The organism is Streptomyces sp. NPDC002809 (assembly GCF_040295435.1).
Classification (GTDB): domain Bacteria; phylum Actinomycetota; class Actinomycetes; order Streptomycetales; family Streptomycetaceae; genus Streptomyces.
The window spans coordinates 57,672-115,191 of sequence record NZ_JBEOVJ010000007.1 but is presented as its reverse complement, the minus strand read 5'-3'; the positions used below and the strand labels follow the sequence as shown (position 1 = coordinate 115,191).

General features: G+C 71.9%; 51 protein-coding genes, 1 tRNA gene and 1 pseudogene (1 of these 53 running past the window's edge). 33 read left to right on the top strand and 20 right to left on the bottom strand.

The window, feature by feature from the left end:
• The 6 genes from thrB to ABT025_RS07010 form a co-directional block, all read right to left on the bottom strand.
• Positions 1-779, bottom strand: the 5' portion of a protein-coding gene (thrB, locus tag ABT025_RS07035; protein ID WP_350990727.1) for a homoserine kinase. 139 nt of this gene lie to the left of the window's left edge; only the first 779 of its 918 coding nucleotides appear in the window; it begins with the start codon at positions 777-779; the stop codon falls past the left edge of the window.
• A gap of 556 nt (positions 780-1,335) precedes the next feature.
• Positions 1,336-2,406: a threonine synthase gene (gene thrC, locus ABT025_RS07030; RefSeq protein ID WP_350990725.1), complete on the bottom strand. Its 1,071-nt coding sequence runs from the start codon at positions 2,404-2,406 to the stop codon at positions 1,336-1,338.
• Between the two features lie 6 nt (positions 2,407-2,412).
• Positions 2,413-3,744, bottom strand: coding sequence for a homoserine dehydrogenase (locus ABT025_RS07025; protein WP_350990723.1), 1,332 nt, complete (start codon positions 3,742-3,744; stop codon positions 2,413-2,415).
• A 125-nt stretch (positions 3,745-3,869) separates the two neighbouring features.
• Positions 3,870-5,261 carry a diaminopimelate decarboxylase gene (gene lysA, locus ABT025_RS07020; RefSeq protein WP_350990721.1) on the bottom strand — a complete coding sequence of 464 codons (1,392 nt, stop codon included), beginning with the start codon at positions 5,259-5,261 and terminating at the stop codon, positions 3,870-3,872.
• 26 nt (positions 5,262-5,287) lie between these two features.
• Positions 5,288-6,463, bottom strand: a complete 1,176-nt coding sequence (gene nrtL / locus ABT025_RS07015; protein WP_350990719.1) for an ArgS-related anticodon-binding protein NrtL — start codon at positions 6,461-6,463, stop codon at positions 5,288-5,290.
• A 55-nt stretch (positions 6,464-6,518) separates the two neighbouring features.
• Positions 6,519-6,932 carry a response regulator gene (locus ABT025_RS07010; RefSeq protein WP_350990717.1) on the bottom strand — a complete coding sequence of 138 codons (414 nt, stop codon included), beginning with the start codon at positions 6,930-6,932 and terminating at the stop codon, positions 6,519-6,521.
• Between the two features lie 227 nt (positions 6,933-7,159).
• Between ABT025_RS07010 and ABT025_RS07005 the strand changes: the two genes are divergently transcribed.
• Positions 7,160-7,231 (top strand) — tRNA-Arg (locus ABT025_RS07005).
• A 266-nt stretch (positions 7,232-7,497) separates the two neighbouring features.
• Here ABT025_RS07005 and ABT025_RS07000 read toward each other — a convergent pair.
• Complete coding sequence (locus tag ABT025_RS07000) at positions 7,498-8,820, bottom strand: serine hydrolase domain-containing protein (protein ID WP_350990715.1); 1,323 nt, start codon at positions 8,818-8,820, stop codon at positions 7,498-7,500.
• A gap of 115 nt (positions 8,821-8,935) precedes the next feature.
• Positions 8,936-9,643, bottom strand: a complete 708-nt coding sequence (locus tag ABT025_RS06995; protein WP_502971898.1) for an ArsR/SmtB family transcription factor — start codon at positions 9,641-9,643, stop codon at positions 8,936-8,938.
• A 148-nt stretch (positions 9,644-9,791) separates the two neighbouring features.
• Between ABT025_RS06995 and ABT025_RS06990 the strand changes: the two genes are divergently transcribed.
• Positions 9,792-10,292: a GNAT family N-acetyltransferase gene (locus tag ABT025_RS06990; protein ID WP_350990713.1), complete on the top strand. Its 501-nt coding sequence runs from the start codon at positions 9,792-9,794 to the stop codon at positions 10,290-10,292.
• 82 nt (positions 10,293-10,374) lie between these two features.
• Here ABT025_RS06990 and ABT025_RS06985 read toward each other — a convergent pair whose 3' ends face one another.
• Together ABT025_RS06985 and ABT025_RS06980 are read right to left on the bottom strand one after the other, a co-directional pair.
• Positions 10,375-10,749 (bottom strand): type II toxin-antitoxin system VapC family toxin, encoded by a 375-nt coding sequence (locus ABT025_RS06985; RefSeq protein WP_350990712.1) that lies wholly within the window; start codon positions 10,747-10,749, stop codon positions 10,375-10,377.
• Between the two features lie 253 nt (positions 10,750-11,002).
• Entirely contained in the window at positions 11,003-11,626 is a 624-nt protein-coding gene (locus tag ABT025_RS06980) for an ATP-binding protein (protein ID WP_350990710.1), read from the bottom strand.
• A gap of 216 nt (positions 11,627-11,842) precedes the next feature.
• Between ABT025_RS06980 and ABT025_RS06975 the strand changes: the two genes are divergently transcribed.
• The gene (locus ABT025_RS06975; protein ID WP_350990708.1) at positions 11,843-12,727 is read left to right on the top strand and encodes a helix-turn-helix domain-containing protein; all 885 of its coding nucleotides are present in this window, start codon (positions 11,843-11,845) and stop codon (positions 12,725-12,727) included.
• Entirely contained in the window at positions 12,724-12,927 is a 204-nt protein-coding gene (locus ABT025_RS06970; RefSeq protein WP_350990706.1) for a DUF397 domain-containing protein, read from the top strand. The genes ABT025_RS06975 and ABT025_RS06970 overlap by 4 nt, the downstream gene beginning before the upstream one ends.
• A 15-nt stretch (positions 12,928-12,942) precedes the next feature.
• Here the strand turns inward: ABT025_RS06970 and glyA are convergent, their stop codons facing one another.
• Entirely contained in the window at positions 12,943-14,250 is a 1,308-nt protein-coding gene (glyA, locus tag ABT025_RS06965) for a serine hydroxymethyltransferase (RefSeq protein WP_350990704.1), read from the bottom strand.
• A 504-nt stretch (positions 14,251-14,754) separates the two neighbouring features.
• On the opposite strand from glyA, the gene ABT025_RS06960 reads away from it, so the two are divergent.
• Positions 14,755-16,251, top strand: a complete 1,497-nt coding sequence (locus ABT025_RS06960; RefSeq protein WP_350990702.1) for a tetratricopeptide repeat protein — start codon at positions 14,755-14,757, stop codon at positions 16,249-16,251.
• A gap of 255 nt (positions 16,252-16,506) precedes the next feature.
• Positions 16,507-18,417, top strand: coding sequence for a S53 family peptidase (locus tag ABT025_RS06955; protein ID WP_350990700.1), 1,911 nt, complete (start codon positions 16,507-16,509; stop codon positions 18,415-18,417).
• A gap of 169 nt (positions 18,418-18,586) precedes the next feature.
• Here ABT025_RS06955 and ku read toward each other — a convergent pair whose 3' ends face one another.
• Entirely contained in the window at positions 18,587-19,723 is a 1,137-nt protein-coding gene (gene ku / locus ABT025_RS06950) for a non-homologous end joining protein Ku (protein ID WP_350990698.1), read from the bottom strand.
• Positions 19,724-19,783: 60 nt separating this feature from the next.
• Between ku and ligD the strand changes: the two genes are divergently transcribed.
• The 10 genes and pseudogenes from ligD to ABT025_RS06900 form a co-directional block, all read left to right on the top strand.
• Positions 19,784-20,680 (top strand): non-homologous end-joining DNA ligase, encoded by an 897-nt coding sequence (ligD, locus tag ABT025_RS06945; protein WP_350990696.1) that lies wholly within the window; start codon positions 19,784-19,786, stop codon positions 20,678-20,680.
• A gap of 146 nt (positions 20,681-20,826) precedes the next feature.
• Complete coding sequence (locus tag ABT025_RS06940; RefSeq protein WP_350990694.1) at positions 20,827-23,034, top strand: HEAT repeat domain-containing protein; 2,208 nt, start codon at positions 20,827-20,829, stop codon at positions 23,032-23,034.
• Positions 23,031-23,366 (top strand): zinc ribbon domain-containing protein, encoded by a 336-nt coding sequence (locus ABT025_RS06935; RefSeq protein ID WP_350990692.1) that lies wholly within the window; start codon positions 23,031-23,033, stop codon positions 23,364-23,366. The genes ABT025_RS06940 and ABT025_RS06935 overlap by 4 nt, the downstream gene beginning before the upstream one ends.
• A 92-nt stretch (positions 23,367-23,458) precedes the next feature.
• Positions 23,459-24,259, top strand: a complete 801-nt coding sequence (locus ABT025_RS06930; protein WP_350990690.1) for a hypothetical protein — start codon at positions 23,459-23,461, stop codon at positions 24,257-24,259.
• Positions 24,256-25,596: an ATP-binding protein gene (locus ABT025_RS06925; protein ID WP_350990688.1), complete on the top strand. Its 1,341-nt coding sequence runs from the start codon at positions 24,256-24,258 to the stop codon at positions 25,594-25,596. The genes ABT025_RS06930 and ABT025_RS06925 overlap by 4 nt, the downstream gene beginning before the upstream one ends.
• 199 nt (positions 25,597-25,795) lie before the next feature.
• Positions 25,796-27,175: an FtsW/RodA/SpoVE family cell cycle protein gene (locus tag ABT025_RS06920; protein ID WP_350990686.1), complete on the top strand. Its 1,380-nt coding sequence runs from the start codon at positions 25,796-25,798 to the stop codon at positions 27,173-27,175.
• A gap of 37 nt (positions 27,176-27,212) precedes the next feature.
• Entirely contained in the window at positions 27,213-28,670 is a 1,458-nt protein-coding gene (locus ABT025_RS06915) for a penicillin-binding transpeptidase domain-containing protein (RefSeq protein ID WP_350990684.1), read from the top strand.
• A 4-nt stretch (positions 28,671-28,674) separates the two neighbouring features.
• Positions 28,675-29,748: an amidase family protein gene (locus tag ABT025_RS06910; RefSeq protein WP_350990682.1), complete on the top strand. Its 1,074-nt coding sequence runs from the start codon at positions 28,675-28,677 to the stop codon at positions 29,746-29,748.
• Positions 29,749-29,819: 71 nt separating this feature from the next.
• Positions 29,820-30,221, top strand: a complete 402-nt coding sequence (locus ABT025_RS06905) for a VOC family protein (RefSeq protein ID WP_350990680.1) — start codon at positions 29,820-29,822, stop codon at positions 30,219-30,221.
• Positions 30,222-30,379: 158 nt separating this feature from the next.
• Positions 30,380-30,685: pseudogene (locus ABT025_RS06900) on the top strand (mycothiol transferase); the annotation flags it as partial.
• On the opposite strand, the gene ABT025_RS06895 reads toward ABT025_RS06900, so the two are convergent.
• Positions 30,628-31,737 (bottom strand): ferritin-like domain-containing protein, encoded by a 1,110-nt coding sequence (locus ABT025_RS06895; protein ID WP_350990678.1) that lies wholly within the window; start codon positions 31,735-31,737, stop codon positions 30,628-30,630. The pseudogene ABT025_RS06900 and the gene ABT025_RS06895 sit on opposite strands and share 58 nt — an antisense overlap.
• Positions 31,738-31,915: 178 nt before the next feature.
• Between ABT025_RS06895 and ABT025_RS06890 the strand changes: the two genes are divergently transcribed.
• The 5 genes from ABT025_RS06890 (at position 31,916) to ABT025_RS06870 (ending at position 38,164) form a co-directional block, all read left to right on the top strand.
• Positions 31,916-32,851, top strand: a complete 936-nt coding sequence (locus ABT025_RS06890) for an AurF N-oxygenase family protein (protein WP_350990676.1) — start codon at positions 31,916-31,918, stop codon at positions 32,849-32,851.
• A gap of 53 nt (positions 32,852-32,904) precedes the next feature.
• Positions 32,905-33,657, top strand: a complete 753-nt coding sequence (locus ABT025_RS06885; protein WP_350990674.1) for a TetR/AcrR family transcriptional regulator — start codon at positions 32,905-32,907, stop codon at positions 33,655-33,657.
• Between the two features lie 17 nt (positions 33,658-33,674).
• Complete coding sequence (locus ABT025_RS06880) at positions 33,675-33,941, top strand: DUF8847 domain-containing protein (RefSeq protein ID WP_350990672.1); 267 nt, start codon at positions 33,675-33,677, stop codon at positions 33,939-33,941.
• Between the two features lie 86 nt (positions 33,942-34,027).
• Entirely contained in the window at positions 34,028-36,799 is a 2,772-nt protein-coding gene (locus ABT025_RS06875) for an outer membrane protein assembly factor BamB family protein (protein WP_350990670.1), read from the top strand.
• A 168-nt stretch (positions 36,800-36,967) separates the two neighbouring features.
• Positions 36,968-38,164, top strand: a complete 1,197-nt coding sequence (locus tag ABT025_RS06870) for a C40 family peptidase (RefSeq protein ID WP_350990669.1) — start codon at positions 36,968-36,970, stop codon at positions 38,162-38,164.
• A gap of 117 nt (positions 38,165-38,281) precedes the next feature.
• On the opposite strand, the gene ABT025_RS06865 is transcribed toward ABT025_RS06870, so the two are convergent.
• The 5 genes from ABT025_RS06865 to ABT025_RS06845 form a co-directional block, all read right to left on the bottom strand.
• The gene (locus ABT025_RS06865; protein WP_350990667.1) at positions 38,282-39,523 is read right to left on the bottom strand and encodes a styrene monooxygenase/indole monooxygenase family protein; all 1,242 of its coding nucleotides are present in this window, start codon (positions 39,521-39,523) and stop codon (positions 38,282-38,284) included.
• A gap of 197 nt (positions 39,524-39,720) precedes the next feature.
• The gene (locus tag ABT025_RS06860; RefSeq protein ID WP_350990665.1) at positions 39,721-40,371 is read right to left on the bottom strand and encodes a GTP-binding protein; all 651 of its coding nucleotides are present in this window, start codon (positions 40,369-40,371) and stop codon (positions 39,721-39,723) included.
• Positions 40,352-40,765: a DUF742 domain-containing protein gene (locus ABT025_RS06855; RefSeq protein WP_350990661.1), complete on the bottom strand. Its 414-nt coding sequence runs from the start codon at positions 40,763-40,765 to the stop codon at positions 40,352-40,354. Before ABT025_RS06855 ends, ABT025_RS06860 begins: the two co-directional genes overlap by 20 nt.
• The gene (locus ABT025_RS06850) at positions 40,762-41,241 is read right to left on the bottom strand and encodes a roadblock/LC7 domain-containing protein (protein ID WP_350990659.1); all 480 of its coding nucleotides are present in this window, start codon (positions 41,239-41,241) and stop codon (positions 40,762-40,764) included. Before ABT025_RS06850 ends, ABT025_RS06855 begins: the two co-directional genes overlap by 4 nt.
• Positions 41,238-44,282, bottom strand: coding sequence for a sensor histidine kinase (locus ABT025_RS06845; protein WP_350990855.1), 3,045 nt, complete (start codon positions 44,280-44,282; stop codon positions 41,238-41,240). The genes ABT025_RS06850 and ABT025_RS06845 overlap by 4 nt, the downstream gene beginning before the upstream one ends.
• Here ABT025_RS06845 and ABT025_RS06840 point away from each other — a divergent pair.
• Together ABT025_RS06840 and ABT025_RS06835 are read left to right on the top strand one after the other, a co-directional pair.
• Positions 44,197-44,373 (top strand): hypothetical protein, encoded by a 177-nt coding sequence (locus tag ABT025_RS06840; RefSeq protein ID WP_350990872.1) that lies wholly within the window; start codon positions 44,197-44,199, stop codon positions 44,371-44,373. The genes ABT025_RS06845 and ABT025_RS06840 overlap by 86 nt on opposite strands.
• Positions 44,374-44,646: 273 nt before the next feature.
• Positions 44,647-45,432, top strand: a complete 786-nt coding sequence (locus ABT025_RS06835) for a protein phosphatase 2C domain-containing protein (RefSeq protein ID WP_350990657.1) — start codon at positions 44,647-44,649, stop codon at positions 45,430-45,432.
• A gap of 86 nt (positions 45,433-45,518) precedes the next feature.
• Here the strand turns inward: ABT025_RS06835 and ABT025_RS06830 are convergent, their stop codons facing one another.
• A complete protein-coding gene (locus ABT025_RS06830; RefSeq protein WP_502971895.1) occupies positions 45,519-46,016 on the bottom strand; it encodes a MarR family winged helix-turn-helix transcriptional regulator in 498 nt (165 codons plus the stop codon).
• A gap of 224 nt (positions 46,017-46,240) precedes the next feature.
• Between ABT025_RS06830 and ABT025_RS06825 the strand changes: the two genes are divergently transcribed.
• Both ABT025_RS06825 and ABT025_RS06820 read left to right on the top strand, forming a co-directional pair.
• Positions 46,241-47,086 carry a lysozyme gene (locus ABT025_RS06825; RefSeq protein ID WP_350990653.1) on the top strand — a complete coding sequence of 282 codons (846 nt, stop codon included), beginning with the start codon at positions 46,241-46,243 and terminating at the stop codon, positions 47,084-47,086.
• A gap of 299 nt (positions 47,087-47,385) precedes the next feature.
• The gene (locus ABT025_RS06820) at positions 47,386-48,066 is read left to right on the top strand and encodes a polysaccharide deacetylase family protein (protein WP_350990853.1); all 681 of its coding nucleotides are present in this window, start codon (positions 47,386-47,388) and stop codon (positions 48,064-48,066) included.
• Between the two features lie 104 nt (positions 48,067-48,170).
• On the opposite strand, the gene lon is transcribed toward ABT025_RS06820, so the two are convergent.
• A complete protein-coding gene (lon, locus tag ABT025_RS06815; protein ID WP_350990651.1) occupies positions 48,171-50,591 on the bottom strand; it encodes an endopeptidase La in 2,421 nt (806 codons plus the stop codon).
• Between the two features lie 265 nt (positions 50,592-50,856).
• Between lon and ABT025_RS06810 the strand changes: the two genes are divergently transcribed.
• From ABT025_RS06810 to ABT025_RS06775, 8 genes are all read left to right on the top strand, one after another.
• Positions 50,857-51,435: an isochorismatase family protein gene (locus tag ABT025_RS06810; RefSeq protein WP_350990649.1), complete on the top strand. Its 579-nt coding sequence runs from the start codon at positions 50,857-50,859 to the stop codon at positions 51,433-51,435.
• A gap of 56 nt (positions 51,436-51,491) precedes the next feature.
• Positions 51,492-52,301, top strand: a complete 810-nt coding sequence (locus ABT025_RS06805) for a nucleotidyltransferase domain-containing protein (RefSeq protein WP_350990648.1) — start codon at positions 51,492-51,494, stop codon at positions 52,299-52,301.
• Positions 52,302-52,359: 58 nt separating this feature from the next.
• Positions 52,360-52,962, top strand: coding sequence for an RNA polymerase sigma factor (locus tag ABT025_RS06800; RefSeq protein WP_350990646.1), 603 nt, complete (start codon positions 52,360-52,362; stop codon positions 52,960-52,962).
• A complete protein-coding gene (locus ABT025_RS06795; protein WP_350990644.1) occupies positions 52,959-53,933 on the top strand; it encodes a hypothetical protein in 975 nt (324 codons plus the stop codon). The genes ABT025_RS06800 and ABT025_RS06795 overlap by 4 nt, the downstream gene beginning before the upstream one ends.
• Before the next feature lie 10 nt (positions 53,934-53,943).
• Positions 53,944-54,720, top strand: a complete 777-nt coding sequence (locus ABT025_RS06790) for an ABC transporter ATP-binding protein (protein WP_350990642.1) — start codon at positions 53,944-53,946, stop codon at positions 54,718-54,720.
• Positions 54,717-56,063, top strand: coding sequence for a hypothetical protein (locus tag ABT025_RS06785; RefSeq protein WP_350990640.1), 1,347 nt, complete (start codon positions 54,717-54,719; stop codon positions 56,061-56,063). The genes ABT025_RS06790 and ABT025_RS06785 overlap by 4 nt, the downstream gene beginning before the upstream one ends.
• Positions 56,064-56,125: 62 nt before the next feature.
• Positions 56,126-56,701, top strand: a complete 576-nt coding sequence (locus tag ABT025_RS06780; RefSeq protein ID WP_350990851.1) for a hypothetical protein — start codon at positions 56,126-56,128, stop codon at positions 56,699-56,701.
• A gap of 103 nt (positions 56,702-56,804) precedes the next feature.
• Positions 56,805-57,497, top strand: a complete 693-nt coding sequence (locus tag ABT025_RS06775) for a spermidine synthase family protein (protein ID WP_350990638.1) — start codon at positions 56,805-56,807, stop codon at positions 57,495-57,497.
• The last annotated feature ends 23 nt before the right edge of the window (positions 57,498-57,520 follow it).

Genomic DNA, 57,520 nt, shown 5'->3' with positions numbered 1-57,520 from the left:
GAGATCACCGCGGGCACGCCGTCGGCGCGCAGCCGGTTCACGAGTTCCACGCTCTGCGGCATCGCCGGTGCGCGGTACTCCTGGTGGAGCCGGTCCTCGGTCGCCGTGAGCAGCAGCTCGGGGCGCCTGGTCAGGGCCTCGACGAGCAGCGCGGCGCGGCCGGCGTTGAAGGCGGCGTCGACATGCGGGACGGTCCGCGGCAGCAGTCCGCGGGCGGTCTCGGTGAGCACCGGCTTGCCGGGAACGAAAACCACCGGAACGATGGAATCTGCGGGATCCATCCTGATGGCGCGGGCCGATCCGCCGTCCATCCAGGCCAGCGTGAAGCCGCCCAGCAGGCACGCCGCGACGTTGTCCGGGTGGCCCTCGATGTCGGTGGCGAGCTCCAGCAGGGCCGCGTCGTCGAGCCGGGCGTCACCACCGGTGGTCACGGCTCGGGCGGCGACGATACCGGCGCAGATGGCGGCGGAGGAGGAGCCGAGGCCGCGGCCGTGGGGAATGCGGTTGGCGCAGACGATCTCCAGCCCGCGCGGCTGTCCGCCGAGCAGGTCGAAGGCCGTGCGCATGGACCGTACGAGCAGGTGCTTCTCGTCGCGGGGCAGCGTGTCCGCGCCCTCGCCGGCGATGTCGATGTGCAGCCCGGAGTCGGCGACCCGGACGACCACGTCGTCGTACAGGCCCAGCGACAGGCCGAGGGCGTCGAAGCCCGGGCCGAGGTTGGCGCTGGTTGCGGGGACGCGCACCCGGACGGCGGCGGCTCGGAAGGCGGGACCGGCCATCGCTCTGACGACTCTCCTTGTGAGGCGGCGGGGAATTCGAGGAGCTGCGCGGCATTTCGGGGCTCTTCGCGGCTCTTCGGTTCTGCTCTGTGGTGCGGCTCTTCGGGTTCTTCTGGGCTTGGGGATTTCCGGGGGTCTGCGGGTGTGTGGGGATTCTTCGGGGCGAATGCGGCAGCGGGTGTGGCCTGACCCCGGGAATGAACCGACGGCCGCAACGGCCCGAGCACCCCGGCATGCGCGGCGGGGCGGGTTGGGTACAGCTTATCGAAGGAAGGTTCTGTCGCGACATAGGGCGCACAGGAGGCGCACGATGCGTGTCGCCTGCCTTCGATGCGCTCGCTGCCCCGAAAAGGGGCGTTTGAGCCGTCTCTCTGACGAACCGTCGCCTGGGACCATGGTCATGAGGCGTCGCCCGGACCATTACCGCCAACCCGTTGGCACGAGCCGCAGCCCCGGACCGTCCGTCTGTCATGCACCGTCGCCCCGGACCGTTGCGCGGCCGCACCCGGGGCCCGTCGTCCGGTCCGGGGGTGCGGCCGCGCTGTGGCGGGTACGGCTACGCGAGACCCAGCTTCTCGGCGGCGGTGGCCGCGTCGACCGGGACGGTGACCGGCTGGGGGGCGCCGGCGACGGCCCAGTCCGGGTCCTTGAGGCCGTTGCCGGTGACCGTGCAGACGATCTTCTGGCCGGGGTCGACCTTGCCCTCTTCGGCGGCCTTGAGGAGACCGGCGACGGAGGCGGCCGAGGCCGGCTCCACGAAGACGCCCTCCTGCGAGGCCAACAGACGGTAGGCCGAAAGGATCTGGCGGTCCGTCACCTCGTCGATGAAGCCGCCCGACTCGTCCCGCGCGGCGAGCGCGTACTGCCAGGAGGCCGGGTTGCCGATCCGGATGGCGGTCGCGATGGTCGACGGGTCCTTGACGATCTCGCCGCGCACGATGGGCGCGGAACCGGAGGCCTGGAAGCCCCACATCCGCGGGGTGTGTGCGGCCATCGCGTCCTTGGCGTACTCCGTGTACCCCTTCCAGTACGCGGTGATGTTGCCCGCGTTACCGACCGGGAGGACGTGGATGTCCGGGGCGTCGCCGAGCGCGTCGACGATCTCGAACGCCGCGGTCTTCTGGCCCTCGATGCGGACCGGGTTGACCGAATTGACCAACGCCACCGGGTAGTTGTCCGAGAGCGAGCGGGCCAGCGTCAGGCAGTCGTCGAAGTTGCCGTCGACCTGAAGGATCTTGGCGCCGTGCACGAGCGCCTGGCCCATCTTGCCGAGCGCGATCTTGCCCTGCGGTACGAGGACGGCGCACACCATGCCGGCCCGCACCGCGTACGCGGCGGCGGAGGCGGAGGTGTTGCCGGTGGAGGCGCAGATGACTGCCTGCGCGCCCTCCTCCTTGGCCCGGGTGATGGCCATGGTCATGCCGCGGTCCTTGAAGGACCCGGTGGGGTTGGCGCCCTCGACCTTGAGGTACACCTCGCAGCCCGTGCGCTCGGAGAGGACCTGAGCGGGAACGAGCGGCGTGCCGCCCTCACGGAGCGTGACGACGGGCGTCGTGCTCGTGACCGGAAGGCGGTCCCGGTACTCCTCGATGATGCCGCGCCACTGGTGGGTGCCCTTGGTGGTCATGGGTCCTTACTCCCCTTCAACACGCATGATGCTGGCGACACCGCGCACGGTGTCGAGCTTGCGCAGCGCTTCGACGGTCCCGGAGAGGGCTGCGTCGGGCGCGCGGTGGGTGACGACGACGAGAGAGGCCTCGCCCCCGCCCTGTTCGATGCCGGCTTCGTCGCCGCTGCTCGAATTTCGGCTCTGCTGGCGGACCGTATCGATCGATACGCCCTGTTCGGCGAAGACCGTCGCCACCTGGGCGAGTACGCCCGGCTTATCGGCCACGTCGAGGCTGATGTGGTACCGCGTGACGACGTCGCCCATGGGGCTCACCGGCAGACGCGTGTACGCGGACTCTCCGGGCCCGGGGGCCTCGTTGAGCTTGTTGCGGCAGACCGCGACGAGGTCGCCGAGGACCGCGGAGGCGGTCGGCGCGCCACCGGCGCCGGGGCCGTAGAACATCAGCTGCCCGGCGGCCTCCGCCTCGACGAACACCGCGTTGTACGCCTCACGGACGGAGGCCAGCGGGTGGCTGAGCGGGATCATCGCGGGGTGCACACGGGCCGTGACCGACTGCCCGTCGGCGGCCCGCTCGCAGATGGCGAGGAGCTTGACGGTGCAGCCCATGCGGCGGGCGGAGGCGATGTCCGCGGCGGTGACCTCGGTGATGCCCTCGCGGTGCACGTCGCCGATCTTCACCCGGGTGTGGAAGGCGATTCCGGCGAGGATCGCGGCCTTGGCGGCGGCGTCGAAGCCTTCGACGTCGGCGGTCGGGTCCGCCTCGGCGTATCCGAGGGCGGTGGCCTCGTCGAGCGCCTCGGAGTATCCGGCGCCGCTCGTGTCCATCTTGTCGAGGATGAAGTTCGTGGTGCCGTTGACGATGCCGAGGACCCGGTTGACCTTGTCGCCGGCGAGGGACTCGCGCAGCGGCCGTACGAGCGGGATGGCACCGGCCACGGCGGCCTCGTAGTAGAGGTCCCGGCCGTGCTGCTCGGCGGCGGCGTGCAGGGCGGCGCCGTCCTCGGCGAGCAGTGCCTTGTTGGCGGAGACGACGCTCGCGCCGTGCTCGAAGGCGGTGGTGATGAGCGTGCGGGCCGGCTCGATGCCCCCGATGACCTCGATGACTACGTCGATGTCGCCCCGTTTGACCAGGGCGGTCGCATCGGTGGTGATCAGCGCGGGGTCGATGCCCTCGCGGACCTTGGAGGGCCGGCGCACGGCGACGCCGGCGAGCTCCACCGGTGCGCCGATGCGCGCGGCGAGGTCGTCGGCGTGCGTCGTCATGATGCGGGCCACCTCTGAGCCGACCACTCCACAGCCCAGCAGCGCCACCTTCAGCGGACGCGTACGCATCATCCGACCTCGTTTCCTTTACATCTGATGTGTGAACCAGTCTCACTCACCGGACGGGGGTTTCCGCCACCCGTCCGGATCCTGAGATGTTTAGCGGGTTCCTGGGGTGTCCCCCGGGAAATAAAGCGTCAGCCGACGTCGAGACGCAGAAGATCTTCCTCCGTCTCGCGCCGGACGATGACCCGCGCCTGTCCGTCGCGCACGGCGACGACGGGCGGACGCAGGGCGTGGTTGTAGTTGCTCGCCATGGATCGGCAGTACGCACCGGTGGCGGGCACGGCGATCAGGTCGCCGGGGGCCAGGTCGGACGGCAGGAACGCGTCCTTGACCACGATGTCACCGCTCTCGCAGTGCTTGCCGACGACCCGGACGAGCATCGGATCGGCGTCCGAGGTGCGCGAGACGAGGGCGACGCTGTACTCGGCGTCGTACAGCGCGGTGCGGATGTTGTCCGACATGCCGCCGTCGACGCTGACGTACGTACGCAGCCCCTCCAGGGGCTTGATGGTGCCGACCTCGTACAGCGTGAACGCCGTGGGCCCGACGATGGCGCGGCCGGGCTCGACGGAGATCCGGGGGGTGGCGAGTCCGTTGGCCTCGCACTCTCGGGTCACGATGTCGCCGAGCGCCTTGGCGATCTCGTGCGGTTCGCGCGGGTCGTCCTCGGAGGTGTACGCGATGCCGAGGCCGCCGCCGAGGTCGATCTCGGGCAGTTCGATGCCGTGCTCGTCGCGCACCTCGGCCAGCAGCTGCACCACGCGCCGGGCGGAGACCTCGAAGCCGGCCATGTCGAAGATCTGCGAGCCGATGTGGGAGTGGATGCCGATGAGCTCGAGCCCGTCGAGGGTGAGTGCCCGCCGGACGGCCTCGGCGGCCTGCCCGTCGGCCAGCGCGATGCCGAACTTCTGGTCCTCGTGCGCGGTGGCGATGAACTCGTGGGTGTGCGCCTCGACGCCGACGGTCACCCGGATCTGTACGGGCTGGCGCCGGCCGAGCCGCTGCGCGATGTGGGCGACGCGGACGATCTCCTGGAAGGAGTCGAGCACGATCCGGCCGACACCGGCGGTGACGGCCCGCTCGATCTCGTCGACGGTCTTGTTGTTGCCGTGGAAGGCGATGCGCTCGGCGGGCATCCCGGCGTCCAGCGCGGTGGTCAGCTCGCCGCCGGAGCAGACGTCGAGGTTGAGCCCCTCTTCCTGGAGCCAGCGCACGATCGCGCGGGAGAGGAATGCCTTGCCGGCGTAGAAGACGTCGGCGCCGGGGCCGAACGCGTCGGACCAGGCGCGGCAGCGGGCCCGGAAGTCGGACTCGTCGAGGAAGTAGGCCGGGGTGCCGAACTCCTCGGCCAGCCGGGCCACTTCGATCCCGCCGACGGTCAGGGCGCCGTGCTCGTCCCGGGTGACCGTGCGGGCCCATACCTTCTCGTCGAGGACGTTGAGGTCCTCGGCGGGGGCCGTGTAGTGGCCGTCCGACAAGACATCGGCGTGACGGGGCCCGGCGGGGTGTGCGGATCGGCTCATCGTGTTGCTCTGCTCTCTCGGGTCTCTCAGAGGTGTTCGGGTGCGCTGATACCGAGCAGGGACAGGCCGCCGGCCAGCACCGTCCCGGCGGCCTCGGCGAGGGCGAGCCGGGAGCGGTGGGCGGCCGAGGGTTTCTCGTCCCCGACGGGAAGGGGTGAGGCGGCGTCGTGGAAGTCGAGGAAGGCGTGCGCGACCGCTTCGAGCTGCCGGGCGAGCCGGTCGGGGGCGCGGTGGCGGGCGGCGGCGGCGAGCACGGCGGGGTGGTCGGCGAGGAGGGCGAGGAGGGCCTGTGCCTCGGCGCCGGGGGTGCCGGCGGCACCCTCGCCAGGGGTGCTTGCGGGGTCGCCGAGGGCCTGGCCAGGGGTGTTGCCGAGGTATTCGCCGGGGTCCTGGCCGGGGGTGTCGCCGAGGCATTCGCCGGGTGCGCTCGTGAAGCCGAGGAGCGCGGCGCCGCGGGTCAGCGCGTGGGCGCGGGCGTGGGCGTACCGGACCAGGAAGAGCGGGTTGTCCTCACCCTGGACGAGGAGGTCGTCGCCGAGGGGAGCGTGGTCGTGGCCCGCGGGGCGCAGCAGTCCCCAGCGGGCGGCGTCGGGCCCGAGCCGGTCGAGGAGCTCGCCGCCGCCGGCGCCGACGGGGACGGGCCGTATCTCCGTACGGGGCGCGTGGGGCGGCTCCCCGGCGTCTGCCGTGATGCCCAGCCGCGCCCAGTCCGGGTCGGGCGGCTCGTCGCAGATGACGGCCACCCGCGCACCCTGCGCCCGCGCGAGCCCGCCCACCGCGTGGGCGGTGACCGCGGCCCGGACCTCGCGGGGGTGGCTGAATTGCAGCAGCTCCCCGGCGAGTGCTTCGCCGTGCCCGTACCGCAGGCCCTCTTCGCGCACCCGGGACATCAGCGCGCGGTGCGCGGCGGCGTCGGCGGAGGCGTCGAGCGTGAAGTTCAGGAACCCGGGCCCGGTGATCTCGACCCGCCCGATGCCGGGCGCCCCGGCCACCCGCTCCCGCAGGATCTCGGCCACTTCCCGCGCGGTCAGCGCGGCGGGCCCGGCCAGCTGGAGTGCGACGGCGCTGGCATAGTCGCCGCGGCCGCCGGGTCGTGTCCTCTCCACTCGCACGCGCGCGGGCACGGGCGCGCGCAGAGCGTGCTCGTCCACGGCGCGGCGCACGGCGTGCAGCACGGTCGCGGAGAGATCGGCGGGGGTCACGGGACAAGCGTAGGCGAGGAAGGGGGGCCTTTCGCGAACGCGTTTCGCCATCCGGTCAGCCGGCGGCACTCTCCGCCCGCCCGGCCCCCTGCCTGCCGTCGAGCACCGGCGGCCGCCCGCGCTCCATCAACTGCCGTACGACCCGCACCAGCTCGCTCGGCTCGAAGGGCTTGGCGAGGAACGCGTCGACACCTGCCGCGACGCCGTTGTCCACCTCGTACGGCGTGCAGGCACTGATGATCGCCACGGGCAGATGCCGGGTGCATGGATCGGAGCGCAGTCTGGTGGCCGTCTGCAGACCGTCCAACCGGGGCATCACGACGTCGAGCGTGATCACGTCGGGCCTGACCCGATGCACCAGATCCAGACACTCGACACCATCGGCCGCGGTCACGACCTCGAAGCCCTCCAGCTCGAGATTGACCCTGATCAACTGCCGGATGACCTTGTTGTCGTCGACAACAAGCACGCGGCCGCACGCCCCTGACACCCTTCGAGAGTAGGCGGGGCGGAGTGTCTGCGTCCGGCTTTTGCCCACTTCCGTCCCCGGACGGGTGGCGCGCGGGGTGGCCGGATGTGTGTGCGACCAGCGGGGCGGGGCCGCCGCCACCGCGGCGACGACTCGGAAATACCTGTTCACGGGCACTCGGCGGAAGCTGGTAGTGTTTCACCCGTCGCAGAGCAACACAGCGATACGCCCCCGTAGCTCAGGGGATAGAGCATCGGCCTCCGGAGCCGGGAGCGCAGGTTCGAATCCTGCCGGGGGCACTTCGCAAGAAGTGCCGAAAAGACCCTCTCGCCAGTGGAAACACCAGGCAGGGGGTCTTTTTCATGCGGTCTTGTCCCTGCCGTCTCAGGCGGTCTTTTCCTTGCCCCCGGTGAGGGCCGGACGTAACCCCCGTCGGCGGCGCCGCGCGGCCGGTAGGGCGCGTGTACGGCCGAAGCGGTGCGGCTGCCGTCACCCCTCGCAGACGGGTCCATCGACTTCCAGCACCAATCGCTTCACCCGCCGGCGGGTGGGCCTCGCCCCGGCGTCAGTGGGACCGCAGCGCGCAGGGGTAAACCAGGTAGGCGCCGAGCCAGCCGTCCCGGTCGCCGTCCTTGAAGGCTATGGCTCGGCCCACCAGCCGGTCCTGCTCGACGCTCAGTTCGAGACCGAAGCTGGGGCTGTTCAGCCGGGCGTCGGCGGTGGGCAGTTGCACTGGGGCACTCACGCGCAGGTTCCAACGCTGGGAGGCGACGGCCGGCACGGTGACCGGCGGGCCATCCCCCAGCCGAACCTCCACCCGGCTGCCCGCCAGGATCCTGATCCACAGCGGGATGTCTCCTTCCGCAGTGCTGATCTTCCCGGCCCAATCGTCCTGCGCCAATGTCATCGGGCGGGTCTGCTCGGTGATCGGGTTGAGCTGATCGCTGTGGAAGCCTGGCGCCAGGGTGCCCATCAGATGGTCGACGATGGCGTCGCGGGCCGCCTTGTTGGTGGAGTTGGCCAGGACAGCGGCCGAAAGTTCGCGCTCAGGGATATCGATCATCATCGCGGCGACGCCGCCCATGCCACCTCCGTGGCTGCGGACCACGGCCCCGGCGCCGCGCGAAACTATCCGGCCGAGCCCGTAGCCGAGGTAGTCGTTGATCGGCACTGCGTCGTACATGGCCGCGGCGGTGGCGGGCCGGAGCAGCCGGGAGGCGGTCCCGGCGAAGAGCGCGACATCGCCGGCAGTTGCCCAGCCGGCCCCGGCGGCCGGGTGGCCGCTGTGGCAGGTGGCGTACGCGCGCCCATCGGCCGAGTAGCGCTGGGCGACGGGCGACGACCCGGCATGGACAGGCCCGAACCCGAAGCTGGCCAGGCCCAACGGCTCGACGATCCGCTCGTGCAGGAAGACGCCCAGTTCCTGCCCGGACGCGGCCTCCAACAACATGCCCAGCACGTGGTAGCCGATGTTGGAATACTCAAAGTCGGTACCCGGCTCGCGGACGAGTGCGCGGTATCGGTCGAGGTTGATCGGCAGAGGACCAGTGCCGTAGTGGAAGTTGTAGAACGCCGGGAAACCGCCACGGTGTTGGAGTAGCTGGCGTGGTGTCGGCGCTGCCCATTGGTAGCCGCCAGGAATCGGGGCATCAAGGTCCAGCAGGCCCTCGTCGGCGGCCAGGCAGACGGCTGTGGCGGTGAATGCCTTGGTGACGGAGGCAAGACCGTAAACCGTCTCCGGCGTGGCCGGCTGCTGGCCCGCCACGTCCGCCTGACCGTAAGCCCGGCTGAGCACGAGCTCACCGCGTTCGACTACTGCCAGGGAGGCCGACGCGCAGCCGTATTTGGCAAGCGTCTTCATACAGAACTCGTCCAGCTCGCCCAGCATGCGGTCTGCTTCCAGTCGGTTTGCACATCCGATCGAACGATAGTGCTCCAACTCCGACATGCGTCGGCGGGACCGGAGCCGAGGGATCCCGGGAGAGTCGACCACCGCCACGGGGTCAGAGGCCGACTGGTGACAGGCCGAGGTGGTCGTGCCATGCCTGACGGCCGGCGGGCGTCACGATGAGGGCGCGAGTAGTGCCGATGCGCGTCATCCACCCCGCGGTGAGTGCGTGGGTGCTCAGGGCGGCGCCTACTGCGCCGGCCAGATGGGGACGGCGCTCGGTCCAGTCGAGGCACGCGCGCACCGGTGGTCGACGTGAGCCTCCAGGCACCTCGATTCCGGCCTCGGCCAGCCAGAGGGCGCCCCTGTCGGTAAGGCCCGGCTCGGACCCCCACTCCAGCAGCCCGCGCTTGACCATCGCGTCGGTGATCGCCAGCGCGACCGCTCCCGCCAGGTGGTCGTAGCACAGTCGCGCACGGGCCAGTGCCTGCTGCCTGCCCGAGGCCGACAGCGAACGTGGTCGGGCACCGCGCTGCGGGGCCAGCGCAGCCAGACTCTCGATCAGTTCGACCACCCTGCGGTCGGCCACCCGTACATAGCGGTGGCGTCCGTGCCGCGCCTCCGCGAGGAGTCCGCCACCCACGAGAAGGTTCAGGTGCGACGTGGCGGTGGACGGTGCGACCCCGGCATAGCGGGCGAGTTCGCTCGCCGTCCACGCCCGGCCGTCGAGCAGCGCCAGGCAGAAGGCGGCCCGGGTCCCGTCGGCCAGCAGCCCGGCCACGCCCGCGAGGTCTACGCCCACGTCCTGACCTGCGCGCTGAATGTCCACGTTCCCGATTGTCGCCGACAACCCTTCGACGTTCGTCGAAGCGTCCGCGTCCTAGCGTCGGCACGTGCGCAGGGCTCGTCGGCCCCCGTACCCGTATCCGCCTGCGAGGCCGCGTGGCCTCCGCTCACGTACCGGAGCATCCATGACCGCGTCCGACCTGGCTGTCACCGCGTCATCACATCCCGAACTCCGGACGGATGTCGTGGTCACCGACGCCCCCGTCCCGGCGGACGTCACGGTGATCTCCGACGCGCTGGACCGCTTCAACATGGAGACCACGGGCATCGCCGACCGTAAACCGCTCGCCGTCCTGGTCCGTGACCCCGAAACGCACCGGGCGGTCGGCGGACTGACCGGGCGCACCTCGCTCGGGCTGTTCTTCGTCGATCTCTTCTACCTGCCGCCTCAGCTGCGCGGCAGCGGGCTGGGAAGAGTGATCCTTCGGCAGGCCGAGAAGGAGGCCATGACCCGCGGCTGCCGCACGGCCGTGCTCTACACGATCTCCTTCCAGGCCCCCGGCTTCTATCGGAAGCAAGGGTGGAGGTGTCTGGGAGAGGTCCCCTGCGATCCACCGGGCACCAGCCGTGTGTTCATGACCAAAGAACTCGCCGCACCGACCGGCGAACCGGTTCGGTCTCTGTAGCGTCGCCTTGCTCGTGCCAGGTCACATGGGCAAGCAGCTCCACACGACGCCCTTGCGTCGCAGCTCCGGACAGTTGCGCAGGTCAGACCGACATGACCTGCACGTCGTACTGCGGGATCCAGCGGTTCCGGGTGACCAGCTTCAGCCCTTCGGCCTGCGCCTGAGCAATCAGGATTCGGTCGAAGGGATCGGTGTGCACCATCGGTAGCCTTCCTGCCCGCACGCCGTGCGCGGCCGTGATGGGAAGAGCCCTGAACTGGAGGTCCCGTACCTGCTCGGCCAGGTCACCCGGGCCTTCGAAGCTGCCGAGGAACTGCTTGACGGTGATCTCCCAGGGGGACACCGCGCTGACGTACACGGCGGGTTCGGTTTCCAGGAGTTCCTTGAACGACGCGGACAGCCGTGGCGAGTCGGCGATCCACCACATCACCACGGGGGTGTCGAGCAGAAGCCGCATCAGCGCATCCCGAGAGCGTCGGCCACCGAGGCGTGCGCGTAGTCGAAGTCGGCGGGGATACGGATACGGCCCCGGAGCGAGCCCCGGCCCGGCCGTCGCACCTGCGGGCGTAGTGGCAGCGCCCTCGCAACAGGTCGGCCCGCCCTACTGATCACGACCAATCGGCCGTCGACGACCTGTGCCAGTGTGCCCGTGAATCGCGGACCCTGGTCGTGCACTTGGCGGCGCCGGAGCAGCCTCTTCCACAGCGCCCTCACGATGAGATCACCGGACCGGTCGGGGCCACCGTTCGTACGGTCAGCGGCTCGGCCGCGTGCAGCCGTAAAGCCGGGCCTCCGTCGCTCAGGACGATGACGATCGCCGGCCCGCCCGACGCGTACCGCTCGCTCCGGACCGCGCGGACCGTGTGCCAACCGCCCCACACGCGTACGCATTGGCCGGGCCGGACGGATACCGCCGTGATCTGCTCCTCGGCGGGGGCGGGATCGGCCCCGGGCGCCAGCAGTTCCGCCCAGACCGTCTTGCCGATCCCGGCCCGGCGTTCGTCCACGCCCCAGCGGTGGGCCAGGGCCTCGACGAGCAGGAGACCGCGCCCCTTCTTGTCCAGTTCGCCGGGCCGCTGCACCTCCGGCCGGCCCGCGCCCGCATCGCTCACCTCCAGCCGCAGGAACTCCCCCCTCCCCCGGCACTCGATGCGTACGCCCACCAGCCGGTCACCGGGGACGGGCACCCGTACCGCGTTGGTCACCAGCTCGGAGAGCACCAACTCCCCGTCGTCGCCAACTGATTGACCGACCCGCCACTCTCCCAGCTTGGCGCGGAGCGCGGCTCTCGCCTCGGGAACGCTGCTGCGGCAGCGGGAGAGCCTGAAGGTCACTTCGTTCGGTGTAGTCACGGCAGCCCCAAGAAGGTCGACATCGGTCGGAATCCCCTGGAGGGATGGGCAGTTCATGTCGCGCGGCGCCATCCCTGTGACCACAGAATGGACGAGCAGCATGCGAATCGGCAACGTTGCCGACCGGCATCATGCCGATTTTCCCTCTTTCGAGTAACCTCACCCCCTCCGAGCCGTCACTTTGCTAAAGGTGTTCTCATGCCTGCGAAGCGCACCACCGCCACTCCATCAACCGTTCTTGGACGCCAACTCGGCGATGAACTGCGCCGGCTGCGGGAAGCCGCGAGGCTGACCACCGCCCAAGGGGCAGAGGCGCTCGACTGCACCAAGGGCAAGATCAGCCGTATCGAGAACGGGCGCGTAGCGGTGCGACTGCCTGACCTGACGGCAATGCTGCATGCCTACGAGGTATCCGATCAGGAGATCCGCGATCGCCTGATCGCACTGGCCCGTAAGGCCAACCGCAGGCGTCGGGAGGGATGGTGGAACCAGTACGGGTCGGTCCTCGCCGACACCTACCGGGACTACATCGCCCTGGAGGCGATGGCGGGTTCGATCCGCACCTTTCAGGCTCAGCTCGTTCCCGGGCTGCTTCAGACCCCCGAGTACATTCGCGCCGTGACCGTAGCTTCCCGGCAGTGGGAGACCGCGGATGAGATCGACAAGTTCGTCCAAGTACGCCTGGCCCGACAGGAACGACTGTCGGACGAGCAGCCGTTGCACATGTGGGCAGTGCTTTCCGAGGCTGTCCTACTCCAGCAGGTCGGTGGCTCGGAGGTCATGAACGCGCAGTTGAAGCACTTGTTGGCCAGCTCCGAGAACACCAACGTGACCGTGCAGGTGCTGCCGTTCTCCCGTGGAGCCCATGCGAGTATGTTCGGCCCGTACGTAGTGCTGGGTTTTCCCGAGGAGGGGGCGCTCGACGTGGTGCTGGCCGATAACCCGTCGGGTTCCATGTGGCTGGAGCGGGAAGCGGATGTCTCCCGCTACCAAGATCTGTTCGATGCCGCGCGTACGTCTGCGCTCTCTCCGACAGAGTCCCGCGCTGTCATCCACCGCCGGGCCAAGGAGCACACGACATGAAGAGCGCACACCCCAGTACGCCGGACCTCTCGGGCGCAAGGTGGCGCACCAGTACGTACAGCGGTGGCAACAACGAGTGCGTCGAGGTGGGGCACAACGTCCCCCACCTCGCCCCCGTCCGCGACAGCAAGCGCCCCGCCGGCCCCGTGATCGCCTTCGGCCTCGATGCCTGGCGCGCGTTCATCGGCGAGCTGGGCTGACAGGCGCCCGCCGGCTCAGGCCACCGGCAGCCCCGGCGCCGGGTACCCGTCCATCAGGGCCTTCACCTCGGCGCGGACCGCCGTGACGGTGGACTCGTCGCCGCTGCGGGCCGCGCCGACCACGCGGTCGATCCAGCCCGCGACCGTCGCCATCTCCGAGGCGGGGATGGCGCGTGAGGTCAGGGCCGGGGTGCCGATGCGGATGCCGGAGGGGTCGAAGGGCTTGCGGGGGTCGTACGGGACGGTGTTGTAGTTGACGACGATTCCGGCGCGGTCCAGCGCCTTGGCCGCGGTCTTGCCGGGGACGTCCTTGCTCGTGAGGTCGATCAGCAGCAGGTGGTTGTCCGTGCCGCCCGAGACGAGGTCGAAGCCGCGGGCCGCCAGTTCCTCGCCCAGGGTGCGGGCGTTGGTCACGACGTCGTGGGCGTAGGTGCGGAAGTCCGGCGTGGCGGCCTCGCGGAGTGCCACGCCGATGGCCGCCGTGGTCTGGTTGTGCGGGCCGCCCTGGAGGCCCGGGAAGACGGCGCGGTCGAGGGCCCGGGCGTGCTCGGCGCGGCTCAGCAGCATCGCGCCGCGCGGGCCGCGCAGGGTCTTGTGGGTGGTGGTGGAGATGACGTCCACGTGCGGGGCGGGTGAGGGGTGCGCGCCGTCGGCGATCAGGCCCGCGATGTGGGCGATGTCCGCGACGAGGACCGCTCCGACCTCGCGGGCGATCTCGGCGAATCCCGCGAAGTCGATCTCGCGGGGGACGGCCGTGCCGCCGCAGAAGATCAGCTTGGGGCGTTCGGCGAGGGCCAGGTCACGGACCTCGTCGAGGTCGATCCGGCCGGTGTCGCGCCGGACGCCGTACTGGACGCCGTTGAACCAGGTGCCGGTGGCCGAGACGCCCCAGCCGTGGGTGAGGTGGCCGCCCATGGGGAGCGACATGCCCAGCACGGTGTCGCCGGGCTTGAGGAAGGCCAGGTAGACGGCGAGGTTGGCCGGGGAGCCCGAGTAGGGCTGCACGTTGGCGTGGTCCATGTCGAACAGCGCCTTGGCCCGCTCGGCCGTGAGGGTCTCGACCTGGTCGATGATCTGCTGGCCCTCGTAGTACCGCTTCCCGGGGTAGCCCTCGGAGTACTTGTTCTGGAGAACCGTGCCCGATGCTTCGAGCACGGCCGCGGAGACGTAGTTCTCGCTGGGGATCATGCGGAGGGTGTCGGCCTGGAGCTGTTCCTCGGCAGCCACCAGCGCGGCGAGCTCCGGATCGGCTGCCGCCAGGGCGGGGTGGCGGGGGTGCGAGGGTACGGATGCGGTCACGGGGTCCTCCCGGGTCGGTCGCATTGCTGCGGCGTGGACCCGGATGCCCAGGCGGACGGCTCTCCGGCGATGACGCCCCCGGGCAGGCCCGGGGTGTACCGCTCCCTCGTGGTCGATTCCACTGAGCATCCCCTGGAGGGGATGCGCGCCAGTCGCGGTGTCTCGCACCCTACCGGGCGGCACGTCCCGGGGCCGGGCATTCGGGGGCCCGCGGGGCGCGTAGGGGCGCGAAGGGCGTGCGCAGGGTGTCCGATTCCGCCCTGGTTCACCCCCCTTCGGATGTGAGTGGGCGGTGAAGAATGTGGGCAGATTCATCGGGACGGAGTCGGGGCTCAACGGTGGGGGGACCGTATGGAGTCGGGGGATCAGCAGCGCGCGGAGTCCGGGACGTGGGCGGTGCCGCCTCGGCCGGCACAGGCGCCGCCACCGGGGCAGGTGCCGCCCGGATGGGTGCCCCCGGACCGGCCGTCCGGGCCGCCGCCCGCGGAGCCGCCGGGGCCGGTGCCGCCCGGTGCGGTGGTGCGTGCGGTGGCCGTCGCCCTGCTCAATCTCACAGGGCTCGGGCTCGGGTATGTCCTGGTGCGCCGGTGGTTCCGCGCCTTCCTGTGCTGGGTGGCGACGGGCTGGCTGCTGCTCGCGGCGCTGCCCGCCGATCCCGACGGCATGTCCGGGGGGCTGGTCACCGGGTATCTGCTCGTGCTGGCCGTCGCCGCGGGCGACGGTGCGTGGACGGCGCGGCGCGCGGCGGTGGGCGGGTCGTGGCGGCCGGTGATCGCGGCCGGAGCGGGGCTCGTGCTACTGGCAGTGCCTGCCGGCGGTGCGGTCTACTACGGCTCCGCGCAGGACGAGGCAGTCGAGCAGATGCTGCTCGACCGGCTGGACGAGGGCGACCGCTCGGTCGAGGCGGCGTCGGCCAAACCCTTCGGGGCGGCTCAGCAGGACTACCGTTCGGCGCTCGCCGTCTACCGCGAACTCGGTGAGGACCATGCCGGATCGCGGGCCGGAAAGCTCGTACCGGCGCGGCTAGACGCGTACTACCGGGCCATAGCGGCACCGTACCGACAGAAGAAGCACTGCGAGGCCATCGAGCCGCTGACCTATCTGCGTTCGGTGCCCGACTCGATAGATCACGGGCTGCTGGGCGACCTGGCCCGGTATCCCGACGAACCACTGGCCGATTCCCTGTACGTGTGCGGGGTCTCGCAGTTGCGGGACGGCTCGGCGGGAGCGAGCGGCGGGGCGCTGAGCGAGCTGCTGCGTACGTTCCCGGGGTCCCCGCAGGCCGGGCAGGTCGGGCCGGCCGTCTCGAAGGAGATCGCAGCGCGGACGGGCGCGGTGCGCGGCGACGGCCCCTGCGCGGCGACGGAGCAGCTGCGCCAACTGCGGGAGGCGACGGCCTCGTTGCCCGACAAGGACATCGCGGCGCTGGCCAAGGACGCCGACGGGGGAATCAGGAACGGCGTCTACGCCTGCGGGCTGGACGAGTTCAAGGACAAGGAGTTCGGTGAGGCGCACAGGACGCTGACCGGTTTCGCCGATACCTACCGGAAAGACAAGCGCCGGGGACGGGCCCAGGACATCGCGATCGCCGCGGAGATAGCCGACACCCGGCCGGCGGCCGGGAAGCGGCTGCCGCCCGGGAGTGCGCCGGGCGGTGCGCGGATGGAGCTCGTCATCTCCAACGACGCCCCGGACGGGGTCGAGATCCTGTACACGGGGCCGGTCACGGGCCGGGTGGCCATCAAGGGCTGCGGGAGCTGCACGTCGTACTCCTGGTCGACGGGGGCTCTCAGGGCGTGCAAGAGCACGGGGAAGAACTATCCGCACGTGACACTGCGGCTGCCCGCGGGCGAGTACCACTTCCTCTACAAGCACCGCGAGGGCTCCGCCGACTCCGGGGCCGATGCCACCAGCTACGCGGACGGTTCGAAGATCGAGCCCGGCTACCGGTACACCGGGTGCACGTATGTGACCTCCTCGACGTCCTTCGGCAGCGGGCTGACGGACCCGGTGGCCGCGGGCTGACCCGTCGCCGGCCATCCGGACCGGTCAGGAGTGACCGGACAATGCGCCTGATCCCCGCCCATTCGGCGCGAACCGTCGGCGCCCCAGGCCGCCTTGGCTGATTCTTGGTCATTACGTGCCCCATACATGAGGCGTTCCTCGCCAGAGTGGCGCATTACATGTGCACATCATTCGGCACATGCGCCACACGCGAGACCCACATCGCAGGGGGTTACTTTGAGAATCAGCCGCGCCCGACGACGCGCCGGGCTGAGCATGGCAGCGACACTGCCGCTGCTCGCCGGTGCGCTCGCCCTCGGGATACCCAACGCCAGCGCGGACTCCGCGCCGAGCGGCCGGGACGCGCTGCAGGGCACCAAGCCGGCCTGGGCGACCGCCACGGCCGACCAGGGGGCCACGGCCGACAGTGCGAAGGTCGCCGTCAGGGTTCATCTCGCAGGACGGGACGCGAAGGGGCTGGCCTCCTACGCGGCCGCCGTGTCCGACCCGCAGTCGCCGTCGTACGGGAAGTACCTGAGCGCCGCACAGGCGCAGGCCCGGTTCGGGGCCACCCAGGAGCAGATCGACCAGGTCAGCCAGTGGCTGCGGTCCAGCGGACTGACCGTCACCGGCGCCGACCAGCACTACGTCTCGGCCACCGGTGAAGCGGCGCAGACGGAGAAGGCGTTCAGCACCCAGCTGCGCAACTACCGCAAGGGCGGCCGCACCTACCGCGCACCGGCCTCCACCGCATCGGTGCCGGCCGCGCTGAGCGATGCCGTGCTCGCCGTCTCGGGTCTGGACAACGCACCGCACAAGTCGAGTCACGACGAGGTGCTGCCGCCGCCGGACGCGGTGTTCCGCAACTCGGGTCCGTTCTCCTCGTACTTCGGGTCGAAGACCGCCTCCACCCTGCCGAGCGCATACGGGGCCAAGGTGCCGTACGCGGTCAAGGGCTACACCGGCAAGCAGCTGCGCGCCGCGTACGGGGCCGGCAGCTTCACCGGCAAGGGGGTGACCGTCGCGATCACCGACGCGTACGCCTCCCCCACCATCGCGGAGGACGCCGCCGAGTACGCGAAGCGCAACGGCGACGCGCCCTACCGGCGCGGGCAGCTCAGCCAGGTGCTGCCGGACGACTACACGAAGACCGAGGAGTGCGGGGCCTCCGGCTGGTACGGCGAGGAGACCCTCGACGTCGAGGCCGTGCACGCGGTCGCGCCGGACGCCGGCATCGTCTACGTGGGCGGCGCGTCCTGCTACGACAACGACCTGCTGGACTCGCTGAACAAGGTCGTCGACTCCCGGCTCGCGGACATCGTCTCCAACTCCTGGGGCGACATCGAGGCCAACCAGACACCCGATCTGGCGCTCGCCTACGACCAGGTGTTCAAGATGGGCGCGGTCGAGGGCATCGGCTTCTACTTCTCCTCCGGTGACGACGGCGACAACGTCGCGTCCACCGGCACCAAGCAGATCGACGTCCCCTCCAACTCCGCCTGGGTGACCTCCGTCGGCGGCACGTCACTGGCCGTCGGCAAGAACGACACCTACCAGTGGGAGACCGGCTGGGGAACGACGAACGCGCCCCTGGCGGCGGACGGCAAGAGCTGGACCGGCTTCCCCGGCGCCTACACCTCGGGCGCGGGCGGCGGCACCAGCTCCACCGTGAAGCAGCCGTTCTACCAGCGCACCGTCGTACCGGACTCGCTGGCCAAGGCCAACGGGAAGACCCGGATGCGCACGGCTCCGGACATCGCGGCCGTCGCCGACCCGAACACCGGTTTCCTCGTGGGCCAGACCCAGACGCTGCCGGACGGATCGCTCGGCTACGACGAGTACCGCATCGGCGGTACGTCGCTGGCGGCCCCGGTCATCGCCGGTGTCCAGGCCCTGGCGCAGCAGGCGCAGCGCGGGCGCCCGATCGGTTTCGCCAACCCGGCGATCTACGCCCGCTACCACACGAAGGCGTACCACGACGTGACGGACCACCCGCTGGGTGCCGGCCGTGATCTCGCGGTCGCCCGGGTGGACTTCGTCAACGGGTACGACGCGGTGGACGGGCTGCGGACCTCGGTGCGGAGCCTCGGCAAGGACGCCTCGCTGTCGGCGGTGCGGGGATACGACGACGTGACGGGTGTCGGTACGCCGGCCTCCGGCTATGTGAGCTCGTACCGCAGGCGCTGAACCCGGGAGCGGGACGGGGGCAGGACGGGGGGCGGCCGCCGCGGGATTCGTTCCCGTGGCGGCCGTTCGGTCTGTTTCCGGTACGCCTGTGGTGAGGTGCTCCAGCCGCTGCCTCCGCGGCAGGGGCACCTCGGTTACGCGGGCCGCCTCGACTGCCGGTGCAGGTCGGTTACGCGGAGGCCCGTTTGTGCGAGGCGGTCCTGGTCCCGCCCTGCTTCTTCGCCGCCGTCGTCTTCTTGGCCGCGGCACTCCTGGACGTGGCGGTCTTCGACGCGGTCTTCTTCGCGCCGGACCGACCGCCCGACGCGCTCTTCTTCGCCGCCGCCTTGCCCGTACTCGCCGTGGACTTCTTCGCACCCGAGGACTTGGGCGACGAGGAAGCGGCCTTCCGGGCCCCGCCGGACCCGGTGCGCGACACCGACTTGCCCGTGGGGGTCTTGCGGGTGGTGGAGCCCGCTGCCTTGCGGTCCGCGATCGAGGTGACCTTCGCAGGCGGCGCCTCCTTCTCGTCCGCCCCGCCCTCGTCCTCGCCGCGGGCCTCCTTCGCCGCCCGCACGCTGTTCTCCAGGGCCGCGAGCAGGTCGATGACCTTGCCGCCGGACTCGTCGGCCGCGGCCGGCTGAAGGGTCTCGCCGGAGGCCTTGGCCGCGATGAGTTCCTCGACCGCCTCGCGGTAGTCGTCGTGCAGCGACTCCATGTCGACCTCGCCGAGCGTGTCCATCAGCGCGTCCGCGAGGTCGAGTTCGGCGTCCCGGACCGACACGTCTGCCTCCGGGGCGACCCCTTCGGGGGCCCGGATCTCGTCCGGCCAGAGCAGGCCGTGCATCGCGATCACGTCGTCGACGACCCGCAGCATGCCGAGGCGCTCCCGGCCGCGCAGCGCGTACTTGGCGAGGGCGACCTTCTGGCTCCGCTTCAGCGCCTCGCGCAGCAGCGTGTACGGCTTGGCGGCCGGCACGCCGTTGGCGGAGAGGTAGTACGCCGCGTCCATCTGGAGCGGGTCGATGGTGTCGGCAGGCACGAAGGCGACGATCTCGATCGTCTTGGCGGTGGGCAGCGGCAGCGAGCCGAGGTCCTCGTCGGTGATCGGGATCAGCGAGCCGTCCGCTTCCTCGTACGCCTTGCCGATGTCGGAGGCGGTCAGCTCCTCGCCGTCCAGTTCGCACACCTTGCGGTAGCGGATGCGGCCGCCGTCGGTGAGGTGGACCTGACGGAAGGAGATCGAGTGGTTCTCGGTGGCGTTGACCAGCTTGATCGGGATGCTGACCAGCCCGAAGGAGATCGCGCCGTTCCAAATGGACCTCACCGGTCACCCCTTACATCCGTTATCTCCGTACAGATCCATATTTCGTGTGATTCTTATCGTATGACGCCGATCACAGTGGTGGAGGGGCGGCGGCTGTCGGTCAGCAACCTGGACAAGGTGCTGTATCCGGCCACCGGCACCACCAAGGGCGAGGTGCTGCACTACTACGCGGCCACGGCGGCCGAGGCGTTGCTTGCGCATCTGCGGGACCGGCCCCTGTCCTTCCTGCGCTATCCGGACGGGCCGGACGGGCAGCTGTTCTTCACGAAGAATCCGCCGCCCGGTACGCCGTCCTGGGTACACACCGCCCCGGTGCCGCACCACGAGAAGGAGCAGGCCCGGCAGGTCGTCGTCCAGGACCTCGCCTCCCTGATGTGGGCGGCCAATCTGGTGGTGGAGTTCCACACCCCGCAGTGGCGGGCCGATACGCCGGGGCTGGCCGACCGGATGGTGTTCGACCTGGACCCGGGGACACCGGCGACGGTCGTGGAGTGCTGCACGGTCGCGCTCTGGCTGCGGGAGCGGCTGGCCGCGGACGGACTGGAGGCGTACGGGAAGACGTCCGGGTCCAAGGGGCTGCATCTGCTCGTACCGCTGGAGCCCACCGCGTCCGAGCGGGTGTCGGCGTACGCGAAGTTGCTCGCCGTCCAGGCGGAGCGGGAGCTTCCGGAACTGGTGGTGCACCGGATGAGGCGGGCGCTGCGGCCGGGCAAGGTGTTCGTCGATTTCAGCCAGAACGCGGCGGCGAAGACGACCGCGACCCCCTACACACTGCGCGCCCGGGCCGAGCCGTCCGTGTCCGCGCCGGTCACCTGGGCGGAGATCGAGGAGTGCCGCGGCCCCGGGGAGCTGGTCTTTCTGGCGGGCGACATGGCGCAGCGGCTGGAGCGGTACGGCGATCTGCTCGCGCCGCTCACCGAGCCGGACCGGGGGCGGCCGATTCCGGACACTCCGTAGGGCTTCCGCGGCCGGGGCATACCTCATCCCCGCAGGTGTTGTCATGTCCAAGGGCAAAAGGCGGGATGGGGCGGGTGGATTGTCCGAGCGGTGGTGCACACTCTGCGCAGACACTGCTTCGTGGGAAACCGTGGGGAGGCGATGGCGTGTTCGCGGGGATCGACGAGGTCGACTGGGCCTCGATGGAGCATGCCTACGGGCCTGCCGATGATGTGCCGGGTCTGCTGCGGGGCCTGGCGTCCGCCGATCCGGCGGAGCGCGAGGCCGCGCTGGACGGCATGTACGGGGCCGTCCACCACCAGGGTGACGTCTACGCCTGCACGCTCGCCTGCATCCCCTTCCTCTTCGAGCTGGTCGTCGATCCGGCGGTCCCCGACCGCGGGGGCATCGTCGAGCTGCTGACCAGCATCGGCGGCATCGACATCGACGAGGAGGACATCGGAGAGGCCGAGGGCGAGGACGAGGCCGAGGGCGCGGCGAACTACGCGATGGCGGCGGCGGCCGTCAGCGCGGGCGCCGGGGTCTTCTTCGCGCTGATGGCCGACGAGGACCCCGGCGTACGGGTCTCCGCCCCGCTGGCGCTGGCCACCCTGCACGGCAGTCCGGCCCGCGTCCTGACCCTGTTGCGCGAGCGGCTGACGGTCGAACCGGACGACGAGGTGCGTCTCGCCCTCGTCGAGGCCGCGGGGCGGGTGGCGCTGCGCCACGGTCCGCTGACCGGGCGGATCGCCGACTGGCTGAGCCGGCTGGCGGCCGAGGCGAATCCGCCGGGGCTGCGGCTGGCGGCCCTGGCCCAGCTGGCTCGGTGCGCCCCCGAGGCGCTGCCGGGCGATGTGGTGAGGGTGGTGGCGGGTCTGCTGCGGCAGCTGCGCTCGGCCCCCGGGGACCCCGGGGCGGGTCTGCTGCGACAGCTGCGCGCGACACCGGACGCCTCCGGGGACTCCGAGCCCCCCGAGGCCCCGGAGTCCCCCGAACCCGGAGCCCGGACGATCGGGGCCCACGGCGACCCCGATGCCGCCGTCGAGACCGCACCGGTGACTCTGGTGGGTCAGCTGCGGGCCCTGTCGGCCGAGGAGCGGACCGGGCGTACGGCGCCCTGGACGGCCGATCTGCTGCGCACCCTGCATGTCGGTCTCGACGACCGGGTCGCCGACCGGACGGCGCTGCTGACGGATCAGCTGTGCAGCCCCGACCTGGGGCAGCGCATCGACGCCGTCCGGATGAGCAGCGGCCTGATCCGGGCCTGGCGCGGTTCCTACGGGGAGCTCGTCCGGCTCGTGGGCGAGCAGCTCACCTCGGACGAGCCGAAGCTCGCCGAGGCCGCCTCGCACGTCCTGGAGGAGCTCTTCGGCCTGGCCGCACCCGCGGCGGACGCGCTGGCGGCCCGGATGGCGGCGGATCCGGGTGCCTGGGTGAAGGAGTGGGCGAGCGGGCCGCCGGGGCTCGGCAGTGCGGTGAAGGCCCTGGCCCGGCTGGGTGACGCCCGCGTGGTGCCCGCGCTCGCGGCGGCGCTGGAGCGGCCCGAGGTGCCGCACGACGTGGGGTTCGCCATCGGGTATCTGGGGCCTGCCGCCGCACCGTTGGCCGGTGTGCTGCGCCGCCGGCTGAGCGAGGTCGGGCTGGACGAGGAGGCGTACGACCGGGCGAGTCCGCTGCTCGGCGGGCTGACCGCCCTCCGGGCGGGCGAGGCCGCGCCCGAGGTGCTGCGGATCCTGCGCGGGGCGCCGGAGTACCGGGGCGAGTGGCTGCGCACGGCGGCGCTGCGGGCGCTCGGCTCGTTCGGGCCCGCGGCACGCTGCGCGGTCCCGGAGCTGCGGGCGCTGATGCGCCGCCCCGGTACGGCGGGGGCCACGGAGGCCGCCGAGACGCTCTGGGCCGTCGACGGGGATGCCTGGACGGTCCTGCCGGTCCTGATCGAGGGGCTCCAGGCGGAGCACGCGCGCGACCGGCGGGCTGCGGCGAGCGCGCTGGGCCGGCTCGGCGCGCAGGCGGCCGTGACCGCCCCGCGGCTGCGGGCGCTGCTGGGGCACGAGGAGCTGTGGCTGCGGGTGGACGCCGCGATCGCTCTGTGGGAGGTTTCCGGACGGGCCGAGGAGTCCGTTCCGGTACTCCTCGCGGCCTGGGAGAAGAACCGTCATGTCAGGGTTCGGGTGGCCGAATGCCTGGCGCGGACGGGGGCTGCTGGTGCAGGGTCGGACGCGGCACTCGTGCTGCAGGCCGAGCTCGCCTCCGTACGCCGTCACAACGCGATGGACGGCGGATGCGGCAGCCACGACACATACGAGGACGAAAAGCTGCTGGCGCTCTGCCGCCGGGCGCTCCTGGGGAATACGGGGAAGGGACCCACGACATGATCATTTTCGGCACGCGAGGCTATCTCTACCAACTGGCGGTCCTGACGCTGGTCTGCGGCTGGTGCGGGAATCCGGCCGCGCACACCCTGCGCAAGCGCGTGACGAAGTTCACGCTGTTCTTCGTCCCGCTGTTCCCCTTCTCGACGAAGTACGCCACCCAGTGCACCTTCTGCGGCGGCGAGCAGAAGATCCCCAAGGAGCAGGCCGAGCAGCTGCTGGCCCAGCACGTGGCCTCGCAGGACGGGAACCCCTTCGGCCAGTCCCAGCAGCAGCCGGGATACGCTCCGGGCACGCAGGGCCAGGGACAGGGTCAGAACCCGTATCAGCACTAAATACGCATAAGGGACTTCCTTCCGAATAAGGTCTACGGAGCCGGGACCGCACGCACGTGCGGTCCGGCCGGCCGTCGGAACGGGAGGAAGACATGCGTCCGCAGCACCGGACGGGGCGCCGCACGGCCTGCGCTGTCGTCGCCCTCACCGGCGCCGCGCTGCTGGCCGGCTGCGGCACCGGCGGCGAGCTGAAGAGCGCAGGACAGGCCCCGGCCGCCATCGGTCCCGCCCGCCTCTGGCCGGAGCTGCCGCCCGCCTCCGCCGCCCCGTACGACTACGGCGAGGGCGAGACCGCCCATATCCCGGGGATCACCGTCCCGGGCGGTGATGTGCACCGGCTGGACCCGGTGGCAGTGGTGCAGGCGGGGCTGAACGCCCGTCCGGACCGGTCCAGCGGCACGGCCGCGCTTCCCGCCGAGACCGTACGCCGGATCAACGCCTGCAGGACCGCGCCCGCAGCCTGCCCGGTGCTGAAGCCGTACTTCCGCGATCTGACGGGCGACGGCCGGGACGAGATGGTCCTCGGCATCCAGCTGGCCGACCGCCAGCTCTCCGTGCGCGTCTACATGCCCGAGCCCAGCGGGCTCACCCGGATCATGTCGACGTCCGACGCCGTGATCAGCGTGGAGCTGGCGGGCCGGGACCTGATCATGCGGGCGCCCTCGGCCATCACGGGGTACGAGTACCGCACGGCCTGGTCCTGGGACGACCGGCAGCGCGCCATGCTGCCCACGCAGGACGAGATCCTGCGGATGACCCCGCGGGCCGACCCGGGCCGGCACACCGCGAGCGCCCGGCCCTCCGAGCGGCCGTCCGAGCCGCCGGCCACCGGAGCGACCCCGCCGCCCCGCACCGCGGCCCCCTCGGCGGCCGTCACCGCGGAGCGCCGGTGAAAGCCCGGCGGACCGGCGCGACCCGGGTCCGCCGCGCCTCGCGGGGGCTGCGCCTGCCCGCCTGGACCGCGACGCTCACCTGGAAGTCCGCGGTCTTCATCACCGTGATGTGCTGCGTGCTCGCCGCCCTGCTGGGCGTGCTGGTGCACACCGCGGTCACCCGGCAGACGGTCGGCCACGCCCGGGAGAAGGCACTGGCCCGGCTGGAGGACGCCACCGCCGCCTACGAGGCGGGAGGGGCGCTGCCGCCGCGTTCCGGGATCGACCCGCCGGGGCTGCCCGCGTCGCTGCGCGCCCTGGCGGTGAGCGGTGAGCGGGGCACCATGGTCGCCGACCACCGCGGCCGCCCCACGATGTGGGCCGCCGCCCCGGCCGACGGGCACGCCCTGGCGACACAGACCGACTACAGCCAGAGCGCCCGCACCATCAACGGCCTGGACGGGGCGATCGTCGGCTCCTCGCTGCTGGCGATCGGCGCCACGCTGCTCGTCGGCGCCTTCTCCGTCACCCGGGTCACCCGGCGGCTGCACCAGACCGCACAGGTGGCCCGCCGGATCGGTGCGGGTGATCTGGACGCACGCGTCAACGACCCCCGCACGGCCGACCCCTCGCGCCGGCAGGACGAGGTCGCGATCGTCGCCGGGGCGCTGGACACCATGGCCTCGACGCTCCAGCGCAAGCTCGTCGCCGAGCAGCGCTTCACCGCCGATGTGGCACACGAGCTGCGCACCCCGCTGACCGGCCTGTCGGCCGCCGCCGAACTGCTGCCGCCGGGCCGCCCGTCGGAGCTGGTGCAGGACCGGGTCCGGGCGATGCGCGCGCTGACGGAGGACCTGCTGGAGATCTCCCGGCTCGACGCCCGTACCGAACAGGTCGACCTCGACGTGCACGAACTGGCGCCGCTCGCCGAGCGCGTGGCGCGCGCCTCGGGTCCCGGCACCGAGGTCGGGGTCGCCCCGGACGGACCGCCGGTGCGGGTCGAGACGGACAAGCGGCGGCTGGAACGGGTGCTCGGCAATCTGATCGGCAACGCACACCGGCACGGCAGCCCGCCGGTGGTGCTGACGGTCGACGGGCCGGTGGTGACCGTGCGCGACCACGGCGAGGGCTTTCCGGACTATCTGATCGCGGGCGGCCCGCAGCGCTTCCGCACGGAGGGCGGCGCGAAGGGGCACGGCCTCGGGCTGACCATCGCAGCGGGGCAGGCGGAGGTGATGGGCGCCGAGCTGGTCTTCGAGAACGCCCCGGACGGCGGGGCGGTGGCCCGGCTGACGCTGCCGGAGTACGTACGCCTGGACGACGGCGAGGAACCGCCGGACTCCCCCGCGGGCCCCTGACGGCCGGACGGCACCCGACCTCGCCGGCACCCTGACAGCCGCACGACACCCGACCTCGCCGGCACCCTGACAGCCGCACGACACCCGACTTCGCGGACTCCCCCGCCGGCACCTGACGGCCGGACGGCACCCGGACCCCACGAACTCCCGCATCAGTACATAAGGGAAATAACACCCACCTCTTGCTACGTTGCGTGGCATGACCGCAACGACGGCGGACGCACCCCCGCCCGAGCTGCGCCTGCCCAAGCGGCGTGGCGTAGAACTCTCGCTCCTCATCGGGGCCGTCCTCATCTCCGTCTACGGCTACGCCGCCGTCGGTCTGGCCCACGACGACGCGGTCCCGCCCGACGTCGCCGGATACGGCGGCGGCCTCGGGCTGCTCGCCCTCCTCGCCCATCTCGCCGTCCGCTTCCGCGCCCCGTACGCCGATCCGCTGCTGCTGCCCATCGCCGTCCTGCTCAACGGCCTGGGACTGGTGCTGATCTACCGGCTCGATCTGGAGACACCGAGGGACCAGGCGGCGCCCACCCAGCTGGTCTGGTCCACGCTCGGCGTCGCGTTCTTCATCGCGGTGGTGGTGTTCCTGCGCGACCACCGGGTCCTCCAGCGCTACGCGTACCTCTCCGTCGCCGCCGCCCTCGTCCTGATGATCGTGCCGATCTTCTTCCCCGCGGTGAACGGCGCCAAGATCTGGATCAGGGTCGGCGGATTCTCCTTCCAGCCCGGCGAGTTCGCCAAGATCCTGCTCGCCGTCTTCTTCGCCGCCTACCTCGCGGCGAACCACAACGCCCTCGCGTACACCGGCCGCAGGATCTGGAAGCTCCAGCTCCCCACCGGCCGGGTGCTCGGCCCGATCGTGGCGATCTGGCTGATCAGCGTCGGCGTCCTGGTCCTGGAGCGCGATCTGGGCACCTCGCTGCTGTTCTTCGGTCTGTTCGTGATCCTGCTGTACGTGGCGACCGGCCGGACCGGCTGGATCGCCGTCGGGCTGCTGCTGGCCGCCGTCGGCGCGTTCGTCGTCGGCTCCTTCGAACCTCATGTGCACAGCCGGGTGCAGGACTGGCTCGACCCGTTCGCCTCCATCGACGCGGGCCGGGGCCCCGGGCAGCTCGCGCAGTCGCTGTTCGCCTTCGCCGCGGGCGGGATGCTCGGCACCGGGCTGGGGCTCGGCCACTCCATCCTCATCGGCTTCGCCGCCAAGTCCGACTTCATCCTGGCGACGGCCGGCGAGGAGCTCGGCCTGACCGGACTGACCGCCGTCTTCATGCTGTACGCCCTGCTGGTGGCGCGCGGCTACCGGGCCGGGCTCGCCCTGCGCGACGCCTTCGGGCGGCTGCTCGCGATCGGTCTCGCCTCGATCCTGGCGCTCCAGGTGTTCGTGATCGCGGGCGGAGTCATGGGGCTGATCCCGCTGACGGGCATGGCGATGCCGTTCCTCGCGCAGGGCGGTTCCTCGGTGGTCACCAACTGGATCATCGTGGCGCTGCTCATCCGGGTCAGCGACGTGGCCCGCAGACCCCACCCCGACGAGGTGGAGACCGGCGTCGTCGCACCGGCCGTGGAGGACGAGCAGTGATCCCGTACCCGAACCCGACGACGCAGGGGGCCACGCCGTGATCCGCTACATCCGGCGGGCCGCCGCGTTCTGTCTGCTGCTTCTCGTGGCACTCCTGGTGAACGCCGCCCGCATCCAGGTCTTCGACGCCGACGAGCTCGACGACAACTCCGCCAACCGCCGCAACACGATCGACCGTTACGACCAGCCGCGCGGCAACATCCTGGTCGGCGGCAGATCCGTCACCGGCTCGAAGGACACCGGTGAGCCGCTCGCGTACGAGCGCACCTACCGCAACGGCCCGCTGTACGCGCCGGTGACGGGGTACGCCTCGCAGACGTACGGCACCACCCTGATCGAGCACGCCGAGGACGGGATCCTCTCCGGCACCGACCCCATGCTCGCCCCCCTCCCCTTCTGGAACGAGATCACCCGCGCCCGGCAGCCGGGCGGCGACGTCGTCACCACGATCAAGGACTCCATGCAGCGCGCCGCCTACGAGGGGCTCGGCGGGCGCCGGGGCGCGGTGGCGGCCGTCGAGCCGACGACCGGCAAGATCCTGGCACTGGTCTCGACCCCGTCGTACGACCCCGGGCTGCTCTCCGGCACCGGTTCGTCCGTCACCGACGCCTGGCGCGAGCTCAACGCGTCCACGAGCCAGCCGATGCTCAACCGGGCGATCCGGCAGACGTATCCGCCCGGCTCCACGTTCAAGATCGTGACGGCTGCTGCGGCGCTGGACGCCGAGGTCGTCACCGATCCGGACGCCGAGACCGACACCCCCTCCCCCTACGTCCTGCCGGGCACCTCGACCACGCTGCCCAACGAGGCGAGCGGCTGCGAGCAGGCGTCGCTGGCCGAGGCGATCCGGGTCTCCTGCAACACCGTGATGGCGCACCTCGGAGTGGAGGTCGGGCTGGACGGCATGGTGGAGGCGGTCGGGAAGTTCGGCTTCAACGACGCGGGGCTGAGGATCCCGTCCGGGGTGGCGAAGAGCAACTTCGACACGGAGATGAGCGACGACCAGCTGGCCCTGTCCTCGATCGGCCAGTTCGACACGACGGCGACCCCGCTCCAGATGGCGATGGTGGCCTCGGCCGTGGCCAACGGCGGCGACCTCATGTACCCGCACCTGGTCGACCGTACGACCACGCACAGCGGCTCCACCGTCCACACCACCGGGTCGCGCTCGTACCACCGGGCGATGAATCCGCTGACGGCGATGCGACTGCGGCAGATGATGATCGACGTGGTGCAGGAAGGTACCGGCACCAATGCGGCCATCGACGGGGCGACGGTCGGCGGCAAGACCGGCACGGCCCAGCACGGAGTCGACAACTCCGGTACGCCGTACGCCTGGTTCATCTCCTGGGCGCAGGCGGAAGGATCGGCGAGGCCGGCCGTCGCCGTCGCCGTGGTCGTCGAGGACGCGTCAGCCGACCGGGCCGACATCAGTGGCGGTGGCAGCGCCGCCCCGATCGCCCGTTCCGTGATGGAGGAGGCCCTGAAAGACTGAGCCGGTGACGGATTTCAGGGATGCCGCGGGCGTGCTGGCCGCGATCGGGCGGGAGGATCCGCGGCTCTGCGCGTTCATCGACGTGTGGCACGAGGAGGCGACGGCCCGGCTGCCTGCGGCGGCCCGGCTCCCCCTGGCCGGACTGCCGTTCGCGGTGAAGGGCCCCACCGGGATCCGCTCGTACGCCGCCCGGCGGCTGATCGCGGCCGGTGGCGTCCCGGTCGGTTCGACCTCCGTGCCGGGGCCCGGCACGTACTGGAAGACCTGGGGACTGGGCACCCACGGCCGCACGGTCAACCCGTGGCGGCCCGACAGGACGCCGGGCGGCTCCTCGGCGGGCTCGGCGGCGGCGGTCGCGGCGGATCTCGTGGAGTTGGCGACCGGCAGCGACGGGGCGGGCTCGGTGCGCATCCCGGCCGCCTGGTGCGGGGTGTTCGGGCTGAAGACGACCAACGGGCTGCTGCCCTCCCCCGACCGTTCCGGCCTCGCCTCCGCCGGGGTCCTGACCCGGACGGCCGCCCGGGCGCAGACCTATCTGCGCTGCGTCCTGGACGACTACGTGCCGGCCACGGCGGAACTGCCCCTGCCCGCCGCCTACAGCCCCGGCCTGGGGTTCGCGGACGTCGACCCGGAGGTGGCGGCGGTGGTCCGGGGAGCGGTCGGGCGGCTGGTCGCGGCGGGCGTGGTGCGGCTCGCGGACCGCGGCTGCGAGCTGCTGGACCCGTGGGCGGCCTGGCCGGCCGTACGGAACGGGGAGGTGCCGCCTCACCTCGGGGAGCTGCGCCGCGAGAACGACCGCAGACTGGACGCCTTCTTCGCGGGCACGCCGCTGCTCCTCACGCCCGTCACCCCCAACCGGCCGCACGGCCACGACGGTCCGGGCGAGCTCTTCTCCACCGCGCTGACCTGGGCGTTCAACCTGAGTGGGCATCCGGCGGCGAGCGTGCCCGCCGGATTCACCCCGGACGGCTGCCCGGTCGGACTCCAACTGGTGGCGCGACGCGGCGCGGACGCCGCGCTGCTCGCCATGGCCTGTGCGGTGGAGGGAGCTCTGGGCCCCGCGCGCGGGCGGGGCTGATCTGCGTGGAGCGGGCGGTGGCTGCCCCAACCCCCTGTACAGAGCAGGACAGTTCGTAGATCGTTGCTGCCGTGACAGACACGAACGGCCCGAAGGACTGGCCGGGCAGCATCAGCGCACTCACCCTGTTCACCGAGGATCTGGCGGAGACCAAGCGGTTCTACCGGGAGGTCTTCGGACTGGCGGTGACCTACGAGGACGACGACTCGGCGGTCTTCACCTTCGGCAACACCCTCATCAATCTGCTGCGGGCCACCGCCGCGCACGGGCTGATCTCACCGGCGGGCGTCGCCGGCCCGGACACCGGGGCCCGGATGCAGCTCACGCTCCCCGTGGACGACGTGGATGCCATGTGCAAGGTGCCGGCCGACCGCGGTGTGACGCTGCTCAACGGGCCGGTGGACCGGCCCTGGGGCATCCGGACCGCCGGCTTCCGCGACCCGGGCGGCCACATCTGGGAGATCGCACGATGACGACGAGCGACGCCGGGGCCGGGGCCGTAGGCTCGGACGGGGCTGCCACCGGCGGCGGGGCCTCGGGCGGGGGCGCAACGGAAGCCGGAGCCTCGGGCCGGGCCGCGACCGGGGGCGAGGCCGCGGCCGACGCGGGAACGACGGCCGCCGACGCCGAGATCCGCGCCCTCCTGTCGTCCCTGCACGGGCAGCGCCGCCATGTCCTCGGCATCCTCGAAGGGCTCGACGCCGAGGCGCTGCGGCTGCCCGTGCTGCCGTCAGGATGGAACTGCCTGGGGCTCGTCCAGCACCTGGCGCTCGACGTCGAACGGTTCTGGTTCCGCGCCGTGTTCACGGGCGACGCGTCCGTGATCGCGGCCCGACGGGGTCCACCAGTCCGCCCCGCCCACACTCGGCCCGACGGGGCCTACCGGCCCGCCCCGCCCTCCGCTATCGCCTCCGCGACCTCCGCCACCCGCGCCTGCTCCTCGGCCTCGAAGCGCTCCCGGTCCAGTTGTTCGGCGATCTCCTCGTCCTGGGCCATCAGCAGGTCCAGGTTCGAGTCGCCGAGGTCGAAGACGCCCATGTCGACGTACGCCTTCTGGAGGCGCTCGCCCCACAGCCCGATGTCCTTCACACACGGGACGATGCGGCTGAACAGCAGCTTGCGGAAGAGCTGGAGGAACTCCGAGTGCTCGGAGAGGTCCTTCGCCTCCTGCTTGGCGATGCCGAAGTTCTCCAGCACCTCGACCCCGCTGAGCCGGTCGCGCATCAGATAGCAGCCCTCGATGACGAACTCCTCGCGTTCACGCAGTTCGGCATCGCTCAGCTGCTTGTAGTAGTCGCGCAGCGCCATCCGGCCGAAGGCGACATGGCGGGCCTCGTCCTGCATGACGTACGTGAGGATCTGCTTGGGCAGCGGCTGAGTCGTGGTGTCGCGGATCATGCCGAACGCGGCCAGGGCCAGGCCCTCGATGAGGACCTGCATGCCGAGGTAGGGCATGTCCCAGCGCGAGTCGCGCAGGGTGTCGCCCAGCAGCCCCTGGAGGTTGTCGTTGATCGGGTACAGCATTCCGATCTTCTCGTGCAGGAACCGGCCGTAGACCTCCGCGTGCCGGGCCTCGTCCATGGTCTGGGTGGCGGAGTAGAACTTGGCGTCCAGGTCGGGGACCGACTCCACGATCCGGGCCGCGCAGACCATCGCGCCCTGCTCACCGTGGAGGAACTGGCTGAACTGCCAAGAGGTGTAGTGCTTGCGCAGCTCGCCCCGGTCCTTCTCGGTCATCTTCGCCCAGTGCGGAGTGCCGTACAGGGTGAGTGCCTCGTCGGGGGTGCCCAGCGGGTCGGCGGGGTCGACCTCGATGCTCCAGTCGATGCGCTTGTTGCCGTCCCACTGCTTGTCCTTGCCCTTCTGGTACAGGGCGAGGAGACGCTCACGGCCGTCGTCGTAGTCCCAGCTGAACCGGGCGGCACCCGAGGCGGGCACCGCCCACAGCGGCTGTTCGGGGGCGGTGGTGTAGAGGTCGTGTGTCGACACGGACGGCTCCTTCGCCTCGCATTGCTCCGGTAAGTCACCTGAACCCTGGCTCAGTTGGCAGGTTCACACGTTGGTAGACGCCGGGTCAACAAGTCGTGCGCAAGGGATTGACGGCCTTGCTGACAGGCAGTCTCATAATGAGTGACCGTCGGTAACCCATGGGAGAGGTGCGCCAGCCATGACGACCGTGACCGAACACGATGTGCAGTTGCTCCGCGACGCACTCGGCCCCCTCCGCGACCGCGAGCAGATCGCCGAACGGCTCCTGGAGGCCTCCGCCAAGCACTCCTTCGACCCGGACAAGGAGCTCGACTGGGACGCGGCGGTCGAGGACGGCAAGTGGTTCTGGCCGCCCGAGCTGATCTCCCTCTACGACACCCCGATGTGGAGGAGGATGTCGCAGGAGCAGCGCCAGGAGCTGGCCCGGCACGAGGCCGCCTCGCTCGCCTCCCTCGGCATCTGGTTCGAGATCATCCTCATGCAGCTGCTGGTCCGCCACATCTACGACAAGCCGGTGGTCAGCAACCACGTCCGTTACGCACTCACCGAGATAGCCGACGAGTGCAGGCACTCGATGATGTTCGGCCGGATGATCACCTGGGGCGGGGCGCCCTGTTACCCGGTCCCCCGCCGGTACCACAACCTCGCCCGGGTGCTGAAGACCGTCTCGACGACGCCCGGTTCGTTCGCGGCGACGCTGCTCGGCGAGGAGATCCTCGACTGGATGCAGCGGCTGACCTTCCCCGACGAGCGCGTCCAGACCCTGGTGCGCGGGGTGACCCGCATCCATGTGGTCGAGGAGGCACGGCACGTCCGGTACGCCCGTGAGGAGTTGCGCCGCCAGATGGTGACGGCCCCGCGCTGGGAGCGCGAGCTGACCCGGGTGAGCTGCGGGGAGGCGGCCCGCGTCTTCTCCGTCTGCTTCGTCAACCCGCAGGTGTACGAGAACGTCGGCCTGGACCGCCAGGAGGCCGTGGCCCAGGTGAGGGCCAGCGGTCACCGGGCGGAGGTCATGCAGTCCGGTGCCAAGCGGCTGACGGACTTCTTCGACGACATCGGGGTCCTCAACGGGGTGGGACGCAGGCTGTGGAAGAGCTCGGGCCTGCTGGCCTGATCCGGCCGCCCGACCCCGGTCCGCCGGGAACGGCAGGCCTTAGGCTGCCTGGTATGACCCCTGCCGCAGCCGCGTCGCCGACCCGTGCGTACCGAAGGCTCAGCGTCGAGGAGCGGCGCACCCAGCTCCTCGGTGCGGCGCTCACCCTGTTCGCGCACCGGGCCCCCGACGAGGTCTCGCTCGACGAGGTCGCGACGGTGGCCGGGGTGTCGCGCCCCCTGGTCTACCGCTACTTCCCCGGTGGGCGGCAGCAGTTGTACGAGGCGGCGCTGAGGTCCGCCTCGGAGGAACTGATCCTGTGCTTCGCCGAACCGGCCGTGGGCCCGCCCACGGAGCGGGTGACGCGGGTCCTCGACCGCTACCTCGCCTTCGTCGACGAGCACGACGCCGGCTTCAGCGCACTGCTGCGCGGCGGCAGCGTCGTCGAGACGTCCCGCACGAGCACGATCGTCGACGAGGTACGGAGGGCTGCGGCCGACCAGATACTCCTTCACCTGGGCCGGGGCGCGGGCAGCGAACCCGGGCCGCGGCTGCGGATGATGGTGCGCACCTGGATCGCGGCCGTGGAGGCGGCCTCGCTGATCTGGCTGGACGAGGAGAAGCAGCCGGCCGCGTCCGAGCTGCGCGACTGGCTCGTCGACCAGTTCATCGGCCTCCTCGCAGTCACGGCCGCCACGGACCCGGGAACGGCTGCCGCGGTGGCCGAACTGCTGCCGCTGGAGACCGCGGCGGGACCGGCCGGGCGGCTGGCGGACCGGCTGATCCCGGTGGTCGGCGAGGCGGCGCACCTGCTGCCGCCCGGCTGATCAGTCAGACTGGGGCGGTGAGAAGTGAGAACACGCCCTTCACCGGCGGACCGCTGGACGGGCGCGTCCTGCCCGTCCTCGTCGGCGCGACCGGCCACCCGCCCAAGTGGTACGAGGTCCCGGTCCCGGACGCCGACGGCGGACCGGCCACGGTGTACGCGTACCGCAGGGTCCCGGCAGGACACACCAGACGGCTGGGGATCCAGCGGGGCTGGGTGTACGAGTACGCACCCGGCGGCCGCGAGCGCCACAGCCCCAAGTGGCCCTGGTCAAAGCCCGGGTGACACATTTGGGGCGGAATGGGGCCGGGGCTTCCGGTCGGTCTAAGATCGACGGTCTGGTCCGAAGGACGGTCACAAGGGGGTGCGCCATGGAGGCGCTGCGTCAGGACGATCCACGCCGCTTCGGCCCGTACACCGTGCTGGTGCGGTTCCGTGAGACGGCCGCCGCGGTGCAGTACCTCGCGTACGGCTCGGCTCCGGAGGACCTCGTCGTGATCACCGCGGCCAGACCGGAACTGGCCGCGCTGCCCGCCTTCCGGCGGCGGTTCCAGGCCGAGACGCGCACCGCCGACCGGCTGGCCGGCGGCTGGGTGGAGGCGCGGCTCGACACCCCTGACGACGGGTCCGAGGACGACGACCGGCTGTGGACCGCGTCGGCGTACGTGCCGGCGCTGACGCTCGCCGAGGCGATCGACATCGCCGGGCCCCTCCCCGAGCGCGCCGTCCGGATACTGGGCGCGGGCATCGCCGAGACGCTCTCCCGGGTCCATGCGACGGGGGCCGTGCTGCAGGGCCTCGCCCCCAGGACGGTGCTCCTGGCCGAGGACGGGCCGCGGCTCACCGCGTTCGGCCCGCTGGGCGCGGCGGCCGACGCGGAGGCGCGCCCGGGCGGCCAGCTCTCCGTACGGCTCGGGTATCTGACCCCGGAACAGGTCGCGGGCCAGGAGGCCGGACCGGCCTCCGATCTCTTCGTGCTCGGCCTGCTGCTCGCGTACGCGGCGACGGGAAGCACCCCACTGGCGGACGGCCCTGCCGCCGAGGCCGCCGACCGGATCGCGCACACGGACCCCCAGCTGGACGCCGTGCCGGAGGAGTTGCGGGACCTGGTCGCACGCTGCCTGGCGAAGGACCCGGCCGACCGTCCGACCTCGGGTGCGGTGGCCGCGGAGCTGGCGCTGGAGGGCGCGGCCGGACTGGCCAAGGGCGGCTGGCTGCCCGCACCGCTGACGGCTGCCGTGGCCACACAGGGCGCCCGGGTGAGGAAGCTGGAAGCCGGGCCGCCCGCCGCCGGCGAGGCGGGTGCCACGGCGACACAGGCCCCGGATGTACGGGACGCCATCCCCGCCGCGGCCGACGACACGCCCGCCGCGGCGCCCACCCCCGACATCCAGGACGCGGTGCCCACCCCGGACGTCCGGAACGCGGCGCCCGCCCCCGACATCCAGGACGCCGTCCCGTCCCCCGCCACCGAGAGCACGGCGCAGGCCCCCACGCCTCCGCCCGCCCTGCTCCCGGCCGCCCCGCTTCCGCCCGGCCCGCTCCCGCCCGGCCCGCTCGTGCCCGCCCCGCTCCCGCCCGGCCCGCTCGTGCCCGCCCCGCTCCCGCCCGGCCGCGACACCCGGACCGCGCAGCTCGGGGTCATCGACCCCCAGGCCCCGCGGCCGGACCGCGTGACCACTCAGCTCTCCCTGCCGCAAGAGCTGCCCGGACACCCTGCGGCCATCCCCGCCGCCCCCATGACCCCGCACGCACTGCCCGCCCCCGGACCTGCGGCACCCTTCCCCTCCGCCACTCCCCCGGCCGCCGCGAAGCCCGTCGGCGTCGACCGCCGGACCCTGCTGATCGGGGCCGCCGCCGGAGCCGCCGGCCTCCTCGCCGGGGGCGGCGGAGTGCTCGCGCTCGGGTCCGGTGACGACACCGAGCCCACGGACGACGCGAAGCCGGCACCGAGCGCCAGTCGGCCGGTCGTCGCCGGGCTGCCTCCGCGGCCGCGCTGGATCTACACCCACCCGGCGGCCGAACCGGCCCCCCTCACCGCCGCCCTCTGGAACGAACGGCTGCTGGTACTGACCGACGAGACCCACGCGTCCGCCGTCGACCTGACCACCGGACGCCGGGTCTGGGAGAGCCCCGACGCCGCCAAGGGCCAGGCCGCCCTGCCGGCTGGCAAGGAGTTCTGCTTCGTCGCCGGGCCGTCCGAGTTCCTGTGGCTGTCCGCGAAGGACGGCCGGGTGGCCCACCGGGTGGCGTACGCCGACGGGTTCGAGGACGCTCCGCACCTGTCGGCGCCGGCCATCGTCGGCTCCTCCGGTCCGAACCTCTGGTTCACCGGCTCGCACGAGGTGACCGTGAAGGCCCCCAAGCCCAAGAAGGGCAAGAAGCGCGGCAAGGACAAGAAGGTCGTCACGTCGTATCTGTTCGGGTACGACATCGAGCAGCGCAAGGAGCTGTGGCGGACCCCCGTGGCCACCGGCCGCGGCCCGGCCGCGCCCGTTTACCACCTCACGGCGATCCGGTCCGACGCCGTCGTCGTACGCCAGGACCCGCTGACGCTCACCCCCGCCGAGGTGAAGGCCGCCAAGGGCAAGGCCCGCTTCCGCAGCTTCGACCGGAAGACCGGGAAGCTCCAGTGGACCAAGGCCTTCGGCACCGTGGCCCCCGACGCGGCCGCCACGGGAGACGCGGACGGGGTGCTGTACGCGGCGGTCGGCGACGATCTGCGGGCGTTCGAGACGCCCGGCGGCAAGCCGAAGTGGACGCTCAACGGCACGCCGGAGTCCGTCTTCGGGGCCTCGGCCGAGGCAGGCGCCCTGCTGCACACCACCAACCGGAACCAGGAAGTGGGCGTGGTCGACCGGGAGACCGGGAAGCTGCGCTGGCGGCGGTCCACGGAGGCGGTGGCCGACGGATCGGCTCCCGCGGTCGCGGTCAGCGGCTCCGGTGGCACGCTGCTCGCGGCGGGCCCCGGGCAGGTCACCGCGTTCGCGGCGGCCGACGGGCGGCGGCTCTGGAAGTTCCAGGACATCGGGTCCCAGGACCCGAAGGGGGCGAAGGTCACCACCTCGTACCAGGTTCTGGCCTACGCAAAGACCGCTGTCGTCCGGCGCGACCGGGTGGTCTACGCGTTCCCGGTCGACTGACCGGGCCGGCGGGCGGTCCCACGGGGCCTCCTCGCCGCCTTCCGGGGGAATCGGCCCGCCGCCACGCCCGGAGGTCCTTGCATCACCTGACGGCGAGTGAGCGTATGGAGGAATTGCGCTCACTCATGGGGTAGTCGCACGATTCACCCCGTTTCCGGAGGTGGTGTCGTGTCGGGCAAGCTCCTGCGATCCCTCGGCACGGCGGCGCTCGCCGCCGTCGTCGTGACCGCGCCGGCCGCGGCCGTCGCGGCCCCCTCGCCGAGCCCCTCGCCGAGCCCTTCGCCGGGTCCCGATGACCCCGCCGCCGCGGCCGCCGGCCCCGAAGCGGCGCCGGGCGGCGTCACCGGGCTGTTGAACGAACTCCGGCGGCTGTACCAGCAGACCGAGGAGGCCACCGAGGCCTACAACGGAACAGCGGCCGAGCTGAAGAAGCGGACCGCGGAGGCGAAGAAGCTGGACTCCGCGCTCGTCACCGCCCGGCTCTCGCTGTCCCGCAGCCGCGATGCCGCCGGGCGGCTGGCCCGTGAGCAGTACCAGGGCCGCTCGGACCTCTCCGCGTACCTGCGCCTGTTGCTGATGCGCGACCCCGAGTACGCCCTGGATCAGGGCCAGGTCGTCCAGCGGCTGGCCGCCGGGCGGGTGGCGACCATGCAGCGGCTGGACGGCGCCGAGAAGCGTGCCGCCGAGCTGGCGAAGCAGTCCCGGAAGGTGCTGGACGCACAACAGGTCCTGACAGCACGGAAGAAGAAGGACCGCGACACGGTCCGGTCGCGGCTGAAACAGGTCGAGGCTCTGCTCGCCACGCTCTCCACGGACCAGCTCGCCGCGCTCTCCCGACTCGAACAGGACAGCACGGACAAGGCCCAGGACGCCCTGGTCGCCTCCGGCGCGCTGTCCTCCTTCCGCCCGGCGACCGCAGAGGGTGGCGAAGCGGTCCGGTACGCGATCGAGCAGATCGGCAAGCCGTACGTGTGGGGTGCGGAGGGGCCGGCCTCGTTCGACTGCTCCGGACTCACCTCACAGGCCTGGGCGAGCGCCGGACGCACCATTCCCCGGACCTCGCAGGAGCAGTGGCAGCAGCTGAGGAAGGTACAGCTGAACGCCCTGCGCCCCGGCGATCTGGTGATCTACTTCCCGAAGGCGACGCACGTGGCCCTGTACATCGGCAACGGTCTGGTGGTGCAGGCGCCGCGACCCGGCTCCCTGGTCAAGGTCTCCCCGGTGGCGTCGAACCCACTGCTGGGCGCTGTCCGGCCCGACCCGGAGAGTGCGCCGCTGGCCACCTACGAGCCGCCGGAGCTTCCCGAGGGGGCCTCCCAGGGCTCCGACGAGGGGTACGGCGCCACCTCGGCGCCCACCGAATAGTGCCCGGCGGGTAGGGCCCGCCGAGTAGTGCCCGCCCCCGACGCGTCGGCCGGGCCGGGCGTGCCGGAGATCCGACGGTGCCCGGCCCGGCCGGTGCGTTCAGGGGGTGCGGGACGCTCAGGCGGCGGGACCCGCGAACGAAGCCAGGTACGCGTTCGTCTTCTCGGGCTCGAAGAAGAAGTTTTCGAAGTCCGCCGGGTTGTTGAACCCGTTGGCGAAGCGGTCGGCGACGGGCTGGAGCTGGCCGGCGGCACCGATCAGGTTCAGCACGTGCTCCGGGGGGACGCCGAGCATCGCGTTCGTCCACTTCGTGGCGTGCTGGGCGGTCTCCCAGTAGCGGTCGAACGTGGACTGCATCCACGCCGCGTCGAACTCCCCGTCGCCGTGCTCGATGATCGAGTCCAGGTAGGCGTTCGCACACTTGGAGGCGGAGTTGGAACCCTGACCGGTGATCGGGTCGTTGGCGACGACCACGTCGGCCACGCCGAGCACCAGACCGCCGCCGGGGAGCCGGCCGATCGGCTTGCGGACGGTCGGGGCGTAACGGCCCGCCAGGGTGCCGTTGGCGTCGGTCAGTTCGACCTTGGTGGCGCGCGCGTACTCCCACGGCACGTACTTCTCCATGAGCTCCAGCGTCTTGGCGAGGTGCTCCGAGGGGTCCTTGATGCCCTGGAAGGCGTCGAGCGGCCCGCCCGGGATGCCCTCCAGGAACAGGATGTCGGCGCGGCCCGACGTGGTCAGGGTCGGCATCACGAAGAGCTCGCCGACGCCCGGGACCAGGTTGCAGCGGACCGCGTCGAAGTCGGGGTGCTCGGGGCGCGGGCCCATGCCGTGGACGTACGCGACGGCCAGGGCTCGCTGCGGGGCGTCGAACGGCGAACGGGACGCGTCCCGACCGAACATGGAGACCAGCTCGCCCTTGCCGGCCGAGACCATCACCAGGTCGTAGGTGCGGGAGAAGTAGTCCAGGTCCGAGACGGCCGCGCCGTGGATGACGAGCTGTCCGCCGCGCTGGGCGAAGGTGTCCATCCAGCCGGCCATCTTCACGCGCTGGTCCACGGACTGGGCGAAGCCGTCCAGCTTGCCGACCCAGTCGATGGCACGCGAGGAGTCGGGCGCGGCGACCGAGACGCCGAGACCCTCGATGCGCGGAGCCTGGGACTCCCAGAAGTTGAGCTGGTAGTCGCGCTCGTGCTGAAGCGCCGTGTGGAACATGCACTGCGTCGACATGACCCGGCCGGAGCGGATCTCGTCGGCCGTGCGGTTGGACATGAGGGTGACTTCGTAGCCTCTGGACTGCAGTCCGAGGGCGAGCTGGAGTCCGGACTGACCGGCTCCGACTATGAGTATCTTCCGCATCGCGGTCTCTCCGTTGTGTGTAGCTAGGGCCTGGCGTCAGGCTGCCGTCGTCGCCCGAAGGTCGGCCGCGCGGCATCCGGCGCGTGCGATCGCAAGGCGCCGGAATGTACTCGCAGCTGAGCCACCAGTGCGGTCCGGCAGCGCCGCGAGCGTGCGTGCCGGACTCCGCGCGGCAGGCGGCAGTCTGACGCCAGGTCCTAGGCCGGGGTGACGTCGAGAGCGTGGCCCACCAGGGCCAGCAGCGACTCGACGACGGTGATCCTGTTACGCGCGTCCATGATCACAACAGGCACGTGCGGAGGGACGGTCAGGGCCTCCCGGACATCCTCGGCCTCGAACCCGGGTGTTCCCTCGAAGTGGTTGACGGCCACGATGTACGGCAGCCCGCAGCTCTCGAAGTAGTCGAGCGCGGGGAAGCAGTCGGCGAGCCGGCGGGTGTCGGCCATCACGACCGCGCCGATCGCGCCGCGCACCAGGTCGTCCCACATGAACCAGAAGCGCTGCTGGCCCGGTGTGCCGAAGACGTACAGCACCAGGTCGTCGTCGAGCGTGAGGCGGCCGAAGTCCATGGCGACGGTCGTGGTGACCTTGTCGGGCGTCGCACTGAGGTCGTCGGTCTCCTCACTTGCCTGGGTCATCATCGCTTCGGTCTTCAGCGGGGTGATCTCGGAGACCGAGCCCACGAAGGTGGTCTTGCCCACGCCGAAGCCGCCCGCGACCACTATCTTCGTGGCGATCGGGGCCCTGGTGTGATCGAGCTGCCAGGCCTGCAGCGATTCTTCGGCCTGGTCCCTGGGCCCCGGCTGGCGCGGGGCGAACAGCGGCGACTCAGAGACGACGGAGTCCATTGAGCACCCTTTCGAGCAGTGCGCGGTCGGGCTGGCCGGTGCCGTGACCGGTTCCGTACACGCGGATCTTTCCCTGGTCGGCCAAGTCGCTGAGCAGCACCCTGACCACGCCGAGCGGCATCTTCAGCAGAGCGGAGATCTCCGCGACGGTACGCATCCGGCGGCAGATCTCGACGATGGCCTGGAGCTCGGGCATGACGCGCGAGGCCAGGTTTCCGTTGGTCAGTTCGCGGCGCTCGTCGGGGGCTTCGAGCGCGGCGACGAAGGTCTCGACGAGCAGCACGTGGCCGAAGCGGGTACGGCCGCCGGTGAGCGAGTACGGGCGCACCCGCGCGGGCCGTTTGTCGGCTCCGCGCACGGGGAGCCTGCGGGCGGGTTCAGCAGCGGGGGTCACTGGGCGCTCTCCATCGATTTGCGCAGCTCACTGCGGAGTTCGGGGGTGAGTACGTGTCCGGCACGGCCGACGAACAGCGCCATGTGGTAGGCGATGACGCCCATGTCGCAGTCGGGTGTGGCGTGCACACCGAGCAGCGAGCCGTCGCTGATCGACATGACGAAGACACTGCCTTCGTCCATGGCGACCATGGTCTGCTTGACGCCACCGCCGTCCATCAGCTTCGCGGCGCCGACGGTGAGGCTGCCGATGCCGGAGACGATGGTCGCCAGATCGGCGCTGGAGCCGCGGGGGCCGTCCTGTCGGCCGGTCACCTGGGCGTTCTGGTGTCCGGGATCGGAGGACAGCAGCATGAGTCCGTCGGACGAGACGACGGTGACCGAGTGGACCCCTGGCACCTCCTCCACCAGATTGCTCAGCAACCAGTGAAGGTTCCGGGCCTCGGTACTCAGCCCGAATGTGATGGGCGCAGTCAACTGCGTGCCTCCTCGACTGTGTCCCCCGTCTCCCCGGTTCGGCCATCGGTACGGCCTGCCGGCTCAGTGTGCTCGGTACGTGTGGTGCCTCCGGCCGGGGCCGTGGCCTCGGCGATCTCCGCCTCGACGTCCCGGCGGCCGTTCTTCGCGCCCTGGTGGAAGCCGCCGAGCCGGCGGCGCAGGGCCTCCTTGTCCACGCTGCCCGTGCGCTCGGGTGCGGGGGCAGCCGCGGGCTTGACGACCTTGGGGGTGCGCTTGGGCAGCCCCTTGTCGGTGATCCGCTCGGGCTCGGGGTGACGCGGCCCCGGCAGCGCGTCGGCCACGGGGGTCGGGGCGGGGGTCGCGACGGGCTCGGGGGTCGCGACGGGCTCGGGGGTCGCGACGGGCTCGGGGGCCGGGGCGGGCTCGGGGGCCGGGGCGGGCTCGGGGGCCGGGGGGCTGAGCTCCGGGCCGGGCGGCTGCTGCGTGCCCTCGTCGGCGGTGCGCTCGTGGCGATCGGGGCCGATGGCGTACGGGCCGGCGGCGGACGCGGGCTCCGAGCCGTCATCGAGGGCGGGGGCGTGCGTGAACTCGGGCACGTCCTCGAACTCGGGCACCCGCGGGAGCCTGACCTGCATCGTGGTCTCGGCCTCGGACTCCGCGGGCAGCACGGGCTCCGGGTCCGGGGTGGGCTGCGCCGCCTGCGCGGCCTCGGGCTCTTGGGCGACCGGGGGTGCGTGGTCGGGGGCGGCGAGGGCCCCGGCCTCCGGGCCGGGCGCGGGAACGGCTGCCGGGCCCGCCTCGGCGATGGTCTGCTCTGCGGCCGCGATCAGCGGGTCTCCGGGCAGCGCGAGGGTGCGGCGCGGCAGGGCGTTGGAGTTTGCCTCGGCGACCGACCCGGGGAGGTTCAGCGTGGGCGCGTCGCCGAGGGGCGTGACCGGCGGCGGGGTCGCGGCCGGGGGCGCCTTCGGAAGCAGCGCCTGGGGCAGCACGACGACCGCGGTCACCCCGTTGCCCTTCTGCTCGCGCAGCTGGACCCGTACGCCGTGGCGCGCGGCCAGCAGCGAGGTCACCTGGAGACCGAGGCCGGCCCCGTCGGCACTCTGCTCCCCCGCCTCGAAGAGCGAAGGGTCACCGAGGCGGGTGTTGAGCTCGCCCATCCGTACGGACGACATGCCGATGCCCTCGTCCTGCACGGAGAGCATCACCTCACCGGTCTCCAGCAGCCAGCCGGAGAGCTGGACATGGGAGTCGGGCGGGGAGAACGAGGTGGCGTTCTCCAGGAGTTCGGCGACGAGGTGGCTGAGGTCGTCGGCGGCGAACCCGGCGATCTGGGCGTGCGGCGGCAGGGACTGGATGGTGACCCGCTCGTACCGCTCGATCTCGCTGACGGCGGCGCGCAACACGTCGACCAGCGGGATCGGCCCCGCGTGCCCGTGGCCGTGCTCGGCGCCCGCGAGGACCAGCATGTTCTCGCTGTGGCGGCGCATGACGGTGGCCATGTGGTCGAGCTTGAACAGCGTGCTCAGCCGCTCCGGGTCCTGCTCGCGCTCCTCCAGGGACTCGATGACGCCGAGCTGGCGCTCCACGAGACCGAGGGTCCGCAGCGACAGGTTCACGAAGGTGTGGTGGACGGTGTTCTTGAGCTTCTCCAGCTGGGCCGCCAGATCGGCGGTGTGGACCTGGAGTTCGGCGCGCTGGAGGGTGAGGGCCTCGCGGCCGGCGATCAGTTCGCCGCGCTCGCTCTCCAGCTTCTCGAACCGCCCGTTGAAGTCGTGGAGCAGTCCGTGCAGCCGGCCGTGCAGGGCGTTGATGGACCGGACGACCTGTGCGAACTCGTCGTTGCGGCCGGTGTAGCGCACCGGTTCGGCCGTCTCGGGTTCCGCGGCGAGGCGGCCGGCGCCGATCCGCAGGACGGCGAGCGGCTGGGTGAGGGTGCGGGCGACGGCGGTGGAGACACCGACGGCGATGAGCAGACAGCCACCGAGCAGCGCGATCCGCAGTTCGAGCGCGGTGACGTCGTCGTCGCGCAGCTGTCCCAGCCGCTGCACCTGGGCGGTGCCGAGGGCGGACTCGACGCCGCGCATCCGGTCGATCCGGGCGGAGAGTGCCGCCTGGAGCTTCTTGCTGCTGACCTTCTGGTCGGCCTCGGAGAGCTCGGGGCGGTCGGTGAGTCCGGCGAGGTACTTCTCCGCGCTGTTGACCTCGGGGCCGGTGACGGTGGTGGCCAGCTTGTCGCGGGCGGTGGCACCGGCGGCCTGGTCGAAGTCGGCGAGGGCGGAGAGTTCGCCGACCCGGTACTGCTGGGCGGCGCCGCTCAGCTCGTCACGGGTGCGGTCCTCCTTGGTCTCGCCCTCGTCCTGGGTCTGGACGGGCAGGCCGGTGAAGGGGTCGATCTGCGGGGCGGCCGGTTCCTTGCGGGGAACGGCCAGCGCGGCGAGCAGCAGCCCGCGGGTGGCGGAGGCCTGTTCGGTGGCCCGGCCGAGCGCGAGCGGGGCGCGGACCGCCTCGGCGGCGCGCGGCGGGGTCCTGTCCGCGAGCTCGTCGGAGAGGTCGTGGAGCTTGGAGATGACCTCGGTGTACGCCTGGTGGGCCTCCAGCGCGGTGCCCTTGCCGCCGATGGCGTCACGGCGCAGCGAGGGGATGGTGGAGAGGTCCCGGCGCAGAACGGCGGAGGCCGCGTCCCGGATCTCGTCCACCTGCTGGTCGACACGGGCGCTGCGGCTTCCCGCGGCACCGCTCGTCGAGCCCAGCTTGCCCTCCCGGCCGCCCGCGATGAAAGCGGTGACCTCGTCGCGCTCGTCGGCGAGGGAGTGCGCGAGCGCGATGGCCTGCTGGTTCAGCTCCGCGAGGGTGACCAGCCGCTGCGACTCGGTCAGGTCGGAGGAAGCACTCAGGCACGCCGGCGCTCCCGCGGCTATGACAGTGATCCCGACGACCGCGACGCCTGCGACGAGCCGGCTGCGGACGCGCACGGTGCGTCCGCTCTCAGCCGGCGCCGAAGGCGCCACCTCGGAACTGCTGTGCTTGCTGCCCTTGCTCCGAGGCCGCTTCTTCTGCACCGGTGCTCGCAATCTCGACTCGTCCGCCCTTGAAGCAGAGGTGACGCTCGGTCACGTGAACGAGCGCCCCGACCCCTGGTACGGCTTCTGACCATTCCAGTGCATTTGAGAAGGGGGCGCGCATCAACCGCTCCGCCACTCGAACGAGTGAACATCACTCCCGAGTTGGCGAACAAGTCTCCCCCCGGGCCCCCGACGGCACACCTGGACGTTCGGCTGGATCTTCGGGGCAGGCTTTGGCAGGATGCCCGCCCGCACACTTCCCGGAGCGATTCCTTCCGCTCCACCCGCCTGTCTGACCTGCTGGTACGGGCCAATCCCCGGTCCGTGCAGGCTCCGTGAAGGCATCGTGCAGACTGACTGGATGCGCATCGAACTCGCCACCGCCGCCGGCCTCGCCGGACGTCCGAACGAGGACTGGGCAGCCACGGTCCTCCCCGCCTCCGGCCAGGGTGGGGGGCTCGTGCTGCTCGACGGGGTGACACCGCCGCGAGGTGACACCGGTTGTGCGCACTCGGTTCCCTGGTTCACGGCCCGACTGGGCGGCGCCCTGGTCGAACTGTCCGGTTCGCGGCGGGATCTGACCCTGCGGGAGGTCCTCGCGGAGTCCATCCGGCGCACCGCCGACGCACACCGTTCCCGGTGTGACCTTTCTCACGTGCGTACGCCACAGGCGACTGTGGTGGTGGCGCGTTGGGACGAGACGGAGATCGAGCACCTGGTGCTGTCCGACTCGGTACTGCTGTTCGAGTCGCCCGACGGCACCGTCCGCGCCCTGCTGGACGACCGCCTCGACCGGCTCCCGCCGGGCTCCCTCGCCTCCGAGGCGATCGCCGACGCACAGGTGCGGAACAAGGAGGGCGGCTTCTTCACCGCGGCCGCCGACCCTGCCGTGGCGGACCGGGCGGTCACCGGGCGGACGCCGCGCGCCGGGGTGCGGGCGCTCGCCGCGATGACGGACGGGGCGAGCCGCTGGACGGAGATGTTCGGCGAGGGCGACTGGGCCGCCTGCCTCGGGGTGCTCCACAAGGAGGGCCCCCAGGGGCTGATCGACCGGGTCCGGACCCTGGAGGACGCGGACACCGACCGTACGCACCTGCGGCGGAGCAAACTGCACGACGACGCGACGGCGGTCTACGCACAACTGTGAACCGCCCGCGCACGCCCGGCGCGCGACGGCCCGCCCGCGCGGGGCCCCCGGGCCGCGCGCCGGCCGGTCCGCGGCCCGACGGCCGCTCAGTCCTCGGCGCGGGCGTTCAGCTGGTGCAGCAGCCGGGCCAGCTCGGCCACCTCGGCACGGTCCCAGTCGGCGAGCTTGCGCACATAGCGGTCGCGACGCGCGTCCCTGACGCTGCGGAAGCGGTCGAGGCCCTCGTCCGTGAGGTGGACGAGGAAGGCCCGCCCGTCCGCCGGGTCGGGCTCGCGCGCCACCAGTCCGAGGGCTTCCAGGGCCCGCAGTTGCCGGCTCATGGTGGCCTTGCCGACGCCGAAGTACGAGGCGAGGTCGGTGGCCCGCTGACGGCCGGCCGATTCAAGCCGTACGAAGAGCCCGTAGGCCGCCGCCTCCAGTTCGGGGTGCACCTCGCGGGCCATCTCCCCGGAGTTGGCCCGGGCGCGGCGCAGGAACACCGCCAACTCCAGCTCCAGGGCGAGGAACTCGTGGTCCACACCACTTCCTCCGGTTGCGCCGGGTTCACTCCCGCTTTCGCTCCCGTGCACGTCAACACCCCTCATGAGCTTTCCCGCCACTGAAAGTTTCTTTCGCCGCCGGTCATCGCCGCAGCTCCACCAGTATTTCGCAGGAGTAGACCAACGGCACCGCCCAGGCCCTCTTCCGCGACCCGGGTCTACGTGCGTAGCGTCATGCATGGCATGTTCACACCATGGCATGCCACCAGGGGTGCGTCCGCCGCGCCCCGGGTCAGCAGATCCCCCCACCGAGGCCTCGGAGGCACGCAATGCCCGTGCACAGATCCGGCTCCAAGACAGTCCGTCGCTCGCGCTTCGCAGCGGCGGGAACTCTGCTCGCAGCTCTCTCCCTCCTCGTCGCCCTGCCCGGCGCCGCAGGCGCCGCCCCCACCGCCGGAGATCCCACGAAGCCCGCCCGGGGCACGGCCACGATGGGCATGGGTGTCGTCGCGCACGACGGCCAGGGCGGACTGCCCACCACTCGCGCGGTCCAGACCGAAGGCGTGGACGTGAGCGGCCACCAGAACGCCGTGGCCTGGTCGACGCTCTGGAACAGCGGAGTCAAGTGGGCCTACGTCAAGGCCTCGGAGGGCACGTACTACACGAACGAGGACTTCGCCCAGCAGTACAACGGCTCGTACAACGTCGGGATGATCCGCGGCTCGTACCACTTCGCCACTCCGGACACCACGAGTGGCGCCGTCCAGGCCAACTACTTCGTGGACCACGGCGGCGGCTGGTCCAAGGACGGCAGGACGCTGCCGGGCGTGCTCGACATCGAGTGGAACCCGTACGGCGCGCAGTGCTACGGCAAGACCGCGGCCGGAATGGTCTCCTGGATCCGTGACTTCGTGAACACCTACAAGGCGCGCACCGGACGCGACGCGGTCATCTACACCGCGACCAGCTGGTGGCAGGCCTGCACCGGCAACAACGCCGGCTTCGCCACGACGAACCCGCTCTGGGTGGCCCGCTACAACACCACGGTCGGCGAACTCCCGGCCGGCTGGGGCTTCTACACGATCTGGCAGTACACCTCGTCCGGCCCGACAGTGGGCGACCACAACCACTTCAACGGCGCCCTCGACCGCGTACAGGCGCTGGCGAACGGCTAGGCACTTCGCCGCCGGCAGCCGCCCGGCAGCCCTTTCCCCCGCAGAGCCCGGTGACGCACCCCGTCGCCGGGCTCTGTGCCGTCCACCGCTCCGACCAGGCGTGACGCCCTCCCGGTAGCCCCACCCTCCCCCTATACATGCCGTGTATACGCGATGTGTATAGTCCTTGCAGGTCGCATGTAAGTGCGACATAAGCAACGAGGGAGTGACCTGCCTTGCCCAATAGGACGAAGTCGATCGGTACGGGGTTGGCCGTCGCTCTTGTGACGGCGCTCACGCTGACGCTGAGCGGCTGCTCGATGGAGACCACGGCCCCCGGGTCCGCCCGCAGCGACGCGGGGTCGGACGCGAAGGGCTCGTTCGGCCCGGTGGACTGCCGCAAGGCCAAGTGCATCGCGCTCACCTTCGACGCGGGCCCGGCCGAGGACACCCCCCACCTGCTGGACATCCTCAAGAAGGAGAAGGTCCACGCGACCTTCTTCCTGCTGGGCAAGAACCATGTGAAGAAGCACCCCGACACCGTCCGCCGCATCGCGGCGGAGGGACACGAGGTGGCCAACCACACCTGGTCGCACGAGATCCTGACGGACAAGAAGCCCACGGAGATACGCGCCGAGCTGGAGAAGACGCAGGACGCGATCGAGGAGATCACCGGCAAGAAGCCGCGGCTGATGCGCCCGCCGCAGGGCCGCACCGACGACACGGTCTCCGGGATCAGCAAGGACCTCGGCCTGTCGCAGATCCTGTGGAACGCCACCGCCAAGGACTACTCGACGACCGACTCCGCGCTCATCAAGAAGCGGATACTCGACCAGGCGACCAAGGACGGCATCATCCTGCTGCACGACATCTACAAGGGTTCGGTGCCCGCGGTGCCCGGCATCATCGACGAGCTGAAGAAGCGCGGCTACACCTTCGTGACGGTGCCCGAGCTGATGGCACCCGCCGAGCCGGTGCCGGGGACCATCTACCGCCCCTGATCCGGCTCCCCCGCTCACGCGGAACGGCCCGCCTCCCCGCGAAGGGAGAACGGGCCGCCCGTACCGGCCGTGTCCGTGATGCCACGTCCGTCACGCCGTGACCTTCACGCCGCGGCCGGGATCCTCCGCTCCGCCGGGGCCGTGGCCGGGGCGAGGGCGATCTCCAGTACCTGGCGGACGTCGGTGACCGGGTGGACCTCCAGTGTGTCCAGCACCTCCGCGGGGACGTCGTCCAGGTCGGGCTCGTTGCGCTTCGGGATCACCACGGTGGTGATGCCGGCCCGGTGCGCGGCGAGCAGCTTCTGCTTCAGGCCGCCGATCGGCAGGACCCTCCCGGTCAGCGAGACCTCACCGGTCATCGCCACGTCGGTGCGGACCAGCCGTCCGGAGAGCAACGAGGCCAGCGCCGTCGTCATCGTGATGCCGGCACTCGGACCGTCCTTCGGCACCGCACCCGCCGGGAAGTGGATGTGCGCACCGCGGTCCTTCAGGTCCGCGACCGGCAGTTCCAGCTCCGCGCCGTGCGAGCGCAGGAAGCTCAGCGCGATCTGGGCGGACTCCTTCATGACGTCGCCGAGCTGACCGGTCAGGGTCAGTCCGGACGCCCCGGTCTCCGGGTCGGCTAGCGACGCCTCCACGAAGAGGACGTCACCGCCCGCCCCGGTCACGGCGAGTCCGGTGGCCACGCCCGGCACCGCGGTGCGGCGCTCGGCCGGGTCCTGGGCGGACTCGGGGACGTGGTGCGGCCGGCCGATGAGACCGCGCAGGTCTTCGTCGGTCACCGTGAACGGCAGTTCGCGGTCGCCGAGCTCGTGCTGGGCCGCGACCTTGCGCAGCAGCCGGGCGACGGCCCGCTCCAGGTTCCGGACCCCGGCCTCCCTCGTGTACTCGCCGGCCAGCTTGCGCAGCGCCGACTCGTCGAGGGTGACCTCGGCCTTCTCCAGACCGGCCCGCTCCAGCTGGCGCGGGAGCAGGTGGTCGCGGGCGATGACGACCTTCTCGTCCTCGGTGTAGCCGTCGAGCCTGACCAGCTCCATCCGGTCGAGCAGCGCCTCAGGGATGGAATCCAGAACGTTGGCCGTGGCCAGGAAGACGACATCGCTGAGGTCGAGTTCGACCTCCAGGTAGTGGTCGCGGAAGGTGTGGTTCTGCGCCGGGTCGAGCACTTCGAGGAGGGCTGCGGCAGGGTCGCCCCGGAAGTCGGAGCCGACCTTGTCGATCTCGTCGAGCAGGACGACCGGGTTCATCGAACCGGCCTCCTTGATGGCGCGCACGATGCGGCCCGGGAGCGCGCCGACGTACGTACGCCGGTGGCCCCGGATCTCCGCCTCGTCCCGGACACCGCCGAGTGCGACGCGGACGAACTTGCGGCCCATGGCGTGCGCCACGGACTCACCGAGCGAGGTCTTTCCGACCCCGGGAGGCCCGACGAGCGCCAGCACGGCGCCGCCGCGCCGGCCTCCGACCACGCCCAGCCCGCGGTCGGCGCGCCGCTTGCGCACCGCGAGGTACTCGGTGATGCGCTCCTTCACGTCCTGCAGGCCCGCGTGTTCGGCGTCGAGGATCTCCTGGGCGCCCTTGATGTCGTACGCGTCCTCGGTCCGCTCGGTCCACGGCAGTTCGAGGACGGTGTCGAGCCACGTCCTGATCCAGGAACCCTCGGGGCTCTGGTCGGACGAGCGCTCCAGCTTGTCGACCTCCTTGAGCGCGGCCTCGCGGACGTGCTCGGGAAGGTCGGCGGCCTCGACGCGTGCCCGGTAGTCGTCGGACTCGTCCTCCGGGTCGCCGTTGAGTTCGGAGAGCTCCTTGCGTACGGCGTCGAGCTGGCGCCGCAGCAGGAACTCACGCTGCTGCTTGTCGACGCCCTCCTGGACGTCCTTGGCGATCGACTCGGCGACGTCCTGCTCGGCGAGGTGCTCGCCGAGCCACTGGATGGCGAGCTTCAGCCGGGCCACCGGATCGGCGGTCTCCAGCAGCTGCACCTTCTGGGTGGTGGTGAGGAAGGGGGAGTATCCGGAGTTGTCGGCGAGGGCGGAGACGTCCTCGATCTGCTGGACCCGGTCCACGACCTGCCAGGCGCCGCGCTTCTTCAGCCAGCTGGTGGCGAGTGCCTTGTACTCCTTGACCAACTCGGCTGTGGCTCCGGGGAGGGGCTCGGGGACGGAGGCGTCGACCCGGGTCCCTTCCACCCAGAGCGCGGCACCGGGACCGCTGGTCCCGGCCCCGATCCGCACGCGGCCGCGGCCGCGGATGAGCGCGCCCGGGTCGCCGTCCGAGAGCCGTCCGACCTGCTCGACGGTCCCGATGACACCGATCCCGGTGTAGGTCCCGTCGATGCGCGGAACGAGCAGCACCTCGGGCTTGCCGCCGCCCTCGCGGGCTGCGGCCTGCGCGGCTTCCACCGCGGCACGTACATCACTGTCGGACAGGTCCAGAGGTACCACCATGCCGGGCAGCACGACCTCGTCGTCGAGCGGCAGCACAGGCAGGATGAGCGGTGTGACCGCATTGGACTCAGTAGCCATGATCTCCCCTTCGGCAGTCAAGTTGAGCTATGCAGACTCAATGCTCCTGAGCCGCCGAATGTTCCCCGGGCTGTGTTCGCTGTGAGCGATCGCGGTATGACGGTGGCGGCATGCCTTGGGTGCAACGCCGTGCGGGACCGCCGTAGTCCCGCGCCCCGCCGGCCCACGTGCGCGAGGCCGTGGGCGAAGCCGCACCCGAGGTCGTGCGGCACATCGTGCGCGAAATTCCGTGGAGGGTGAGGGTCCGGCCGACCAGGATGGACCCATGACCGATTCCCTCCTTCCTGTGCAGGCCCTGCTCGTCGTGGACGTCCAGAAGGCCGGGGTGACCGGAGAGCGGGCCGTGCCCGGAGCGGCCGGACTCCTGGAGCGGACCGCGGACCTGATCGCGCGGGCACGGCAGAGCGGTGCACTCGTCGTGCACCTCCAGAACGACGGCGCCCCCGGCTCGGGCGACGAGCCCCATGCGCCGGGCTGGGCCCTCCACCTGCCGGTCGAGGCGGGACCCACGGAGTCCGTGATCCGCAAGACCCGGGACGACGGCTTCGCCGGCACGTCGCTGGGCTCCCTGCTGGGCGGAGCTGGCGTCGAGGCGGTCGCCGTCTGCGGCGTGATGTCGGAGATGTGCGTCCAGGCGACGGCCCGCACGGCCCTGGCCCTGGGCTACCGGGTCGTTCTCCCCTACGACGCGCATGCGACGCAGGACATCCCGGCAGCTCCGGGGATCAGCGAGGCGGTCCCGGCCGCCGTGGTCTCCCGGGTCGCCGCATGGGCGGTCAGCGCGGATGCGGACGTCACCACGCCGGCCGCCGACGTGCCGTTCGCGGCGCCGCCGAAGGCGTAGCCGGGTCACGGGGACACGCCGTGGTCAGGGGGGAGCCGGGCGGGCAGAGTACCCGTATGAACGACGACCGAGGGCTGAACCGGGACGGCACGATCGCGCGGGAGGGCTCACTGAGCCGGGTCCAGGAGCGGTTCGCGCCCGTCGTCGCGGCGGCCCGTTCCCGGATCGCCGAGGTCTTCGGTCCCGCCCGGCTGGACAGCGCCTATGTGTACGGCAGCATTCCGCGCGGCACGGCCGTTCCCGGGGTCTCCGATCTCGACCTCCGGCTCGCCCTCCACGACGAGCCCACCGACGCCGACCGCGCCGACGCGAACACGATCGAGACCGCGCCTGACCGCGCATTCCCCCAGATCAACGGTGCCGGGATCCTGCCGGCCAGCAGACGCACCCTGCTGAGCGACCTCGAACGTCACGATGCCGGATTCTTCGTCGCCTGCCTCTGCACCCCGCTGCTCGGCAACGACCTCGCCGGGCAGCTCCCCCGGTACCGCCCCACTTCCCTGCTCGCCCGCGAGACGAACGGCGACCTCGCACTCGTACTCCCGCGCCGGCGCGCCCGAGCCTCCGAAGCCACCACGGACGAGGGACGCAGGACCCTCAGCCGCGTCGTCTCCCGCCGCATCGTCCGCACGGGATTCACCCTGATCACGCCCCTCTGGGGCGGCTGGACCAGCGACCTGGGCGAGTGCGCCGCGCTCTTCGGCCGCTACTGCCCCGAGCGCGCCGGGCAGATGCGTGGGGCCGGGGCCTTGGGCCGCACACCCACGGCCGATCCGGCGGTCCTCACCCCGCTCGTCGACGATCTCGCGCCCTGGCCGGCGGCCGAACACATCGCGGTGCACGGCGAGAAGGCGCCACGCCCCTGACCTCATCCGGACGCGCCGTGCGTGAACCGAGCGGCATCCGGCCGTCGATAGAGGAGGTGTGAGCCACTTGCGCCCCTCGGGGGACGACCGGAACGACGAAGCACTGCTGCGTGCCGTCGCACAGGGGGACACGACCGCGCTGGCCACCCTCTACGACCGGCACGCCGGCTGGCTGCTGGCCCGGCTGAACCGCCGGTGCCCGGACGCCGAGACCGTACGGGAGGTGCTGCAGGACACCTTCGTCACGGCCTGGCGCTCCGCCGGTACGCACCGGGGCGCCGAGGCGGGCGGCTGGCTCTGGGTGATCGCCGCCCGCCGGCTGGTCGACGCGCAGCGGACCCGGGCCAGGACGGAGCGCGTGGCACGGGCCGAGAGCACCGGCGGCACGGAGTGGGCGGCCCCCGTGCCGTCCGCCGAGGACCGGGTCCTGGCCGGTCTGGAGTACGGCGACGTGGGTGCCGCGCTCGACCGGATCTCGCCCGAGCTCCGGGAGGTCCTGCGGGCGACGGTCATCGACGGGCTGACGACCCGGGAGGCCGCCCGGCTGCTCGGCATACCGGAGGGGACGGTCAAGACCCGGGCCATGCGGGCCCGGCGCGAGCTGCGGGCGGCACTGGACCGGCTGGTTGTGGAGAACGGTCCGTTGGGAGGCACGGCATGACGGCCTGGCATGTGGGAGACGAACTGGCCGGGCGGTACGCGGCGGGGACCGCCGCCGAGACCGACGCCTGGTCGCTGGAGAAACACGTCGAGTCGTGCGCGCACTGTGCGGGCCGGGTCTCGGCGGCGGTACGCGGTCGGGGGGCCGCGGCACTGCTGCTGGAGGGGGTGCGCGCGGCGGTACTCGAAGCCGCGGAGACCCAGCCGGTACGGGGGCGGGCACGGGGGTGGGGGCGCTCGTGGGTACGGGGGCGGGCGCGGGGGCGGGCGCGGGGGCGGGTCCGGGCGTGGGGGCGCTCGTGGGGCGGGGGGCGCCCACGGTTGCCTGCGCCGGGGCCCGCCACCCGGATCGGCCGGTTGCTGTGGGCCGCCGGGCCGGCCCTGCGGGGGTCGTGGGCGGCGGCGCTGGTGCTGGTAGCGCTCGGGGCCGTCGCCCTGGCGTACGGGGGCGGGCTCGGCGGCACGGTGCGGCCCCTGCTCCTCGTCGTCGCGCCGGTGCTGCCGCTCGCCGGGGTCGGCGTCTCGTACGGGCGCTCCGCCGACCCGATGCACGAGATCACCGCGACGACTCCGGGCGGCGGGCTGCGGCTGCTGCTGGTCAGGACCGCCGTGGTGCTCGCGGTGACCGTCCCGGTGCTCGCCCTCGCCTGGGCGGTGCTGCCCGCGTCGGCCGACGGACCGGGCGCCCTGGCCTGGCTGCTGCCGGGCGTCGCCATGACGCTGGGGGCGCTGGCGCTCGGCTCGTACGTCGGCTGCCGCACCGGCGCCTCGTCCGTCGCCGCGTGCTGGGCCGCCGCCGTCGTCGTACCGGCATTCAGCACATCACAGCCGAGGCTCGACGAGCCGCTCGCGGCAGCCTCCGGCTACTTCGCGGGGCCCGCCGCCCAGGGCGCCTGGGCGGCCTCGGTGGTGCTCTGCGCCGGCCTGCTGGCGCTGCGCCGCAGATCCTTCGACCACCTGGAGACATCATGAGCGTGATCGCGTGAACAGCACGGTGAGAGTCTCGGGGCTGACGGTCCGGCATCGCCGTACGACCGCCCTGGACGGCGTCGATCTGGACTTCGCACCCGGCGTGCACGGACTCCTCGGACCGAACGGCGCGGGCAAGACATCGCTGATCAGGGTGGTGGCCACGGCAACCGCGCCGACCTCCGGCCGGATCGAGCTGCTGGGCAGCGAGGTGGGTGCGGACGCGGACCACCGCAGCCGGGCCGCGGTCCGGCGCAGGCTGGGCTACCTGCCGCAGGAGTTCGGCTACTACCCGGGCTTCACCGTCCGCGAGTTCGTCGCCTACGTGGCGTGGCTCAAGGAGATGGACGGCGCCCTGATCGCGGGAGCCGTGGAGCGTGCGGTGGACCGGGTGGGCCTGACGGACCGGATCGACGCCCGGATGAAGACCCTGTCGGGCGGCATGGTCCGGCGCGTGGGCATCGCACAGGCGATCGTCAACGAGCCGGAGCTGCTGCTGCTCGACGAGCCGACGGCCGGGCTGGACCCGGAGCAGCGGGTGGAGTTCCGCACCCTGATGCGTGAGCTGGGCGAGCGGTCCACGGTGATCCTCTCCACGCACCTGGTCGAGGACGTGGCCACCGCCTGCGCGGACGTGACCCTCGTCGAAGGGGGCCGGATCGCGTACCGGGGGACGACGGCCGAGCTGGCGGCCCTCGGCAGCGACGGGGACGGGCTCGACGGCAGCCCCATCGAGCGCGGCTACACCGCCGCTCTGCACACCCACCGCGCGACGGCGGGCGTCCGATGACGTCCACCGGCACCCTCACCACCGAGCGGCAGGACCCCCCGGGGCCCCGCTCCACCCGCTCGCAGGACGCGTACCGGCCGACGCTCCGCGTCCTGCGGACGGAGCTGCGCCGCGGCGTCGCGCCGTGGACCGGGCTCTGCACTGCGGTGCTGCTCGCCGTCACCATGGCGGCCAAGGCCGATACCTGGCAGGGGAGCTGGGGTGAGACCCAGGGGCTGCTGCACTCCGCGGCCACGCTGCTCGCCGGTCCGCTGGTGGCTGCGGCCTCCTGCTGGCAGGGCGCCCGCGAGCACCGGCGCTCGACCACCGAACTCCTCGGCTCCACCCCGCGCGCCCGGTCCTCGCGGGTCGTGGTGGCCGCGCTGCCGCTCGCGCTGTGGGCGGTCGCCGGGTATCTCGCCGTGCTGGCCGCCGCACTGCTGGCCACCTGGCCGTACGCGGGGGGCGGCAGCCCGTTCCCGTCCTTCGCCGTCGCGGACGCCGCGTTCCTGGTGGCCGTCGGGCTGGTGGGATTCGTCGTCGGTCAGCGGTGCCGGTGGCGGCTGACCGCGCCCGTCCTCGCCGTGCTGCTGTACATCGCGCTCGGCGTGCCGAGCTACTCCGGTTCCACGGGCCGGTTCCTCGACCCGGCCGAGCAGTACGTGCTCGACAGGTCGCTGCCCGTGTGGTGGTTCGCCCCCGCGATGGTGGCGTGGACCTGCGGTCTCGCCCTGGCGGCTCTGGTCGCCCACGCGGCCGGGCGGCGGTACCTCGCCGTCGTGCCGCTCGCCGTGGCGGCGGCGGTCGCCCCCCTGATCATGCACACGGGCCAGGACCTGGTGCGGGAGGACCCGGCTGCCGCCCGGCTCGTCTGCACGGACGGCACCCCGCAGCTCTGCCTGAGCGAGTACGACAGGTCGCTGCTGCCGCAGGTCTCCGGGGCGCTGTCCGGGCTGTTCGGCCGGCTGGACGGAGTGCCGGGGGCACCGGTCCGCTATGTGGACCAGGATCCCCTGCACGGGCCGGACGATGTCCAGGTGCCGACGCCGAACCTCGGCTGGTACCTCCTGCGGGGGCGGCTGCAGCACTCGGAGGACTTCGCCTGGCAGGTGGCCCACGGCGTGGCGAACCGGGACTGCCCGGATTCCTTCGGCGAGGAGTCCGCCGACAGCGATCGGGTCATGGCGACCGACCTCGCCGTCACCGACTGGCTCGCGGGCCTCGCATCGCAGACCCCCGACGCGGAGAAGACCCCGCAGCTCCGCCGGCTCGAAGCCATGCCGGCCCCCGAGCGCCGGGCCTGGCTCGGCCGTTTCCTGGCCACGCACACGAGCTGCTCCCCGTCGGAGGTGCCCGTCCTGTGAACCCCGCCACCGGCGCCGCCACGAGGCGTTCCGCGCTCCGGCCGGAACTTCCCGTCCTCTATATGCGCTCCCGCGGCCTCCCCCGTACCGCCGCCACGCTGACCTGCATCGTTCTCCTCGCCGCCTGGGCCGCCGACCGGTTGGAGGACCGTTTCGACCCGAGCGCCCGCGTCCCGGTCCTCGTGCTGGCACCGCTGCTGGTGTCCGCGGCCATCGGCACCGGCCTGTACGCCGCCGCCGACGAGCTCGACCGGACCGCCGTCCTGCGCTGGTGGCCGCGGCGGCTGCTGCATCTGCTCGCGCTCACGGTCCCGGCCGCGGCGGCTCTCGCGCTGGCCGTCCCCGGGCACCCCGAGACGTTCGGCGCACCCGGCATGATCCGTAACGTGCTCGGCGCCACCGGAGTGGCGGCCGCCTCCGCCGCCCTGATCGGGGCCCGGCTGAGCTGGCTGCCGATGACGGTGTACAGCAGCGCGGTGTACCTGGCGGCCCCGCGCACCCCAGGAGGTGCGGCATCCGTGTGGGCCTGGCCGATGCAGCCCGGGCCGCAGGCCGGGGCGTGGGTGGTGGCACTGCTGGCGTACGTGGCGGGGACCGCGCTGTTCGCGGTACGGGGGGCCCGCCGGGAACGCGGCTGACCGCGCCCCGTTCGGCCGGGGTTCTGGCAAATCGCTGGCCCGGTCGCTGCCGGGCGGACAGGATGGCGGCGACACCGTCCGCCATCCACCGGAGAGCAGCGCCATGCCCCTCGGCCTCGGCCCCGACGCCCTCGCCCCCGTCGTCCTGGACCGCCGTGAAGGACCCCACGGAGAGGTCGTCCTGCGCAGGCGGGGCGACGACTTCGAGATCATCGCCAACGGATGCTTCCTGATGGACACCTCCGACGGGCGCTCGGAGCGGCTGCTGATCGACGCCGCGCTCGACGCCCTGCCCGCGGACCGGCCCGCTCCGGCGGTGCTCATCGGCGGTCTCGGCGTCGGCTTCTCCCTCGCCCGGGCCGCCGACGAACCGCGATGGGGGCGGATCGCGGTCGCCGAGCGGGAGCGGGCCATCGTCGGCTGGCACCTGGACGGGCCGCTGGCCGGTATCTCGGGGGCCGCGCTCGCCGATCCACGGACCGTGGTCCTGACGACGGACCTCGTCGCGTACCTCCGTACGACTACGGACCGTTACGACGCACTGTGTCTGGACATCGACAACGGGCCGGACTGGACCGTCACCGAGGACAACGGGAATCTCTACTCCCCCGCCGGACTCGCCGACTGCCACGCGCGGCTCACGCCGGGCGGCGTGCTCGCGGTGTGGTCCGCACAACCGTCCGGGGAGTTCGAACAGGCCTTGCGCAATGCCGGATTCCATGGGGTAAGGACGGAAGAAGTAGGCGTTGCCCGAGGTGTGCCCGACGTGGTCCATCTCGCAATTCGAGCAGCCTGAGATCCCCCCGCCGGGTATCCGGG

Excerpts from the sequence above, each read along its gene's own strand:
- thrC (WP_350990725.1), bottom strand. The coding sequence starts at position 2,406 with ATGACCACCAAGGGCACCCACCAGTGGCGCGGCATCATCGAGGAGTAC.
- ABT025_RS07025 (WP_350990723.1), bottom strand. The coding sequence starts at position 3,744 with ATGATGCGTACGCGTCCGCTGAAGGTGGCGCTGCTGGGCTGTGGAGTG.
- lysA (WP_350990721.1), bottom strand. The coding sequence starts at position 5,261 with ATGAGCCGATCCGCACACCCCGCCGGGCCCCGTCACGCCGATGTCTTG.
- ABT025_RS07000 (WP_350990715.1), bottom strand. The coding sequence starts at position 8,820 with ATGCTGGGCGAGCTGGACGAGTTCTGTATGAAGACGCTTGCCAAATAC.
- ABT025_RS06990 (WP_350990713.1), top strand. The coding sequence starts at position 9,792 with ATGACCGCGTCCGACCTGGCTGTCACCGCGTCATCACATCCCGAACTC.
- ABT025_RS06985 (WP_350990712.1), bottom strand. The coding sequence starts at position 10,749 with ATGCGGCTTCTGCTCGACACCCCCGTGGTGATGTGGTGGATCGCCGAC.
- ABT025_RS06975 (WP_350990708.1), top strand. The coding sequence starts at position 11,843 with ATGCCTGCGAAGCGCACCACCGCCACTCCATCAACCGTTCTTGGACGC.
- ABT025_RS06970 (WP_350990706.1), top strand. The coding sequence starts at position 12,724 with ATGAAGAGCGCACACCCCAGTACGCCGGACCTCTCGGGCGCAAGGTGG.
- glyA (WP_350990704.1), bottom strand. The coding sequence starts at position 14,250 with ATGCGACCGACCCGGGAGGACCCCGTGACCGCATCCGTACCCTCGCAC.
- ABT025_RS06955 (WP_350990700.1), top strand. The coding sequence starts at position 16,507 with ATGGCAGCGACACTGCCGCTGCTCGCCGGTGCGCTCGCCCTCGGGATA.
- ligD (WP_350990696.1), top strand. The coding sequence starts at position 19,784 with ATGACGCCGATCACAGTGGTGGAGGGGCGGCGGCTGTCGGTCAGCAAC.
- ABT025_RS06935 (WP_350990692.1), top strand. The coding sequence starts at position 23,031 with ATGATCATTTTCGGCACGCGAGGCTATCTCTACCAACTGGCGGTCCTG.
- ABT025_RS06930 (WP_350990690.1), top strand. The coding sequence starts at position 23,459 with ATGCGTCCGCAGCACCGGACGGGGCGCCGCACGGCCTGCGCTGTCGTC.
- ABT025_RS06920 (WP_350990686.1), top strand. The coding sequence starts at position 25,796 with ATGACCGCAACGACGGCGGACGCACCCCCGCCCGAGCTGCGCCTGCCC.
- ABT025_RS06890 (WP_350990676.1), top strand. The coding sequence starts at position 31,916 with ATGACGACCGTGACCGAACACGATGTGCAGTTGCTCCGCGACGCACTC.
- ABT025_RS06885 (WP_350990674.1), top strand. The coding sequence starts at position 32,905 with ATGACCCCTGCCGCAGCCGCGTCGCCGACCCGTGCGTACCGAAGGCTC.
- ABT025_RS06875 (WP_350990670.1), top strand. The coding sequence starts at position 34,028 with ATGGAGGCGCTGCGTCAGGACGATCCACGCCGCTTCGGCCCGTACACC.
- ABT025_RS06865 (WP_350990667.1), bottom strand. The coding sequence starts at position 39,523 with ATGCGGAAGATACTCATAGTCGGAGCCGGTCAGTCCGGACTCCAGCTC.
- ABT025_RS06860 (WP_350990665.1), bottom strand. The coding sequence starts at position 40,371 with ATGGACTCCGTCGTCTCTGAGTCGCCGCTGTTCGCCCCGCGCCAGCCG.
- ABT025_RS06835 (WP_350990657.1), top strand. The coding sequence starts at position 44,647 with ATGCGCATCGAACTCGCCACCGCCGCCGGCCTCGCCGGACGTCCGAAC.
- ABT025_RS06830 (WP_502971895.1), bottom strand. The coding sequence starts at position 46,016 with ATGAGGGGTGTTGACGTGCACGGGAGCGAAAGCGGGAGTGAACCCGGC.
- ABT025_RS06825 (WP_350990653.1), top strand. The coding sequence starts at position 46,241 with ATGCCCGTGCACAGATCCGGCTCCAAGACAGTCCGTCGCTCGCGCTTC.
- ABT025_RS06820 (WP_350990853.1), top strand. The coding sequence starts at position 47,386 with ATGGAGACCACGGCCCCCGGGTCCGCCCGCAGCGACGCGGGGTCGGAC.
- lon (WP_350990651.1), bottom strand. The coding sequence starts at position 50,591 with ATGGCTACTGAGTCCAATGCGGTCACACCGCTCATCCTGCCTGTGCTG.
- ABT025_RS06810 (WP_350990649.1), top strand. The coding sequence starts at position 50,857 with ATGACCGATTCCCTCCTTCCTGTGCAGGCCCTGCTCGTCGTGGACGTC.
- ABT025_RS06805 (WP_350990648.1), top strand. The coding sequence starts at position 51,492 with ATGAACGACGACCGAGGGCTGAACCGGGACGGCACGATCGCGCGGGAG.
- ABT025_RS06795 (WP_350990644.1), top strand. The coding sequence starts at position 52,959 with ATGACGGCCTGGCATGTGGGAGACGAACTGGCCGGGCGGTACGCGGCG.
- ABT025_RS06785 (WP_350990640.1), top strand. The coding sequence starts at position 54,717 with ATGACGTCCACCGGCACCCTCACCACCGAGCGGCAGGACCCCCCGGGG.
- ABT025_RS06780 (WP_350990851.1), top strand. The coding sequence starts at position 56,126 with ATGCGCTCCCGCGGCCTCCCCCGTACCGCCGCCACGCTGACCTGCATC.
- ABT025_RS06775 (WP_350990638.1), top strand. The coding sequence starts at position 56,805 with ATGCCCCTCGGCCTCGGCCCCGACGCCCTCGCCCCCGTCGTCCTGGAC.